At 43.5% G+C, this 57,671-nt stretch carries 56 protein-coding genes; 25 read left to right on the forward strand and 31 right to left on the reverse strand.

The features are described from left to right. On the forward strand, positions 1 to 745 hold a 745-nt coding region (locus ACTS60_RS14305), incomplete at its 5' end, for a transketolase-like TK C-terminal-containing protein (protein ID WP_440888774.1). Positions 746 to 979: 234 nt separating this feature from the next. On the opposite strand, the gene ACTS60_RS14310 is transcribed toward ACTS60_RS14305, so the two are convergent. The 3 genes from ACTS60_RS14310 to aroG all read right to left on the reverse strand — a co-directional run bounded on the left by ACTS60_RS14310 (position 980) and on the right by aroG (position 5,157). Then, positions 980 to 2,542 carry a methyl-accepting chemotaxis protein gene (locus ACTS60_RS14310; RefSeq protein ID WP_440888775.1) on the reverse strand — a complete coding sequence of 521 codons (1,563 nt, stop codon included), beginning with the start codon at positions 2,540 to 2,542 and terminating at the stop codon, positions 980 to 982. A gap of 195 nt (positions 2,543 to 2,737) precedes the next feature. Beyond that, positions 2,738 to 3,916, reverse strand: coding sequence for an MFS transporter (locus tag ACTS60_RS14315; protein WP_440888776.1), 1,179 nt, complete (start codon positions 3,914 to 3,916; stop codon positions 2,738 to 2,740). A gap of 188 nt (positions 3,917 to 4,104) precedes the next feature. Then, positions 4,105 to 5,157: a 3-deoxy-7-phosphoheptulonate synthase AroG gene (aroG, locus tag ACTS60_RS14320; RefSeq protein ID WP_440888777.1), complete on the reverse strand. Its 1,053-nt coding sequence runs from the start codon at positions 5,155 to 5,157 to the stop codon at positions 4,105 to 4,107. Between the two features lie 459 nt (positions 5,158 to 5,616). Between aroG and ACTS60_RS14325 the strand changes: the two genes are divergently transcribed. Continuing rightward, complete coding sequence (locus ACTS60_RS14325; RefSeq protein WP_440888778.1) at positions 5,617 to 6,609, forward strand: OmpA family protein; 993 nt, start codon at positions 5,617 to 5,619, stop codon at positions 6,607 to 6,609. A 409-nt stretch (positions 6,610 to 7,018) separates the two neighbouring features. Here ACTS60_RS14325 and cyoE read toward each other — a convergent pair whose 3' ends face one another. From cyoE to ACTS60_RS14345, 4 genes are read right to left on the reverse strand one after another with little or no spacing between them, the layout of a single operon-like run. Then, a complete protein-coding gene (cyoE, locus tag ACTS60_RS14330) occupies positions 7,019 to 7,933 on the reverse strand; it encodes a heme o synthase (RefSeq protein ID WP_440888779.1) in 915 nt (304 codons plus the stop codon). Continuing rightward, the gene (locus ACTS60_RS14335) at positions 7,926 to 8,945 is read right to left on the reverse strand and encodes a COX15/CtaA family protein (RefSeq protein WP_440888780.1); all 1,020 of its coding nucleotides are present in this window, start codon (positions 8,943 to 8,945) and stop codon (positions 7,926 to 7,928) included. Before ACTS60_RS14335 ends, cyoE begins: the two co-directional genes overlap by 8 nt. A 12-nt stretch (positions 8,946 to 8,957) precedes the next feature. After that, the gene (locus tag ACTS60_RS14340) at positions 8,958 to 9,494 is read right to left on the reverse strand and encodes a hypothetical protein (RefSeq protein WP_038882933.1); all 537 of its coding nucleotides are present in this window, start codon (positions 9,492 to 9,494) and stop codon (positions 8,958 to 8,960) included. Next, complete coding sequence (locus ACTS60_RS14345; protein ID WP_440888781.1) at positions 9,491 to 10,258, reverse strand: SURF1 family protein; 768 nt, start codon at positions 10,256 to 10,258, stop codon at positions 9,491 to 9,493. The genes ACTS60_RS14340 and ACTS60_RS14345 overlap by 4 nt, the downstream gene beginning before the upstream one ends. On the opposite strand from ACTS60_RS14345, the gene ACTS60_RS14350 reads away from it, so the two are divergent. Then, on the forward strand, positions 10,257 to 10,493 hold the full coding sequence (locus ACTS60_RS14350) for a DUF2909 family protein (protein WP_005425979.1): 237 nt from the start codon (positions 10,257 to 10,259) through the stop codon (positions 10,491 to 10,493). The genes ACTS60_RS14345 and ACTS60_RS14350 overlap by 2 nt on opposite strands. 2 nt (positions 10,494 to 10,495) lie before the next feature. On the opposite strand, the gene ACTS60_RS14355 is transcribed toward ACTS60_RS14350, so the two are convergent. From ACTS60_RS14355 to coxB, 4 genes are read right to left on the reverse strand one after another with little or no spacing between them, the layout of a single operon-like run. Continuing rightward, positions 10,496 to 11,380, reverse strand: a complete 885-nt coding sequence (locus ACTS60_RS14355) for a cytochrome c oxidase subunit 3 (RefSeq protein ID WP_010452572.1) — start codon at positions 11,378 to 11,380, stop codon at positions 10,496 to 10,498. Between the two features lie 11 nt (positions 11,381 to 11,391). Next, positions 11,392 to 11,982 carry a cytochrome c oxidase assembly protein gene (locus ACTS60_RS14360; RefSeq protein WP_088879987.1) on the reverse strand — a complete coding sequence of 197 codons (591 nt, stop codon included), beginning with the start codon at positions 11,980 to 11,982 and terminating at the stop codon, positions 11,392 to 11,394. Between the two features lie 20 nt (positions 11,983 to 12,002). Beyond that, positions 12,003 to 13,643 (reverse strand): cytochrome c oxidase subunit I, encoded by a 1,641-nt coding sequence (gene ctaD, locus ACTS60_RS14365; protein WP_182026782.1) that lies wholly within the window; start codon positions 13,641 to 13,643, stop codon positions 12,003 to 12,005. Then, entirely contained in the window at positions 13,640 to 14,803 is a 1,164-nt protein-coding gene (gene coxB, locus ACTS60_RS14370) for a cytochrome c oxidase subunit II (protein ID WP_440888782.1), read from the reverse strand. Before coxB ends, ctaD begins: the two co-directional genes overlap by 4 nt. 329 nt (positions 14,804 to 15,132) lie before the next feature. Here coxB and ACTS60_RS14375 point away from each other — a divergent pair, with 329 nt between their 5' ends. Further along, entirely contained in the window at positions 15,133 to 16,827 is a 1,695-nt protein-coding gene (locus ACTS60_RS14375; protein ID WP_440888783.1) for a phospho-sugar mutase, read from the forward strand. Positions 16,828 to 16,914: 87 nt separating this feature from the next. On the opposite strand, the gene ACTS60_RS14380 is transcribed toward ACTS60_RS14375, so the two are convergent. Together ACTS60_RS14380 and ACTS60_RS14385 are read right to left on the reverse strand one after the other, a co-directional pair. Further along, a complete protein-coding gene (locus ACTS60_RS14380; RefSeq protein WP_005426015.1) occupies positions 16,915 to 17,334 on the reverse strand; it encodes a GNAT family N-acetyltransferase in 420 nt (139 codons plus the stop codon). A gap of 88 nt (positions 17,335 to 17,422) precedes the next feature. After that, entirely contained in the window at positions 17,423 to 18,055 is a 633-nt protein-coding gene (locus tag ACTS60_RS14385; protein WP_010452582.1) for a LysE family translocator, read from the reverse strand. A 244-nt stretch (positions 18,056 to 18,299) separates the two neighbouring features. Here ACTS60_RS14385 and ACTS60_RS14390 point away from each other — a divergent pair, with 244 nt between their 5' ends. The 3 genes from ACTS60_RS14390 (at position 18,300) to ACTS60_RS14400 (ending at position 20,250) form a co-directional block, all read left to right on the forward strand. Further along, positions 18,300 to 19,127 (forward strand): AraC family transcriptional regulator, encoded by an 828-nt coding sequence (locus ACTS60_RS14390; RefSeq protein WP_440888784.1) that lies wholly within the window; start codon positions 18,300 to 18,302, stop codon positions 19,125 to 19,127. A 71-nt stretch (positions 19,128 to 19,198) separates the two neighbouring features. Next, positions 19,199 to 19,942 (forward strand): AzlC family ABC transporter permease, encoded by a 744-nt coding sequence (locus ACTS60_RS14395; protein ID WP_440888785.1) that lies wholly within the window; start codon positions 19,199 to 19,201, stop codon positions 19,940 to 19,942. Then, positions 19,939 to 20,250: an AzlD domain-containing protein gene (locus ACTS60_RS14400; RefSeq protein WP_440888786.1), complete on the forward strand. Its 312-nt coding sequence runs from the start codon at positions 19,939 to 19,941 to the stop codon at positions 20,248 to 20,250. The genes ACTS60_RS14395 and ACTS60_RS14400 overlap by 4 nt, the downstream gene beginning before the upstream one ends. Positions 20,251 to 20,259: 9 nt before the next feature. Here the strand turns inward: ACTS60_RS14400 and ACTS60_RS14405 are convergent, their stop codons facing one another. Then, a complete protein-coding gene (locus ACTS60_RS14405; RefSeq protein ID WP_440888787.1) occupies positions 20,260 to 20,874 on the reverse strand; it encodes a fumarylacetoacetate hydrolase family protein in 615 nt (204 codons plus the stop codon). 206 nt (positions 20,875 to 21,080) lie between these two features. Further along, positions 21,081 to 22,118 carry a porin gene (locus ACTS60_RS14410; RefSeq protein ID WP_440888788.1) on the reverse strand — a complete coding sequence of 346 codons (1,038 nt, stop codon included), beginning with the start codon at positions 22,116 to 22,118 and terminating at the stop codon, positions 21,081 to 21,083. Positions 22,119 to 22,681: 563 nt separating this feature from the next. Between ACTS60_RS14410 and ACTS60_RS14415 the strand changes: the two genes are divergently transcribed. The 3 genes from ACTS60_RS14415 to ACTS60_RS14425 all read left to right on the forward strand — a co-directional run bounded on the left by ACTS60_RS14415 (position 22,682) and on the right by ACTS60_RS14425 (position 25,535). Further along, on the forward strand, positions 22,682 to 23,614 hold the full coding sequence (locus tag ACTS60_RS14415; protein WP_440888789.1) for a porin: 933 nt from the start codon (positions 22,682 to 22,684) through the stop codon (positions 23,612 to 23,614). 405 nt (positions 23,615 to 24,019) lie between these two features. Then, positions 24,020 to 24,859: a DMT family transporter gene (locus ACTS60_RS14420; protein WP_440888855.1), complete on the forward strand. Its 840-nt coding sequence runs from the start codon at positions 24,020 to 24,022 to the stop codon at positions 24,857 to 24,859. 61 nt (positions 24,860 to 24,920) lie between these two features. Next, positions 24,921 to 25,535, forward strand: a complete 615-nt coding sequence (locus ACTS60_RS14425) for a glutaredoxin domain-containing protein (RefSeq protein WP_440888790.1) — start codon at positions 24,921 to 24,923, stop codon at positions 25,533 to 25,535. Between the two features lie 71 nt (positions 25,536 to 25,606). On the opposite strand, the gene ACTS60_RS14430 is transcribed toward ACTS60_RS14425, so the two are convergent. The 3 genes from ACTS60_RS14430 to ACTS60_RS14440 all read right to left on the reverse strand — a co-directional run bounded on the left by ACTS60_RS14430 (position 25,607) and on the right by ACTS60_RS14440 (position 27,534). Continuing rightward, positions 25,607 to 25,741, reverse strand: coding sequence for a hypothetical protein (locus ACTS60_RS14430; RefSeq protein ID WP_010452602.1), 135 nt, complete (start codon positions 25,739 to 25,741; stop codon positions 25,607 to 25,609). Between the two features lie 131 nt (positions 25,742 to 25,872). Then, complete coding sequence (locus ACTS60_RS14435) at positions 25,873 to 26,223, reverse strand: hypothetical protein (RefSeq protein ID WP_440888791.1); 351 nt, start codon at positions 26,221 to 26,223, stop codon at positions 25,873 to 25,875. A 117-nt stretch (positions 26,224 to 26,340) separates the two neighbouring features. Then, complete coding sequence (locus ACTS60_RS14440) at positions 26,341 to 27,534, reverse strand: multidrug effflux MFS transporter (RefSeq protein ID WP_440888792.1); 1,194 nt, start codon at positions 27,532 to 27,534, stop codon at positions 26,341 to 26,343. Positions 27,535 to 27,645: 111 nt separating this feature from the next. On the opposite strand from ACTS60_RS14440, the gene ACTS60_RS14445 reads away from it, so the two are divergent. Continuing rightward, positions 27,646 to 28,545, forward strand: coding sequence for a LysR family transcriptional regulator (locus ACTS60_RS14445; protein ID WP_440888793.1), 900 nt, complete (start codon positions 27,646 to 27,648; stop codon positions 28,543 to 28,545). A gap of 198 nt (positions 28,546 to 28,743) precedes the next feature. Next, complete coding sequence (locus ACTS60_RS14450) at positions 28,744 to 30,576, forward strand: putative bifunctional diguanylate cyclase/phosphodiesterase (protein ID WP_440888794.1); 1,833 nt, start codon at positions 28,744 to 28,746, stop codon at positions 30,574 to 30,576. A 31-nt stretch (positions 30,577 to 30,607) separates the two neighbouring features. Here the strand turns inward: ACTS60_RS14450 and ACTS60_RS14455 are convergent, their stop codons facing one another. Beyond that, the gene (locus ACTS60_RS14455) at positions 30,608 to 31,897 is read right to left on the reverse strand and encodes a peptidoglycan DD-metalloendopeptidase family protein (protein WP_440888795.1); all 1,290 of its coding nucleotides are present in this window, start codon (positions 31,895 to 31,897) and stop codon (positions 30,608 to 30,610) included. Positions 31,898 to 32,020: 123 nt separating this feature from the next. Next, on the reverse strand, positions 32,021 to 32,650 hold the full coding sequence (locus ACTS60_RS14460; protein ID WP_440888796.1) for a hypothetical protein: 630 nt from the start codon (positions 32,648 to 32,650) through the stop codon (positions 32,021 to 32,023). Positions 32,651 to 32,857: 207 nt separating this feature from the next. Between ACTS60_RS14460 and ACTS60_RS14465 the strand changes: the two genes are divergently transcribed. The 4 genes from ACTS60_RS14465 to ACTS60_RS14480 all read left to right on the forward strand — a co-directional run bounded on the left by ACTS60_RS14465 (position 32,858) and on the right by ACTS60_RS14480 (position 38,264). Beyond that, complete coding sequence (locus ACTS60_RS14465; protein WP_440888797.1) at positions 32,858 to 33,259, forward strand: GFA family protein; 402 nt, start codon at positions 32,858 to 32,860, stop codon at positions 33,257 to 33,259. A 152-nt stretch (positions 33,260 to 33,411) separates the two neighbouring features. Further along, positions 33,412 to 34,083: a YoaK family protein gene (locus ACTS60_RS14470; protein WP_440888798.1), complete on the forward strand. Its 672-nt coding sequence runs from the start codon at positions 33,412 to 33,414 to the stop codon at positions 34,081 to 34,083. 490 nt (positions 34,084 to 34,573) lie between these two features. Continuing rightward, the gene (locus ACTS60_RS14475; RefSeq protein WP_440888799.1) at positions 34,574 to 35,938 is read left to right on the forward strand and encodes a YjiH family protein; all 1,365 of its coding nucleotides are present in this window, start codon (positions 34,574 to 34,576) and stop codon (positions 35,936 to 35,938) included. Positions 35,939 to 36,392: 454 nt separating this feature from the next. After that, positions 36,393 to 38,264, forward strand: a complete 1,872-nt coding sequence (locus ACTS60_RS14480; RefSeq protein WP_440888800.1) for a methyl-accepting chemotaxis protein — start codon at positions 36,393 to 36,395, stop codon at positions 38,262 to 38,264. A gap of 65 nt (positions 38,265 to 38,329) precedes the next feature. Here the strand turns inward: ACTS60_RS14480 and ACTS60_RS14485 are convergent, their stop codons facing one another. The 4 genes from ACTS60_RS14485 to ACTS60_RS14500 form a co-directional block, all read right to left on the reverse strand. Next, the gene (locus tag ACTS60_RS14485) at positions 38,330 to 38,632 is read right to left on the reverse strand and encodes a hypothetical protein (RefSeq protein WP_440888801.1); all 303 of its coding nucleotides are present in this window, start codon (positions 38,630 to 38,632) and stop codon (positions 38,330 to 38,332) included. 238 nt (positions 38,633 to 38,870) lie between these two features. After that, positions 38,871 to 40,028 (reverse strand): amino acid permease, encoded by a 1,158-nt coding sequence (locus ACTS60_RS14490; protein WP_440888802.1) that lies wholly within the window; start codon positions 40,026 to 40,028, stop codon positions 38,871 to 38,873. 990 nt (positions 40,029 to 41,018) lie between these two features. Continuing rightward, positions 41,019 to 43,115 (reverse strand): methyl-accepting chemotaxis protein, encoded by a 2,097-nt coding sequence (locus ACTS60_RS14495; protein WP_440888803.1) that lies wholly within the window; start codon positions 43,113 to 43,115, stop codon positions 41,019 to 41,021. 439 nt (positions 43,116 to 43,554) lie between these two features. Continuing rightward, complete coding sequence (locus tag ACTS60_RS14500; protein WP_440888804.1) at positions 43,555 to 44,904, reverse strand: alpha-amylase family protein; 1,350 nt, start codon at positions 44,902 to 44,904, stop codon at positions 43,555 to 43,557. A 589-nt stretch (positions 44,905 to 45,493) separates the two neighbouring features. Between ACTS60_RS14500 and ACTS60_RS14505 the strand changes: the two genes are divergently transcribed. After that, the gene (locus ACTS60_RS14505) at positions 45,494 to 46,471 is read left to right on the forward strand and encodes a hypothetical protein (protein ID WP_440888805.1); all 978 of its coding nucleotides are present in this window, start codon (positions 45,494 to 45,496) and stop codon (positions 46,469 to 46,471) included. Between the two features lie 83 nt (positions 46,472 to 46,554). Here the strand turns inward: ACTS60_RS14505 and ppiC are convergent, their stop codons facing one another. Then, positions 46,555 to 46,833, reverse strand: coding sequence for a peptidylprolyl isomerase PpiC (ppiC, locus tag ACTS60_RS14510; protein WP_005375342.1), 279 nt, complete (start codon positions 46,831 to 46,833; stop codon positions 46,555 to 46,557). A 210-nt stretch (positions 46,834 to 47,043) separates the two neighbouring features. On the opposite strand from ppiC, the gene ACTS60_RS14515 reads away from it, so the two are divergent. Beyond that, positions 47,044 to 47,958, forward strand: coding sequence for a chemotaxis protein (locus ACTS60_RS14515; RefSeq protein ID WP_440888806.1), 915 nt, complete (start codon positions 47,044 to 47,046; stop codon positions 47,956 to 47,958). Positions 47,959 to 47,976: 18 nt separating this feature from the next. Here the strand turns inward: ACTS60_RS14515 and ACTS60_RS14520 are convergent, their stop codons facing one another. The 4 genes from ACTS60_RS14520 to hutW all read right to left on the reverse strand — a co-directional run bounded on the left by ACTS60_RS14520 (position 47,977) and on the right by hutW (position 51,166). Then, entirely contained in the window at positions 47,977 to 48,513 is a 537-nt protein-coding gene (locus ACTS60_RS14520) for an ATP:cob(I)alamin adenosyltransferase (protein WP_440888807.1), read from the reverse strand. 104 nt (positions 48,514 to 48,617) lie between these two features. Next, positions 48,618 to 49,148, reverse strand: coding sequence for a heme utilization protein HutZ (gene hutZ / locus ACTS60_RS14525; RefSeq protein ID WP_005441121.1), 531 nt, complete (start codon positions 49,146 to 49,148; stop codon positions 48,618 to 48,620). 129 nt (positions 49,149 to 49,277) lie between these two features. Further along, the gene (gene hutX / locus ACTS60_RS14530) at positions 49,278 to 49,781 is read right to left on the reverse strand and encodes a heme utilization cystosolic carrier protein HutX (RefSeq protein WP_440888808.1); all 504 of its coding nucleotides are present in this window, start codon (positions 49,779 to 49,781) and stop codon (positions 49,278 to 49,280) included. Positions 49,782 to 49,798: 17 nt separating this feature from the next. After that, the gene (hutW, locus tag ACTS60_RS14535; RefSeq protein ID WP_440888809.1) at positions 49,799 to 51,166 is read right to left on the reverse strand and encodes a heme anaerobic degradation radical SAM methyltransferase ChuW/HutW; all 1,368 of its coding nucleotides are present in this window, start codon (positions 51,164 to 51,166) and stop codon (positions 49,799 to 49,801) included. A gap of 166 nt (positions 51,167 to 51,332) precedes the next feature. Between hutW and ACTS60_RS14540 the strand changes: the two genes are divergently transcribed. The 6 genes from ACTS60_RS14540 to ACTS60_RS14565 are packed head-to-tail and all read left to right on the forward strand — an operon-like array spanning position 51,333 to position 55,906. Further along, positions 51,333 to 52,073, forward strand: coding sequence for a TonB family protein (locus ACTS60_RS14540; protein WP_440888810.1), 741 nt, complete (start codon positions 51,333 to 51,335; stop codon positions 52,071 to 52,073). Beyond that, positions 52,073 to 52,771 carry a MotA/TolQ/ExbB proton channel family protein gene (locus ACTS60_RS14545; RefSeq protein WP_440888811.1) on the forward strand — a complete coding sequence of 233 codons (699 nt, stop codon included), beginning with the start codon at positions 52,073 to 52,075 and terminating at the stop codon, positions 52,769 to 52,771. Before ACTS60_RS14540 ends, ACTS60_RS14545 begins: the two co-directional genes overlap by 1 nt. Next, complete coding sequence (locus ACTS60_RS14550) at positions 52,768 to 53,181, forward strand: ExbD/TolR family protein (RefSeq protein ID WP_005452533.1); 414 nt, start codon at positions 52,768 to 52,770, stop codon at positions 53,179 to 53,181. Before ACTS60_RS14545 ends, ACTS60_RS14550 begins: the two co-directional genes overlap by 4 nt. A gap of 26 nt (positions 53,182 to 53,207) precedes the next feature. Continuing rightward, a complete protein-coding gene (locus ACTS60_RS14555; protein WP_440888812.1) occupies positions 53,208 to 54,077 on the forward strand; it encodes a heme/hemin ABC transporter substrate-binding protein in 870 nt (289 codons plus the stop codon). A gap of 9 nt (positions 54,078 to 54,086) precedes the next feature. After that, positions 54,087 to 55,124, forward strand: coding sequence for a FecCD family ABC transporter permease (locus ACTS60_RS14560; protein ID WP_440888813.1), 1,038 nt, complete (start codon positions 54,087 to 54,089; stop codon positions 55,122 to 55,124). Further along, positions 55,124 to 55,906, forward strand: a complete 783-nt coding sequence (locus ACTS60_RS14565) for a heme ABC transporter ATP-binding protein (protein WP_440888814.1) — start codon at positions 55,124 to 55,126, stop codon at positions 55,904 to 55,906. The genes ACTS60_RS14560 and ACTS60_RS14565 overlap by 1 nt, the downstream gene beginning before the upstream one ends. A gap of 98 nt (positions 55,907 to 56,004) precedes the next feature. Here ACTS60_RS14565 and ACTS60_RS14570 read toward each other — a convergent pair whose 3' ends face one another. After that, complete coding sequence (locus tag ACTS60_RS14570) at positions 56,005 to 56,466, reverse strand: TetR/AcrR family transcriptional regulator (RefSeq protein ID WP_440888815.1); 462 nt, start codon at positions 56,464 to 56,466, stop codon at positions 56,005 to 56,007. A 523-nt stretch (positions 56,467 to 56,989) separates the two neighbouring features. Between ACTS60_RS14570 and ACTS60_RS14575 the strand changes: the two genes are divergently transcribed. After that, the gene (locus ACTS60_RS14575) at positions 56,990 to 57,289 is read left to right on the forward strand and encodes a YfcZ/YiiS family protein (protein ID WP_440888816.1); all 300 of its coding nucleotides are present in this window, start codon (positions 56,990 to 56,992) and stop codon (positions 57,287 to 57,289) included. Positions 57,290 to 57,337: 48 nt separating this feature from the next. Here the strand turns inward: ACTS60_RS14575 and ACTS60_RS14580 are convergent, their stop codons facing one another. Next, positions 57,338 to 57,610, reverse strand: coding sequence for a YnjH family protein (locus ACTS60_RS14580; RefSeq protein WP_440888817.1), 273 nt, complete (start codon positions 57,608 to 57,610; stop codon positions 57,338 to 57,340). Between the last annotated feature and the right edge of the window lie 61 nt (positions 57,611 to 57,671).

Below are 57,671 nucleotides of genomic sequence, written 5' to 3' on the forward strand. Positions count from 1 at the left end.
CATGAACGGTATCGCACTACACGGTGGTTTCGTTCCTTACGGCGCGACGTTCCTAATGTTCATGGAATACGCACGTAACGCAATGCGTATGGCTGCTCTGATGAAAGTTCAGAACATCCAAGTTTACACGCACGACTCTATCGGTCTTGGCGAAGATGGTCCAACTCACCAACCAGTTGAGCAAATCGCGTCTCTACGTCTGACTCCAAACATGAGCACATGGCGTCCATGTGACCAAGTTGAGTCTGCGGTAGCTTGGAAACTAGCAATTGAACGTAAAGATGGTCCATCAGCACTTATCTTCTCTCGTCAAAACCTAGCACAACAAGAGCGTACTGCTGAGCAAGTTGCAGACATCGCAAAAGGTGGTTACATCCTAAAAGACAGCGATGGTAAGCCTGAGCTAATCCTAATCGCGACTGGTTCAGAAGTTGAGCTAGCAGTGAAAGCAGCAGAACAACTAACTGCAGAAGGTAAGAAAGTACGCGTGGTTTCAATGCCTGCTACTGATACTTTCGACAAGCAAGATGCGGCTTACCGTGAATCTGTACTGCCTTCAGACGTGACTGCACGTGTTGCAATCGAAGCTGGTATTGCTGATTTCTGGTACAAGTATGTTGGCTTCGATGGTCGCATCGTCGGTATGACAACATTCGGTGAATCGGCACCAGCTGACCAACTGTTCGAAATGTTTGGTTTCACTGTAGAAAACGTAGTGAACACAGCAAAAGAAGTACTAGCTTAATCGCTTAGTATTTTCAGTTTTCTCTATTGCGAAATTGAAAACTGACAAGCCCCACATCTTTGATGTGGGGCTTTCTTTTTATTGGAATAAACTAGGTATCAACAAGCTTTTCATTAATACCAGTACCGTAAGTAAGTGATCAAAGTTAGTGCAAGAGAAACGCTTGAGAACAAGACTATAATTTTCAAAAAGTCGTTATTCTACAATTGGTACAAATAAGCGCTGTATCTAGAGCTATTTCTCTTCAAATTGTTGTGCCAAACGATAGAAATCTTGAACGCGCTCTTTTAACTTTTGACTGTTCTGATCAACAGTATGTGTTGCAGCAAGATTCTGCTCAGCAGTTGAAGCAATAGAGTGGATATGCTGGTTGACATCACTCGACAATTCCAATTGCTTGTTTGCAGACTCAGCGACGTTAACCATTAAACCACTCATGGTTTGCATCATTTGTTCAACTTCAGACAACCTCAGTGCACTCTGCTCTGCAACTTGAGAGCATGTATCCGTTTGTTCTTTGTTCGCAATGATATCTTGTTGCCAATTCTGAATTGTCGAAAGCATAGTATCAATTGACGCTTGAATCTGATCTGTTGCATTGGATGTTCTGCCAGAAAGAGCGCGAACTTCATCAGCGACAACAGCAAAACCACGTCCCTGCTCACCAGCTCGAGCGGCTTCGATTGCAGCGTTCAATGCTAATAAATTAGTTTGATCAGCGATACCACCAATTTCTTCCATTAAATGGCTGACTTTCTGCGCCTGATCGCTTAGTTGATAAGTTGTTTCCGTTGCTTTCTCTGCTTGTTGGCTTAATTGAGCAAGATTGCTATGAGTTTGATCGATAGTATCTTTGGCCATCATGCATGATTTGAGAGTGTCATCGATAAGAAGATGTGCATCGTTGGTACTCGAAGAAACCGAGTTGGCTGATGATTGCATCTCCTCCGCTGCATCTCTTACCTGACGAATGTCGACAGTCTGTTGACCCAAAGCAGATGAAACTTCTGAGGTCGTCTTACTTAGATCCTGTGCGAAATGTTGTAGAGGCGCTGCTGAATCTGTCATGCGTCCTAAAACAGTACGAATGCGCGCAGAAGCCATTTTGAGCTGGTAGTCTGCTATCGAAAACGGCTTGTTTCCTGAATACACCAAGCGGCTAATACTGTCATACTGCGACTGAAGTTTTTTCAGTTCAGCTGGCGTATTGATAAGTTCTTGTCTAAACAACAGTGCGAGAACCCCGGCAGGCAATATGCTTGCAAGCCAGCCAAATAAACCATCAACTGACATAGAATACGAAATTGCCGGAGCAACCAACGACCCCAGTAGGATTGCGTAACGAACGCTATCACTTATTGATAAAGACCATGCTCGCCCTGACTTCTCTGCGCCACGTAACCCTTGGTAAGCTCTAGCTGCGATATTTACCCATTCTCGCTTTGGTTTCACACGTACAGATTGATAACCCGTAACTTTTCCATTGTCATAAATTGGCGTGACATAAGCATCGACCCAGTAATAACCACCAGTTTTGGTCTTGTTTTTTACAATACCCCTCCATGCTTTGCCTTGCTTCAGCCTTTCCCACAGGTCACCAAATGCCGCTTTAGGCATATCCGAATGGCGCACTATATTGTGATTTTGGCCTAGAAGTTCATGTTGTTCAAACCCAGCAATTTGGCAAAATGCCTCATTACAATAGGTGATAACACCCTTAAGATCGGTTGTTGAAACAAGTTCGACTCCATCACCGACTAGAGACTCTTGAGCTTTATTGGAAAGATTGGCTGACATATATAATTTTCTTTGAAATTTCTATTTTTGTGGCGAGATATATACACAAATATCTAACCTATTACAAAATGTTAGAGAAAAAGTCTTAACCAAACGACAATTTTTGCTTCTTGTTAATGAATTTCTTTACAATTTATTACCAATACCAAATCAATGAGCCAATATCACAAGAGTTGATGTACTCAATCAGTGACGCTATTCCTTAATTGTTTCTTGGTGGGCCGCTTTTCTTTCTTTCGCTAAGAATATAGCCATAACCAATAAGACAAACGGCAATACATACAAGTTTAATTTCTGCCATCCCACAGTGGATTCTAACCAACCAGATAACAGAGCAGTAATCGTTACGCAGCTAAACACGAAAAACTCATTAAACGCTTGCGCTTTACTCTTATTTTTCATTTCATAACTCTGACTAAACAAGCTGGTTGCAGCAATGAACATGAAGTTCCAACCGACACCTAGTAAGATCAACCCAAAGCTAAAGTGCCATATAGACACGCCGTGAATGTTGATCGCAATGCACGCAATAAATAACATACCACCAACTAGTATCATTTTTTTAGCCCCGAATAACTCGATTAGCCTCCCGGTAAAAAAAGCTGGCAAAAACATACCTAGCACATGCCATTCAATAACACCCGCAGCTCTAGTGAAGTCAAACCCACAGCCAATCATCGCAAGTGGTGTTGCTGTCATAAGGATATTCATGACAGCATAAGCGACCATCGCTGCGAACACTGCAATCATAAAATTTGGGCGTCTGATGATATCTTTCAACGCATCGGAACTAACTGAGGCATTTGAAATATGTGCAGCTGGAAATCGGATCGTTTGCAATAAAACTAATGCAGTAACATAGAGAACAACCAATACCGCAAAAGCGCTAGTGTATAGCCCATCGGTTGACCACTTCTGTGAATAGATGGCGAGATTGGGTCCCAATACTGCCGCTAGTACTCCCCCTACCATTGATATTGAAATTGCGCGGTGCCTCGCAGATTCATCACAAACTTCAATAGCCGCAAAGCGATAGAGAGTACCGAAACCAATTCCTACCCCTAATAAAAAGGTTGAGGCGCAGAACAAAGTAAAGTTTTGCAATGATAACGCATAGGTCGCCAACAAAGCCCCGGATATACCGATGACGTTACCCAAGCTAAAACCTAAGCGTCGTCCTAATTTACCCATAATTAAAGACGCGGGGATAGTTGCAAACATTAGCCCAAGAAATTGTAACGCCACAGGTAAAGTAACCATGCTTGAAGAGGGCGCAATTTGTTTACCTATAAGGGCAATGACGGAGATCAGAAGGATATTCCCTGTCATTAATAAAGCTTGGCAAAGCGAGAGTAGCCAGACGTTTCTATTCATCTCATTCCTTGAGTGTTTTTTAATCTATTCAGATACCATAACGGATTTGATGCTAAAACACATGGGATATGTGCAACAGCGTCGTTTTCGTTGCCGTGTCTGTTTGTCACAGCAGCATCGAAAAGTGATTTTCAAGCACTAAAAAGCCAGCAATTTGCTGGCTTCTATTAATATTGAGTATTAGATGCTTATTTAGCGCGACGAGCTTTGATTGAATCAGATAATTGACGTAGAACTGTTTCAGTATCTTCCCACCCAATACAAGCGTCGGTAATGGATTGTCCATAGTTGGCTACTTTACCATCCACTAAATCCTGACGACCCTCGACAAGGTGCGATTCGATCATAACACCAAAGATTGCATCTTCACCGCCTGAGATCTGCTCAGACACATCATCAGATACAAGCATTTGACGTTTGAACTGCTTAGAACTGTTGGCATGACTAAAATCAATCATCACTTTCTTAGGCAGTTTAGCAACATCCAACTCATCTTTTATCTGAGCAACGTGCGCTGCACTGTAGTTTGGCTCTTTACCACCACGCAGGATGATATGGCAATCTGGGTTACCCGCTGTTTCGACAATAGCAGAGTGGCCGTACTTGGTTACAGATAAGAAGTGGTGAGATGCACTGGCCGAACGAATTGCATCACTCGCAATTTTAATATTGCCGTCTGTACCGTTTTTAAAACCAACAGGGCAAGAAAGGCCAGAAGCAAGCTCACGGTGAACTTGTGATTCTGTCGTACGTGCGCCAATTGCACCCCAGCTAATCAAGTCAGCAACATATTGCGGCGTAATCATATCTAGGAATTCGCTTGCTGTTGGTAGCCCCATATCTGTCAGGTCAAGCAATAACTTGCGTCCAATGCGCAAACCATCATTCAGTTTAAATGTGTCATTTAGATAAGGGTCATTGATTAGACCTTTCCAGCCAACGGTCGTGCGCGGTTTTTCGAAGTACACTCGCATCACGATTTCTAGTTGGCCACTAAGCTCATCGCGTAGCACTTTCAATTTTTTGCCGTATTCTACCGCGGCTTCCGGATCATGAATTGAACATGGCCCTACAATCACAAGTAGACGATCATCTTTTCCTTCAAGAATATTGTGGATCGCATTGCGGCATTCAAAAGTTGTTGTGGAAGCTGTTTCAGTTGCCGGAAATTTCTCTAGTACTGCTACAGGTGGCAATAACTCTTTTACTCTATTAATTCTTACATCATCAGTTTGAAACATTACTTCTACTTCCTAGTTACTATCCCTGCCCACTCATTTGTTTAAACTTTGCTCACTGCAACATTGTTCACAAAGCAAGTAAAAATAAGGTCTGTGGGCTAATTTATTCGTGTCTGTAGAAATAACTTATCGGCTTAGAGAAAGAGTTTCAATCACTTTTTTTGAAAAAATGCAAATCAACAACCAACGTTCAACTCAAAGCACGGCGTAAAAATATATGTACACGAAAATTCAAAATAATCGTATATTTTCCAATAACTTTGAAAAATTTGTCTACAATGTAAGAAATTTCAGAAGTTTGTGAGGAAGTTCGCGACGAAAATTGTAGCAAGTTCTAAGATAATGTTGCTTGATGTTAAATTAAATGACTATTAAACTAAGTTCTTATAACTCCCTAGTTTAACTAAAATTTGTTAAAACAAAGTAGAAATTAATATGCAATCAATACAAGGAAACACTATGAAAAAAGTAGCAATTGCAGTAGCAGCAGTGGTAGCTGGTGGTTTAATTAACTCTGCTCAAGCTGAAATGTATATCGGGGGCAAAGTAGGCATGACTACACTAGATGATGCTTGCTATCTGAACAGCCCTTGTGATGATGACGCTTTCGGCGCTGGCATGCACATTGGTTACGACTTTACCGATTTCATTGCTCTTGAGTATGGCGTTGATTACTTAGGTGACTACAAGGCTAATTTCAAGTCAGGGGCTAATACAGCTAATACAATTGATGGCGACCTTATGGCCCTAACGCTCGCTCCTAAATTCAACTGGCACCTAAACGATACATGGAATCTGTTCGCGAAAATCGGTGGTGCTTACATGATTTCTGGTGATGAGAAAGACTTTGTTCCAACAGGTTCATTAGGCGCAGAGTACGCTATCGATAACAATTGGAGTGTTCGTGCTGAGTATCAACGCTACCAGGACATCTCTGACAACATACTGAAAGACATGGATGCAAACTTCTTTGGTATTGGTTTTAACTACAAATTTGCGGCAGCACCTGTTGTAGCAGCAGTAGTGACCGAAGAAGTTGTTGAGGAGGTTGTAGAGCCAGAAGCAGTGATGATGACTAAGACGCACAAAGAAGAGTACGGTACAGGTACGTTTGAATTCGACAGTGCTAAACTTACTGATTCAGTCTCTGAGCGCCTAGACAACTTTGTTAACTTCCTGAACGAGTACCCACAAGCTCAAGTTGAAGTTACAGGCTACACAGACAGCTCAGGTCCAGCAGCATACAACCAAAAACTGTCTGAGCGCCGTGCTCAATCAGTGGCTGATTACCTAATTTCAGCAGGTATTGATGCAGACCGCTTCACAGTTAAAGGGATGGGTGAAGAAAACCCTGTAGCTGACAACAGCACGCATGAAGGTCGTGAGAAAAACCGTCGTGTTGAAGTACTCGTTCCTGAGTTCCAATACGAAGAACTTGTACAACCAGAATAAGAGTCCCTACTCTTTTCTCTAGTCTAAGGGATGCTTCGGCATCCCTTTTTGTTTGCCCCCTATTTGTATTTACCACTCTAACTTCCCGAACTAGCACACGGCTTAACACAAAATAGTCGTTCGCTCTCACACTTCTTGCTTCAAACTCTTCTGCGAAAGGCGACTGAACTCTCTTGTGAGTTAAGACGATGCACACTGCAATACTGAAGCATCTTAAATTGTTGGCTGTTTTGGCTCCTCTTCGTAAACAGCAATGCATAGTCTGATACTCCCATAGCCAATGAGAGAACACTTCAAAGGTTACCAATAGCTAGCGAATAAGCTTAGATAAGCAGTTTCAAAACGGTGTGATTATACAAATAAAAACCGCGCCTATTCCGCGCGTTTTAATGGCGTTGGTAAAACGCTTTTATAGTGTAAAGAGCAAACTAATGTAGTGATCAGCCAACAAGGCTACAAACAGAGCGAGTAAGTGATAAATGGAGAACTTAAAGGTTTCCATAGCGCTGTTTGGTTCAGGAGAAAACTTCAACTTCCACGCGTGATACATAAAGCCAGCATTGAGAAGTAGAGAAGAGAACAGATAAACCGAGCCAACCATTCCCACCAGCACAGGAAGAATACAAACAAGCGTGAGTAGAATCGTGTACAAAAGAATCGATGTCTTAGTGTACTCAATGCCATGAGTCACCGGGAGCATTGGAATGTCCACTTTTCGATAATCGTCAACACGATGAATGGCCAATGCCCAGAAATGGGGCGGCGTCCAAATGAAAATAATCATCACCAGCAGCCAAGCGTGAGCGTGTAATTCTCCAGTTATCGCAGTCCAACCGAGTAGTGGTGGCATTGCCCCTGCAATCCCGGCAATCACAATATTTTGTGGCGTCGCTCGTTTAAGGTACATGGTATAAACCACCGCATAGCCGAGCAAACTCAAAAACGTCATCCACGCTGTCAGTGGATTCACCAAGGCATAAAGCAACACAAAACCAATCACGCCCAAGGCAGTAGCAAAGAGCGCAACAGATGAAGGGTTGGTATCGCCCGAGGGTAATGGTCGTTTGTGCGTTCGAGCCATGCGCGCATCAATACGACGATCGATAAGGTGATTAAACGCTGCCGCCGAGCCTGCCATCAAGCCAATGCCAATGAGACCAATCGCAGCTTGTAGCCATGGGAAGTCAACGACCGGAGCTAAGCTCATGCCAACAATAGCCGTGATCAGCATAAGGGCGACCACTTTAGGCTTTGTCAGCTTTAGATAGGTTGAACCAATCTTTTTCTTACCACTTTCTAGAGGTAACGCGCTTTCTTTACTCATAGCGAACTCCTTTCGCTTTATGACTCCAACGAGCTTTACCCTGCCATAGGTAGAACTGACTAACGCAAATAAGTGTAAGCATGATAGCCGCGCCGAGATTGTGCGCCACCGCTACATAGATAGGGAGTTGAAATACAACATTGCTAACACCCAGTAAGATCTGGCAAGTCAAGGCAAACCCAATCCATATACCCAAACGTTGAGAATGATGTGAATCTTGTTTTAGAAGTAGAATGCAATATGCCAATACAACACACGCAGTAACAATCGCACCAATACGGTGACTGATATGGATCGTCATTCGAGCTGGATAATCTAATACACCAAATTCATAGTTATCAAAGCCTGTCTGCCAAAACGAAAATGCCTCTTTCCATGATAAATAACTTGTCCAGTTCCCTTCACAAATCGGCAAAGCGCTACACATCAATGCTGCGTAGTTGGAAGATGTCCAGCCTCCGAGTAAAACTTGTGCCAGCACAACTGAGAAAACAATGAATGAGAAAGTCCGAACCATTCTGGAGGAAGGTGAAAAATAAATACTATTGCGAGACTGCAGTTGACAGTAAAACAGGGCTTGTAAAACCAGTAATGTAAAGCCACCAACCAAATGCAGCATAACGATCACTGGCATCAGTTTTAGTGTCACTGTCCACATTCCGAGCGCCGCCTGTCCTAGCACTAATAAACACAGCAATACCGGAATTGTCGCATTTACGCGCTCTGCTCTCACCGCCATAACTGTCATCATCAGAATGACCAAGCCTAAAGTTCCAGCGAAGTAACGATGAATCATCTCCAACCACGCTTTCCCTTGCTCCACTGCGCGCTCGGGAAACAACGCATTTGCCTTCGTGACTTCGGCTTCGGTTTGAGGAACGAATAACTGGCCGTAGCAACCTGGCCAATCTGGGCACCCCAAACCTGCATCAGCCAGTCGCGTATACGCGCCTAACATGATGACCACAAGGGTAAGACACAGGCTGAACCTAACCAAACGACTTAACGTCATATTGCACTCTCCCTAGCCTACGCGTGACAACTTCAATAACTTTCGTAAGTCCGCCAATACGTCCTTACTTAACCGTACCAAATCCTCATTGGCTTCAGGCGTATAGGACATCACAAGCTGCCCGAGCGGATCGACGATCAACATCTGACCTGCTTTCACTCTCGATGAAAGCGCGTCATTCATTTGCATCACCACAATGCTCTGGTCAACGTCATTTGCCTCTTCCGAGGTCCATATAACAGGCACAACACGCTCCTGATATTTACCTAATGCAATATGGCTTTGCTGCATCAAGTGTATTTGTTGCTGACATTTTTTTTGGCAATCTGGGGGCAATACATACGCTAATTGCCAACCTTTTTCGTCTAACGGCGATGGCTGACCTAATTGTTCGAGCGTGATATATGGCTCAACCAATTCACCTCGATTGGTTACTCCCGTTTCGTACCAACCTTGACTCAATACAACCTTGGCAATAATCGCGGGGAGGGCAAATAGACAAATCAGAGACACCAATACAATTCGTCCTTTCGTGACTGCATTTGTCATTTCTCACCTCCTTGTGAGCGTGGTTGTCGAATCCAACGAATAAAAATCAGGATTGTGATAAGCAAAAATACGCCAGCCATAGCGAACCATTGAAAAGCATAACCAAAGTGCTTTGCACTGGTTAAAGGTAAAGGGTTCCAAGGAAATGAATACGGCCATCGCGTTAGATTGTCGGGTTGGAGGACCGTTGGCATTAACTCAACGTTAAGTAGTTGGCTAAGTTGATTGATGTTGAGGTTTTGCACTCTGATCGTATCGTCCATTTCAGCCATTAGGTCTGAACTTAGCGGATTAGTTGATTTACGATACAAACGCCCGGTGATGCCATATGGCGCTGTCAGATGTTCAACCTTAGGTAACACGGCTCTGGAGCGTTCTCCCTTCACAAACCCAAGTTCAAGCAACGCCAGAGTCGCAGGATCATGAGACATCGACACGATTTGAAACGCAAGGTAACCCACTTCGCTCTGATATGTCTGGTTATCTAATAAAATGATTGGGAGTGGTTCAGGTGTCACATTCGCTTTTACTTTAACCCCTATAACACTCTCTTCTCGCCAATCGTTCATTTCCAATACTTCAGATATGTCCTGATAAGAGGTATTTGCCCTTGCTAAAATCGCTTGCTCCAAAAACTGCTTTTCATTGCCACGTTCCAATTGCCAATAGCCCAGTTTGACCAATAGAGAAAACACAGCCACAGTTAAAAAGACAGCAACCCAAACCCATTTCGATAATATCGACGACGAAACCGGAGGTGCCATGTCAACCGTATTTCTGTTCAAATTAACGCTTGTCCTTTTGCTGCTTTTCATCATCTTTAACCTCGCAAAAGCGCTTATCGAAATGGTTCGCGAAGACCCTGAAGATTCATCGAAAAAAGGTAAACCAATGAGCCATTACCTCGGTCGTCGTGTCATGTTTTCTGCGTTAGTCGTGATACTCCTTCTGATTGCTCTAGGGGCTGGATGGATAGCCCCTAACCCTCGCCCTTACTAGCTTTACAGCACATAAACGAAAACAAACAAGCATAGCCAAACCACATCAACGAAGTGCCAATACCAACTGCCCGCCTGAAATGCAAAATGGTCTTTCGGCGAGAAATGGTCTTTGGCGATGCGGAACAGCAACACAATGAGAAAAATGGTGCCGAGACAAACGTGCAATCCATGAAAGCCCGTTAGCATAAAGAAGGTGTTTCCGTAAATACCGGATTGCAGCGTTAGTCCAATGTCTTGATAAGCGTGCGCATACTCAACGGCTTGGTAATAGAGGAAGAAGCCCGCTAAGACGATGGTGATTTCCAACCAAACAATCAATGCGGTTCGTTTGTCTTGTTCTAAGCTGATGTGTGCCATATGTAAGGTAATCGAAGACAATAACAGCAAGATAGTGTTGGTTAATGGAATCCCTTGCCATGGCATAGCTTGCGTTGTTTCCCCACCTGGCGTCGTGGTGAGCGGCCATATCGCCTCAAAACTTGGCCACAACACTTCATGGGTCATGAAGTTGTTGTCGGCACCGCCTAACCAAGGTACCGAAATCATTCTTGCGTAAAACAGAGCACCAAAGAACGCGCCAAAGAACATCACTTCTGAAAAGATGAACCAACTCATTCCTTGTCTAAATGAACGCGTGATTTGCGCACTGTATTTTCCGGTAAGGGACTCCGTGATAACGTTACTGAACCACCCTGCTAGCATGTAAAGCAGAAACAGCATACCAACCGCGAGAATAATGCCGCCAAGTGTGCCAACCGCTCCATCACTTTGGGTACCTTGAACCGTCATCCCAGCACCGACCGCAACAAGGAATAACGCAAATGCCCCAACAATAGGCCAACTGCTCTGTGCAGGAACATAATAGGTCTCAGGCTTGTTACTCATAAGTTCTCTCCTTACAGACGCTCACCCGCCTGTTGCTCACTCCTTGAGAGGCTAACTACCGACGACTCGCCCGATTGAGGAGGAAATTTGTAGAGTGTGTAAGACAAGGTCAATGTATGAATTGAATCCGGCACATCCGGTTCAATGTAGAAAATCAAAGGCATACTCGCTTGTTGCTTACCTTCCAATGGTTGTTGATTGAAGCAAAAACACTCGATTTTATTGAAGTAAGCCGCACCAGTACCCGGCGATACGGATGGTACAGCTTGCCCTACCAAGTCTTCACCACTTTGATTAAATGCAAGATATTCAGTTTGAATCACTTCGCCCGGATGAACATCCATGGATACAACCTTTGGTTTGAATTCCCAAGGCATATCTGGGCTTACGTGTGCCATAAATTCCACGCGAATGGTTCTGGTGATATCTGCTTGCATACCCGTTGGTTGAATCGCTGCCACATCACTGGTTTTGCCGTTAATGCCAAGCGCATCGCACATGATGTCGTAGAGTGGCACAAGAGCAAAACCGAAGCCGAACATCAGCGCAGTCGCTAATAGCAACTTGATAGTGAGTTTCTTATTGGATGAAGTACTTTGCATCTCACTCACCTCACGCTTTCTTAATCAACTTTTGGCGGTGTTGTGAACGTATGATGAGGAGCAGGACTTGGCACCGTCCATTCTAAACCTTCTGCACGTTCCCACGGTTTGGCTGTTGCTTTTTCACCACCACGAATACATTTGATCACCAACCACAGGAAGATAAGTTGAGACAAGCCAAAGGCAAACCCGCCTATCGATACAATTTGGTTAATGTCGGCAAACTGGATGGCGTAATCAGGAATACGTCTTGGCATCCCCGCTAAACCCAAGAAGTGCATTGGGAAGAACAATACGTTGACCGAGATGATGGAACACCAGAAATGCCACAGACTGAGCTTGTGGTCGTACATATTGCCCGTCCACTTCGGTAGCCAGTAATACGCCGCCGCCATAATTGAGAACACCGCTCCGGATACCAAAACATAATGAAAGTGCGCGACGACAAAGTACGTATCGTGGTATTGGAAGTCTGCTGGCACAATGGCCAACATCAAGCCGGAGAAACCACCTATCGTGAATAGGACAATAAAGGCAATGGCAAACAACATCGGCGTCTCAAAGGTCATGGCTCCCCGCCACATAGTCGCTACCCAGTTAAACACTTTCACCCCAGTTGGCACCGCAATCAACATGGTGCAATACATAAAGAAGAGTTCGGCGAATACTGGCATCCCCGTGGTAAACATATGGTGTGCCCAGACTAGGAATGAAAGCAACGCAATACTACAAGTCGCGTAAACCATCGAATGGTAACCAAACAGTTTTTTACCACTGAAAGCCGGAATGATTGCCGAGATAATCCCAAACGACGGCAAGATCATGATGTATACCTCTGGGTGACCGAAGAACCAGAAGATGTGTTGGAACATCACTGGGTCACCGCCACCAGCAGCATCAAAGAAGCTAGTGCCAAAGTACTTGTCGGTTAAAACCATGGTCACCGCACCCGCTAATACCGGCATCACCGCAATCAGTAAGAACGCAGTAATCAGCCAAGTCCAGACAAACATAGGCAGCTTGAACCAAGTCATGCCCGGTGCGCGCATATTTACAATCGTCACGATGACGTTGATGGCCCCCATGATGGAACTGATACCCATGATGTGTACTGAGAATACAAACAATGCCGTGCTGTCAGGGCCATAAGTTGTAGAGAGTGGCGCGTAGAAGGTCCAGCCGAAATCAGGACCACCACCTGGTAAGAACAAAGAGCCGATCAAAATGAGAAACGCAAAAGGTAAGATCCAAAAACTCAAGTTGTTCATTCGTGGTAACGCCATATCCGGCGCGCCAATCATCATTGGAATCATCCAGTTGGCTAAGCCAGTAAACGCAGGCATGACGGCACCAAATACCATTACAAGCCCATGCACGGTTGTCATCTGGTTAAAGAACTGAGGATCAACCAATTGCAAACCCGGTTGGAATAGCTCAGCGCGAATGATCATCGCCATTGCTCCGCCAGTAAGGAACATGGCAAAGCTAAACCACAAGTAAAGCGTACCGATATCTTTATGGCTGGTGGAGTAGAGCCAACGCGTTAGTCCTTTCGGCGCGTGATGATGGTCGTGATCGTCTTCAATCGCAATGGTGGTATTTGCGGTCGTTTGCGCTTCTGCTGGAGCAGACTTCACCGCTTTTTCAATTGGCTTACTCATATTTCCTCCTTGGCACTGTCTTGTGCCTTAAAGGCGTTAACATCGGATGCTTGAACGGTATCGCCAGTGTCATTTCCCCAAGCATTTCGTTGATAAGTAATAACAGCAGCAATTTCCTGGTCGCTAAGTTGGTTAGCAAAAGCTTGCATGGCGGTACCAGCTCGACCGTTCACCAATACGTCGATGTGAGCAACGACTGGTCCTTTGGCTATTTCGCTACCTTTGATAGCAGGGAATGCGCCTGGAATACCTTCACCATTTGCTTGATGGCACACGGCACAACGCGCGGTGTAAATGGACTCGCCTTGTCCCATCAAGTCTTCCATTGAAAGGTCTTGTGTTAATGCTTCTTGTGCAGCCGCTTTTTGTAATGCAATTTCTTGTTTCTTGTCTGCCATCCATTGTTCAAAATCGTCTTCCGCCATCGCATGAACGACAACCGGCATGAAACCATGTGCTCGACCACAAAGCTCGGCACACTGACCGCGATACACACCCGGTTCGTCAATCTTGGTCCAAGCTTCATTGATAAAGCCCGGAATCGTGTCTTTCTTAACTGCGAAATCAGGTACCCACCAAGAGTGGATTACGTCATCAGACGTCATTAAGAAACGAACTTTACGGTTGATTGGTAAAACGAGCGGGTTGTCCACTTCGAGTAAGTAGTGCGCCCCTTTCGCTTCGATGCCATCAATTTCTTTCTGGCTGGTAGCAAGTAGGCTGAAGAATTCGACGTCCTCACCGAAGTAACTGTAGTGCCACTTCCATTGAGAGCCTGTGATCTTCACAGTGAGGTCAGATTGACTGGTATCTTCCATCGCTACCAGTGTTTTAGTCGCTGGAATCGCCATCGCTATAAGAATAATGACGGGGATTACGGTCCAGATGATCTCCACTTTGGTGCTTTCGTGGAAATTAGCCGCAACTGCCCCTTTTGACTTGCGGTGTTTGAAGATGGCATAGAACATCACACCGAATACAACGAAGGCGATGGCGCAACAAATATAGAAGATCAGCATATGTAATTCATACACTTGCTCACTGATCCCCGTGACACCTCGTGTCATGTTGTAATCGTTCTGCTCTGACCAACTGGACGAAGAAAATGTGATAAAAATCACATTCATTAATAAGGCTAGAGTAGTTGCTAATCTTTTCAAAAGATCTCTCCTCTGCTCAGCCGCTGCGCTTGCGCGAGCTTCCTTGCTTCCCGATGCAAATATCGAACAAATTTACGAAAAATCACAAAAACTACGATTTCAGCACACTTTGTTATATTTATGTTAAAAGGCTAGTTATAGTTCAATAGTTCTTCAAGAAATTAACTGTGAATAAATTTTGTACAGACTGAAAAATAAATTCGGTTTATCGATTGCCCTCTTTGAAATCTAATTGAGAACCATTTACATTGATAGGTAAGAAACATTGGGACACTTTACAAATATTAGTGTCCAAACAAGTAGGCTCCCCCTGCTAAGGAAAGACGAATATGACAGCACAAATTACCCAATGGCTAGCACGAGACCCTGACCCTAAAACTCGCGAAGAGCTTCAGCAGCTCGTCGATGCTAACAACGAACTAGAACTGACAGATCGATTCGGATCACGCCTAGCTTTTGGTACTGCAGGCCTACGTGGCAAAGTGGGCGCGGGCCCAAATCGCATGAACCGCTTAGTGATTCAAGAAACCGCGACAGGTCTCGGCCACTACCTGATTGAACAAGTGAAAGATGCATCGTCTCGCGGTGTTGTTATCGGCTATGATGGGCGTCCGGATTCTAAACAGTTCGCACACGATACAGCTTCCGTACTGACAGCTTTGGGCATCAAGGTCTACCTGACCTATAAAGTAGCGGCGACGCCGATTGTTGCTTTTGGTGTCCGTGAACTGAATGCAGCAGCTGCTGTCGTCGTTACCGCAAGCCATAACCCGCCTGAGTACAATGGCTTTAAAGTCTACTGGGAAAATGGCGCACAGATTATTCCACCGCACGATTCTGGTATTGCTGCAAAAATTGATGATGCAACAACTAAACCGCTTCCTCTGATGTCTCTAGATGATGCAAAGCAAAAAGGATTGTTGGTTTGGCTTGAAGACAAGTACTACCAAACGTACCGCAAAGCAATGAATGACAATGCACTGCTTACGCCAGATAACAACACAGATATCTCGATCGTTTACACGGCAATGCACGGTGTCGGAGCGGAAATGGCAGAAACGTTACTTGCAGATGCTGGCTTTAAGAAAGTGGCAAGTGTTTCGGAACAGCGTGAACCAGACGGCACATTCCCTACCGTAAACTTCCCGAACCCGGAAGAAGCAGGCGCGATGGACATGGTGATGGCGCTAGGTAAATCTGTCGATGCCGATATTGCCTGTGCAAACGACCCTGACGCAGACCGCTTTGCGGTGGCAGTAAAACGCCCAGATGGCGAATACCAAATGCTGACGGGTGACCAAGTGGGTTCATTGTTTGGTGATTACTTACTGCAAGGTCAACCAAACGCGCTCGTTGGTAATACGATTGTGTCTTCTCGCCTATTAAGCAGCATTGCCAAAGCACACGGTGCAGAATACTACCAAACGCTAACGGGCTTTAAATGGCTAACCAACGTAGCAATGACGCAAGAGACAGAGGCTAATCCATTCCTATTCGCTTACGAAGAAGCGCTTGGCTACACCGTAGGGAACAAAGTATGGGATAAAGATGGCTTGTCAGCACTGGTCGCTTTCTCTCAATTGACAGGTAAGCTAAAAGCACAAGGCAAAACGCTTTGGGATAAGTTAGAAGAGTTATACCGCCAACACGGTTTCTACTTTAACGCACAGCGCAGCATTGCTCTTGATCCTAAATCACCACCAATCGGTGACAAGCTTCGCGCAAATCCACCGAAAGAGATCGCCGGTAAGCGTATTGAAGTCATTGAGGATCTAAAGTCATCACTTCGCTTCGTAACCGATGGTCCAACAGAAGCCATCAACTTACCAGCGAGTGACGTACTTATTTACCACCTAGAAGATAAATCACGTGTGATTGTTCGCCCTTCAGGTACGGAGCCTAAGTTGAAGTGTTACTACGAAGTTATCAGCGACTTCCCTGCAAAAATGGATTACGCACAAGCTAACCAAGCAGCGGAAGCGAAGATGAATGCCCTGATCGAAGCACATCAACAAAGTTTGTAATCCAAGCTTGAAGCATCGACTCTGTGACAATAGTAAATAGCAAAAGAGGCGCATCGAGCGCCTCTTTTTTGTTCTATTCAAAACGAATCAAACAATCTGCTTTTGCAAGAAGTGTTTATCGATACCCGCGGCAGGGTAACCCGAATACTGACCGACTTTTTCAAAGCCCAGTTTCAAGTAAAAGTCGAGCGCTTGGAAGCTATAAGTATCGAGATACAAATGCGTCACCCCGTGTGGCTTCACTTGCTCTTCTAGTAAAGCAATCAGCTTGCTTCCTACCCCCGACGTGCGCGCATCTGCATCAACCCAAAGGTATTCAACGAACACAGTGTTATTGAACATTTCACCCGTGAGCCCGCCAACAATCTTGCCCTCGTCATTACGAGCAAAACAACCAACAGCGTCTACATCCCCATCCGGAAGGTGCATGTTGTTATAAGCACGGATGCCATCACGGATAAAGTCGAGATCGTTTTGTTCTGGATTGAGTTTAAATTCAAGTTTCATACAGCCACTCCTTGGAAATCAGTGTGATACTAAAACAAAAAGCCAGCGAGTGCTGGCTTTTGTTTAAAAATCTGATTGTTCCTACACATTACATCGCGAAGCTACTGAGCATCCATACCGCAAGGATAACGAAAACCAAGCCCATTAACTTGCCTTGGTACATGCGGAATTTTTCATTTTCCAGTAACCCTTTGCCTAATGTACCCGCCAGCGCAACCAACAAGATGTTGAATAGCAATCCCAATACGTTTAAAAGCAAACCAAGCGCAAGCATCTGCTCACCCGAGGATGCGGTAATGTTGCTAGATACAAACTGTGGCAAAAACATCACGAAGAACACTAAGGCTTTAGGGTTCAGCAGGTTACTCATCAATGCACGCTGATAGTAAGTCGACGCCATTTTGTTCTTCTGATCTAGCTCTGGTGCAGCTGAAGCGTCCGCTCGTAAGCAGTCCCATCCCATTTTTAGTAAGTACGCGCCACCAAGTAGATGAAGCACTTTTAACGCGATTGGACTCATCGCAATTAAGGTCGATACGCCCATTGCTGCCAGTAAGGTTAAGATTACGCCTGATGTTGCATTGCCTAAACTTGCGAACAAACCGACTTTCTTACCATAACTCATGCTAGAGCTGGCTATTAGCAGCATGTCTGGCCCAGGCAATAGAAGAAGCGCAATAACAGCGGTGAGATAAACAGGAAGTACAGATAAATCGATCATGGTGGAACTAGCTATTCAAAAACAGGCGGCGGATCTTATACCAATGAATAGATAACAACCAGACCAAATACCTTTACCGCAAGATAAAATCAGAAAATACAAAAGGTTTTATGCTCAATTTAAAAACAATTAACCTTTTTGATGTTTATTTTTAATACCGATAGCAATTTTGTACAAAAATAAGCAGGATGTATCCGGTAGACTTCAAAGCAACAAGCCTGACACTTGAGCAAAACAAAAAGAGATGAAAGAAAAGAATAAGGAAATCGCGACTTTTAAAATTGCTCAAGAGCTGGGTGGCTTGGAGCTGCTCGATGCAAAATACGAAAAGCAAAACTTCTCTCGCCATAGTCATGAAGGCTACACCATTGGCGTAATCGAAAAAGGCGCACAACAGTTCTTTCGCACTGGCGGCAACCATATTGCGCCGCAAGACAGCATCATTCTGGTGAATGCAGATGAAGTACATAACGGTCACTCAGCATCAGAAGGCGGTTGGGAATACAAAGCCATGTACCCTGTACCTGAGCAGTTTCAAACGCTCGGCGAAGAACTCGGCGCACCCAATGTAGCTTTACCCTACTTTCCGCAGCCTGTCGTTTACGATCCAGAACTCGCGAATCAATTGCGGTTGGTATTTGATACGCTAGGAAAATCCGATAACCGCTTACTAAGAGAGACGCTTGTCTACGGCACACTGATCAAACTTGCCAGTAAGCACAGTACGCATAGAACTCCTCTTCAAGATACGACGAAAGCGCAAAGGCAAGTACATCTAGTCAAAGAGTTTCTTGAAGACTTTCCTCAAACCGATGTCTCTTTAGAAGAACTTGCGAAATTGGCGGGATTAAGCCCTTTTCACCTATTGCGAGAGTTTCAAAAACAATTCGGCTTTCCGCCGCACGCGTTTCAGATTCAACAAAGGCTGAGAATGGCGAAAAAACTACTCAAACTGGGACAAAAGATTTCTGATGTTGCACAGGAATGCGGCTTTCATGACCAAAGCCATATGCATCGCCACTTTAAAAAAGCCATGGGCGTAACGCCCGGGCAGTACATCAAGCACTGTTAGCAATTTTGTACAAGGCAGCGTGCTGAGGTCAGCCTACCTTAACAGCATGTTTTTCTATTCAAGTTGACGTTATGGACACGACTTTGCCAACTCATCAAAACACAAAATCCTCGCTCTTTTTACAGGGTACCATCGCAATGATGCCATTGAGCATTGCTGTATTACCTTGGGGGTTACTCGCAGGCTCGTTTGCTATCGACACGGGGTTAAACCCTCTAGAAGGCCAGGCGCTTTCAGCCATTCTGTTTGCAGGCTCCGCACAGCTTGTGGCTATGGGGATGATCAAAGCAGGCGCAGGCTTAACCACCATGTTGTTGACCACCTTTTTCATCACATCTCGACATTTTCTTTATAGCATTTCGATGCGCAGTAAGATTTCACCTTTGCCTTTAAAATGGCGCCTTTCATTAGGTTTCTTACTCACCGACGAACTGTTTGCCATCGTCGGGCACCAATCCGATAAAAAATTCGATCGATGGTACGCCCTTGGTGCTGGGTTAAGCTTCTATCTGTTTTGGAACTTCGCGACGCTTGCAGGCATCGTCGCTGGTAGTTTAATACCTGAACTGAGTGAGCTCGGGCTGGAGTTTGCCGTTGCAGCTACCTTTATCGCAATTGTGGTGCCAACGATTAAAAGTATGCCCGTGCTATCCAGTGTGTTAGTGGCATTAACTAGCTCTGTAGCGCTGAGCTATTACCAAGTGGAAGGAAGCTTGATGTACGCGAGTATTCTCGCCATGTTGACAGGTTATTTTGTTGAACAACTTTCGGCTAAAACACCAAACCTTGAGGATAACTCGGAGGAACGCCAATGATCTTTTTATCTATCTTGGCCATGACAGCGTTGGTATTCACTAGCCGTTATCTGTTTCTAGAACCGAAATTGCCGCTTAAATTAGGGGTAAGAACTCAGAAAGTCTTGAGCTACGCAAGCCCCGCCGTACTGACCGCAATCTGGGCTCCAATTGTATTTATCCCAGAAGGGGAACTTAGCGTAACTTGGCAAAACCCATTTCTGCTGGCAGCCCTATTAGCCGCTGGGATTGCTTACCTCACCAAGAACGTATTGCTCACCACCATCATAAGTATGGTCGCGTTTTTACTGCTTCGAATTTGGTTGTAAAGCCCGCAATTAAGCAGCTAACCACTCAATTTCTAATAAGGTGATGTCTCCACATTTCAAACGACCAAGGAAGACATCGCCTTGATGCACTTCGCCTACACCTTTAGGTGTCCCAGTCATCACGACATCGCCATCTTCTAGCGTCGTATAGCTCTTTAGCTCATCTAGAATATTCACTGGTGGGTAAAGCATCTGTTTAACGTGCCCTTTTTGAACATGAACACAGTTAATCAGAAGCTCTAAGTTAAGGTCATCTATATTGACACCTTGGAGAGAACGGAAACGGCTGAACACTGCAGAACCATCAAACGCTTTGGCGCGCTCCCAAGGTAATCCTTGCTCTTTGAGGGTAGATTGTAAGCCACGTTTGGTCAGATCCAGGCCGAGTCCAACCGCGCTGTATTGACCATTTTTGATCAGAAAGCAGATTTCTGCTTCGTAATGCAAAGGCTCTTGATGGAATGAGGTGAGTTTGGTTGAAACAGAAGTCGCAGGTTTATTGAATACCACCATTTGCTCTGGCATGGCATTATCCAGCTCTTTTATATGCTCAACGTAATTACGCCCGACACAAAGAACTTTGCCGACTTTGACTTTCTTCTCTTCAACCTGAATGACGCTCATTGCTCTTCCCTGCAAAACAAAAAACGCATAATAATCCAACACATTACACTGTTGACACTAGTTCTCTTTTCGAGATATTAAAAACAAGACATTCAGCCCGTTTTGAATGAGTATAAATTAAATCTGGCTACCACAATTCTTAGATCGGCAAGTATGAAAAAAGCCAGCACGAGGCTGGCTTTTCGAGTAATTAGGACAGGTTACTATTATAGGTAGTAACGAGCACCAATAGCCCACTTGTCATCTGTTTTGCGGTTATTTTCGTTGTTTAGATCGAATTGGTAACCAGCAAATCCTACAAATTTAGAAGTGAAGTTGTACTCAGCTTGTACAGCCATCTCTTCGCGAGTTGTTTCTGTCTTAGCACCTTTCGTCGCTTCACCTTCAACCATCTCGTAGTTCAAGCTTAGGTTTAGGCTACTTGGCAATGCGTAAGCAATTAGAGCTTCGTACGCTTTGCTCTCTTCAAGACCTGAGTTCATGTTTTCGTTAGAAGCGTAAACACCAGCTACATATAAGCCTTGACCGTAAGAACCGTAAGCTGCAGAGATCAGGTGAGACTCAGCAGTATCTTTTTTGCTAGATCCAGCAGATGAGAAATCACCTGTGTTGTACGTGTAACCAAGTTTAGCACCCAGTACAGTGTATGAAAGTGCTAGCTGGTAACGATCATCATACTTCTCACCTACAAGAGCACCGTTTTCTTTTGATGTGTTATCATTGGTGCCTTGCCAACCTAGACCAAAGTTAATTGCACCAGCTTCACCCAGCTCAATAGCATTACGGTAAGAAAGCATTTTTTCTGCACGGCCAGTACCTAGATTACCGTGATTGTCATAGATGAAGTCGTTCGCAAACGCGATTGGCATATCAGCAACACCTGCAACATCGTAATAAGGTGCCCATTGTGTACCAGCAACCGCACGACCGTATGCGTCATGAGTAAGACCTAGGTAGCCAAGACGAGTAGTAAAAGAATTTTCGCCACCTTCTAGGTAGTTTAATGCCCATTCACCGCGAGCATCAGCCGTAAAGCCGTTACCAATGTCATGAGTCGCGTTAAAGTTAATACGAGGTGAGTTTTGGCCTACATCAGTATCACCTTGCTCAGAACCATTCACATTGACAGAAACGTGACCACCGATAGAAAAAGTTGTGCCATCGTTATTGTAAAGTTCCACTGCTACAGCTTGAGTACCAAATGTTGCTGCTGCGATCGCTGCTGCTAATAATTTCTTGTTCATTATAAAATCCATGTATTTATGTATTAGTTTATAAGTCATTTTTATACAAAAGCGGGCTGGCACATCTATTCCACCAATGTTGCGTCACTTTTGCTTAACAACTGCCAATCAATGTATTTCAGAAGTTCCCAAGAGCAGAGTGAAAAGATGTAAGAAAAAAGAAAATGGGCAAACGTTTACCTGTTTTTCATATGTAGACTTGGTGCGAGCATTAAACTTAAGAAACACTTTGTTACATTTAATGAGCAATAAATAGATAAGTGATTATTTATTGGTAAAACAATGAACAGAACTTGAAATTTAATGTTACATTTTGAGGTGAGAAATATGATTAGGAACTTTTTTAAAAATACCCTGTCAATTAGAAAGAACAGAAACATCAAAAAAGCTAAAACCCCTTATCCCTTTACCTTCATGAATAGAATGTGGTTCATGTATTTGAAATAAAAATGCAACCAAATCATAACCTAATGGAAATTTATCCTTAATTTTCACGGTTTACCTTAGCGTCATCAACACATCGAGCAAGTAAGCTCATTGATAACAACTAGGGTAATAAGAAAATGAAAAAGGCAGCACTAACTACTGCAGTTTTAACAGCATTGGTATCAGTACCATCATTCGCAGCAACAGTTTATGACAATGATGGCACATCGTTGAAAGTTGGCGGCCGCGCAGAAGCACGCTTCAATCTGTCAGATAAACACGAAAAAGATGGAAACAGTTCATTCAAAGACAAGTCTCGTGCTCGTGTTAACTTGAAAGGAAAGTCTCAAATCTCTGACGACTTATATGGCTTTGGTAAATATGAAGCAGAGTTTAATGATAGTTCGGATATCACAAACCGTTACTTCTTTGCTGGTCTTGGCACCTCTATCGGCGAATTTTCTTATGGCAAGCAAGACTCTGCTCAAGTGATGCTTACAGACATTACGGATACGATGGCGACATTCGGGGCAGAAGCTGCAGACATTGTTGCGGGTAACAAAGACAAACGAGATAACAACTTCCTTTACGCAGGGGAGTTTGACGCGCTAACGATTAAAGCGAACTTCATTGCTTCTGATGCAAAAGACAAAGATAGCTTTGGTCTTGCTGGCCTTTACAACTTTGGCGCGTTTGATATCGGTGCTGGTTACGTATCTCAAAGTAACGGAGACAATGACGACGATCAGTTTAACCTAGTCGGCCAATACTCAATAGATGCGTTCACTCTAGGTGCTCTATTTACTATGGGTACAATTGCGGACGATGACTACACAGGCTATGAGCTTTCGGCAATATACAAACCGATGAAAAATCTATCACTCGTCGGTGTTTATAACTTCCAAGAAGTTGATCCAAAAGTAGGCTCTAAAGAAGATACAGTGGATGAGTTTGCTATCGAAGCGGTCTACAAATTCAATGGTCATCTACGTACATATGCTGGCTATAAGTTCCAGCAAATCGATGGTGGCGATGACGAATTGCAAGCTGGTATTCGCTACGATTTCTAAACGAGTTAGTCATTCCAATAACAATCAGATGGCTAGCATTTCGTGCTAGCCTCTTTCAATTTTGCTGGCGCTTTAACACTGCTCCATTTTAATGCACCGAATCCCGAAGTTAGTGCATTTCCTCTAGTTCCTCCAGAGCGATACCGTTCTAGCCCTTTAAAATCAATAAATTAAAAGTTGGCATGCTAGCTGCAGTGGTTAGATCGAGCAAATGCATGGCAGCGTTTGTGCTTCTCGTTCTTTGTACCTACTTAGGTAGGCACGTCCTTTTGAATTGATAATGTCGCCTCCTTCCGGGAGGCATTTTTTTATTGGCTACCCTATAAATAGGACGTATGATCCTGAGTATTCTCTATAACAGGAAATATCCAATTGAATCATCATCCTGTACAAGGTGCATCTTGGATGCTTACCGCTGGTTTGGCGTTCGCCATCGTCAATAGTTTTGCTCAGATTGCAAGTATTCACTTTGGTGTATCATCCACAACATTTGCGCTCTTTCAATACGCTATCGCTTTCTTTGCTATTTTGCCTTACCTACGCACGTTGGGGATTCGCCAATCTCTGCGCACCAACCATTTTGGTTGGCATGCATTGCGTATATTCCTTGCTGTTATTGGGATACAACTGTGGTTATGGGCACTCGCTTATCCAGTGCCAATCTGGCAAGGCATTGCACTTCTGATGACCTCCCCACTCTTTGCCACTATTGGTTCAGGTCTTATTCTGAAAGAAAAAGTCGGTGTCGCTCGTTGGATTGCGACACTCACAGGTTTTATCGGCGCCATGATCATTCTCGAACCATGGTCAGACTCTTTTACATGGGCAACATTACTGCCTGTGGGTGCCGCTTTTTTCTGGGCATCCTATTCATTGATGGTGAAGAAGCTCTCCGTCAACGACCCGCCGTCTACGATGGTGGTTTATCTGCTTCTACTGATTACACCATTTAATATCCTATTAGCGGTGCCTACTTTTGCGATGCCAGAAGGTTGGAATATCTGGGGTATTTTAGTTGCAGCAGGCGTGCTTACTGCTTTAGCGCAATGGGCCGTAGTCAAAGCTTACGCGGTCGCTGATGCATCATTTGTACAGCCATTTGACCATGCAAAACTGCCACTAAATGTCTTCGCAGGTTGGCTCGTGTTTAACTGGGTACCACCTGGTAGATTATGGCTTGGAGCAGCCATCATTGTCGGCTCAATTGCTTTTATTACCCATTGGGAAGCGAAAAAAAGAAAGTAAGTTGAAAGAAATATTTAAGTTTTAGGTTCTATATTTTCAGGAAAGAAATGAGGAGCATCTTATGGCACAGCCAATCAAAATTACATTATATCGATGGGCAGGAAGCTGGGGACCATTTAAAGTAAACATCCCATGCGGCGAATGTACATTAACTAAAGATATTCTTGCGGATACGTTTGAAAATGAACTATCGGACGTAGCAGTTGAGCTAGAAGTAAAAGATTGGCTATCCAACTGGTGGGAACCATTAAAACTTGGTGCATGGCACGCCCCTATCCTAATTGTTGAAGGTAAAGTAGTCAGCCAAGGGGAAGCGCTAAATAGAGGCGTGCTTGTCCAATCTGTTATTGCCGAATGGACTAAGCGAGATCAACTGAAAGGTAATATCGTTTATGGAAAAGCAACTTGTCCGTACTGCGTCAAAGCGAAGAAGTTACTAGATGAAGCAGGAATTACATACGAGTACCACGATGTAGTCAAAGACAGTGCAGCCCTATATCGCATGATTCCAGAAGTGAAAGCCATCATCGGAGAAAAGACTCCAGTCACTGTCCCGCAAATTTGGCTTGACGATAAATATGTCGGTGGAGCCGACAACTTGGAAAAGTGGTTGGCAGAAAAGGGGTTAGATAAAGTGCCCGACAACGTGGTTGAGATCCCTAGTCAAAGCGCATAAATACCACTCATCGAAAAAATAATACATACATAAAAGCAAAAAGCCCTGACATCACATCAGGGCTTTTCTTATTAATTCGCTAGCTTTTTCATTAGGCGAGTAAACATCGAAGGTTTTTTCTTCTTTGCTTTACCGTAAAGCGCTTTATGCATTGCGTCTTTAGCTATCATCTGGCCAATGTAAGCGCCACCTAGTTCGTTACCCATGACCTTCTCCTAAGATATAATTGGCTGGTTTATGTTGTAATTTTACACCAACAACCCACAATTACAAGATGCAGATCACATTTTTCTGTAATTAAATTACAATAACTTCTAACCTTAGCGACAAATTTCTCTTATGAGCGCTTAGGCTGCTGGTAAGTTTTACCTGCGGCTTTATATGTGTCTTTCGGCTTGATCTCAAAGAAGGTTTCAAAAAACCAAGCTGCAAATTTGATCAAGTGATCGCCTTCGTTCATTACATGCTCGACAAACTCTTTTTCTTCACCAGATTCATCAGCTTGGAACGTGATGTGATAAATACGTTTTTCACCATCAACTTCTGCAAGACCAAATTGACCTGTGAGAGATTCCGCTGCTTGTGCGACCTCTTCTTCTTCAGATGCTTTTAGTAGCTCAAGAGCTTGAGGTAAATTCTCTTTCTCACCGATTTCTTTTAGTAGTGCTTCAAATTCGTTCTGTTGCATGGTTTCACCTAACGATTAACGGGTATCTTGCTCATACTGCTTCTTTTAGAGCCAATATCAAGCGAGCATAATGTATGGGCGCATTTTAGAAAGGAGCTTGTAAGCTTGCAAGCAGATTCAACGAGAGCGCTCTGGTTGAATCAAGCTATTGGAAGGCTTACTAATCTGGCTCAAAGCTAAGACGGCACAGCATAGTAGACCAATCAATACATAAAAGATCCCTAATTGCTGTTGGCTTGTTACCCAATGCTCAACCAAATAGCCTCCAAATAAGCCAGCAAGACACATTTGTATGGATCCTGAAAGTGCAGAAACCGCCCCTGCTTGTTTCTTGTGCGGCGACAACAATAAACTGATCGAGACTGGGAATGACATCCCTTGTGCAAAACTCAAACAAGTAAACGCCAACAAGAGTGACATTACTGAAAATGGTAAGAATAACAACGCGCCGCCTGATGCAACTACAACAGTAAAGCTCATCAATAGAATCTGTTGCTCTTTGTAGCGTGAATTGATGAAATTAAGTATCAAACTTCCCATCAACAACCCTGCGGAAGGCACAATCATTAACGTTCCGTAATCCGCTGCGGTTAATCCAAGTTCTTGTTGCATCAAAAACGGATATAAAGACAAAGTCACCAAAGCTGATAAATAACTTAGCCAGTTATAACTTGCACTACCAATTAGTTGTTTATTCGTCAGTAGGGTTAGGTAATTTGTCATCACGCGCTTTGGTTCGAAGCGTCGCTTGGGATAAGGTAAGGTTTCTGGCAACACCATAAAACCCAAAGTAAATATTGCGATAAGATAAAACAGCACAAACACAAAAACAGCATGCCAACTTAAGTGGTAGGCAATCCAACCACCGAAGAGTGGCGCAACAATCGGCATCACTGACGCAGTGACTGAAATATAAGAGAGCGCTTTAGTTAGTTGTGCTCCATCATAGCTATCACGTAATACAGAACGACCAAGTACAGAGGCACTGCCCGCTCCTAAGCCTTGCAAAAGTCGTCCTGCTTCCAGCGCTGCAATATGGTCAGCAAATACAACACAGATTATCGTCCCGACCAAATAGACACTTTGGCCGATGATGAACACTGGTCTACGCCCTATTGAGTCCGACAATGGGCCATAAAATAGTTGAGATACGCCAAAACCAACGAGGAAAAGAGTGACGAGGTTTTGAATCGCATGCTGAGCAAGATTAAGGTCATGGCCAATCAGTGGTAAAGAGGGAAGGTAAATACTCACACCTACTTGGCCAGTCGCGATGATCATCATCGCCAGTAATAATGGTGTTTTACGCAATATACTCTCCTTACATCATGACAGATTCACGATTGACAGTGTATATTTGTTACTTAAAGATGATAATAAACCAAAATGGAAACGAATTATTTCCCATCAGGATAGAATAATATGGATTGGATTCAGAGCGTACAAAGCTACATTCGAGTGGTCGAGGAAGGAAGTTTCAATGGAGCGGCAAGAAAACTCAACACTACCAGTTCAGCAGTTAGCAAACGTATCCAATGGCTAGAAGACAAGATTGGTGTGCAGTTATTAAAAAGAACTACACGCTCGATCAGCCAAACTGAGGCTGGTGCGCTGTTTTATGAACGCGCTAAAGTACAACTCGATTCTTGGCAATCGGTCTTAGATGAAACCCGCTCAGTAAATCAATCTCCTGCAGGGCTACTTAAAATCGGGGCGACTCTTGCTGTTGGTTCAAAGTTTCTAGTCCATTATCTAGATGACTTTCTGGAACAATACCCAGATATCAAACTGCAGCTGTTTACAACCTTACCAGGACAACTCCCTGAGCTCAGCTTAGATTTGTTTATCAGTCGAGAGTTGGAACAACTCAATTCACTTAGCTTCAAAGCAACACCTCTTTTCGAGCATAAAGCCCAGTTTTTTGCTGCACCAAAGTACTTAGAGAAATACGGAACCCCAAGCTCGATTGACGAACTTAAAGATCACAACGTGCTTATTTGGGGCGAAAAACCATCGAGAGACGTAAAGACCATACTTGGTCAACGTTTTACAATATCCGGAAACTTCTCTACGACTAATCCCGAAGCCTTATTTCATGGTGCGAAGAGAGGAATGGGGATTATACTGACTAATAACGTCATGATCAGAGATGAGCTAAAGCAAGGAAATCTTGTTCCTGTGTTACCCGACATAACGGCAGATGAAGCTACCGTCTACGCATATTACCCAAAGCTGGACTATCAGCATACGCGTACCAAGCTATTTCTGGACTACCTTAGAAGACGTTTGGAAGATGAAAAGTATGAACTGCAAGCCCTGTAATGCTTTAAGCTGCTATGACCAACAGTGATTGATACACAATAAGCACGATATTGATTTAAGAATTTTCTCAGGATTGAGATAAGTAAAGTTTGAAAAATAGTAAGTTTGCACCGATATTTAACGTGATGCATATCGAAATGATTTGAGATTTAGCGTGTAACAAAAATATCAAAAACACGAACTAAGAGATAACGTCAGATGAAGTATTCACTAGATGAGTCACACATCAGCGTCTCGGATTTAGAAGAAACGTTAAGCCTTGATGGACTCGAGTTACTAAATAAAACGACATTAGACCTACACCAGAGGTTTGATAGTTATTGTACATGTGTGGTAGAGGTAGCGCATTTATATCATCACGCAGTCACTCTATCTTTCGCTGCAAATAATCAAATTATTGACAACAGCACTTATGGACTTGAGAAAACTCCGTGTGAACAGGTATGTTCCGATATTGGCAAGCAAGTCTTCTATCAAGATGAAGTCTATAAACTCTTTCCAGAAGATGTTCTTTTGCAAGATGCTGGAATACAGGCTTACATTGGGCTGCCGCTTAAGAATCACAACGGTGATGTTCTGGGTATTATTCATTCAACATACCAGCGACCAATACTTGATGATGAAGTTAAAGAAATCGTTCAGTATCATCGATTCTACGCGAGCTTAATCATCCATAGCCTGAGAGAGAAGTGGATCAGTGAGCGATCAGATAAGTTACTCAATCAACTTAGTTACGAAGTTTCCCATGATAATCTAACGGGCCTTCTTAATCGTAGCTGTTTGGCTGACTCACTAGAAATGCTAACGCAGCAATCTAGTAAGCCTTTTCATCTCGCCTATCTTGATATCGATAATTTTAAATCCATAAACGATATCAACGGCAACTATATTGGCGACCAAATAATCAAGTTTACCGCTAATGTCATTCAGCAAACGTTAGGCCCACAAAATAGTGCGTTCAGAGTCGCTGGGGATGAGTTTGCCTTTATCACTTTTGATAAAGACCCTGTGACTATCTGCCAAGAAATACTTGATAAAATAGATTCCGGTTACCGAGACAACTCCAATCGAATCAATTTTGCCGTCAGTATTGGCTTAGCAAAAGCGAGTACAAGTCTAACCAATAGTGATGAGTTAATCTTGAATGCCAGCCTTGCCTTAAAAGACTGCAAAAAGCATAGAGATATCTCCATTCAGCATTATGATACTCATTTAAGTGCTATTTATCATAAGCAGACACAGCTTATTGAAGCCCTTCGAGAAGTTCTACGCCACCCGATTTCAGAAAGTGATGAACTCTATGTTGTCGTACAGCCTATTGTCGATATTACACAAAACCGGTGGGATTATTTCGAAGTGTTGGCCCGTTGGAACAGCAGCACTTTTGGTCCCGTATCTCCGATGGAGTTCATTGGGGCAGCAGAGCAATCAGGTCTGATAGTAGAGCTCGGAGAGAGAATCATCGAGCTTGCTTGTCAAGCGAAGCAACAATTGGAATCTCAACTCGGTTATCCTATCAAGCTAAGCATAAACTGTTCTGCATACGAACTACTCAACTCTAAGCGCTATATTAATCATCTCACTGATACGTTAGGAAAATACGCGCATCAACCTAACGATTTCGTTATCGAGTTAACAGAGACTGTGTTACTTGCTCAATCTGGACAAGAAAGGCTTGTACTTGACTCACTTCGCTATCTCGGATTCAAAGTGGCTTTAGACGATTTTGGTACTGGTTACTCAAGCTTAAACTATATTCATAGCTACCCAATTGATAGCATCAAGATAGACGCAACATTTATTCGAAATATGCTCACGAATAAAACATCAGAACAAGTAGTTAAACTGATTACTCAACTCGCACACTTACTCGGAGTTGATTTGGTCGCAGAAGGAGTAGAAGACGATGTCGCTCTCAATAGACTGGTCGACATTGGATGTCATCAGATTCAAGGTTACCACTTTTCAAAACCGATGAAGGTGCCAGAAATGATTAACCTTCTTAAGGAAAGGGATATTAAAAGCGCATAAAAAAGGCCAAACACAGTTTGGCCTTTTTAGATTAAAGAGACGCTAATTCTTGTTTATGCAGCAAACGATCCATTTCATCTCGTTTTGCAATAAACGCAGCCATGTCTTTCTTAGGTACCGAGCTTGCCATGGGTATATTCGCGCGCATTGCATTCACTGGTCGACCGTATTCAATTAACTCGTAATGAAGGTGTGGCCCTGTTACACGACCAGTTTTACCCGACAAACCAATACGTTGACCGCGAGATACTTTCTGTCCTTTCTTCACTAGGATTTTGCTCAAGTGTAGGTAGCGCGTCTTGTATTTACTGCCATGTTCAATCACAACATAGTTACCAGCATAAGGGTGTTTACGGGTCATAATTACTGTGCCATCACCCGTAGCTTCCACTGGAGTACCAATAGGCACGGCCCAGTCTGTGCCATTATGCGGCGCAACGCGCCCAGTTACAGGGTGAAGACGTGTCGGGTTAAAGTTTGAGCTGATACGCCAACTGCGGCTTACCGGATAACGTTGGAATGCCCGTTGAAGGCTCTCGCCTTTCGCATTGTAGAACTGGCCATCGGTGTGAAGGTATGCAGAAATCTCACGGCCACGATTGTAAATCTTGATCGCTTCAATTTCATTCTTTCCTGTTGCAACACCATCAATCGTTTGAGTACGGCGAACCACTTCAAAACGATCACCTGCACGCAGATCCTTTCCAAAATTGACTTGCTCTTTAAGCAAATTGACGACTTGACCTATTTCTGCTGTCGTCAAACCTAGCTGGTTGGCAGAAGATGAAAAACTACCATTTATAACACCAACCAAAGGTTGTTGATGCCACACACCAGGAATAGAAACGTCTTTGAAGTCATAGCTACCATCATTGTTTCTTTGATACACCGCTTTATCAGCTATGGAGAACTGAAGCTCCATTTTTTCTAGTTCACCCGTTTCTTCATTTCGCCAAAAGCGAAGTGTATTACCTGGTTTCAGTGTATCTAGTGCTAAGAAGTTTAGGTCTGTTTCCATGACCTTCATTAAGGAGCTATAACCAAAACCAAGCTGGCTAAAAATTGAACTTAGATTATCACCAGCTTGAATTTGATACTCAAAACTTGGAGGCGTGGTCACAGCCACAGATGCCGTTTTAGCATCTAGAATTCTTTCTACAACCTGTGATTCAGGTAAATTGAGAGCGATGGTTTTGGTAAGAGAAGACTCGTTGATCGAGTGAGAAACACCAATCGCAACAAACACAGGTAAGGAGTACAGCAGTAACGCTTTACGGCTTGTGAAGCTAGGAAACCGCTTTGTTGACACATTTTCAGACACGGGAATTACTATCTCCTTATTAATAAGGCTCATAGCTTATGCATTCCCGATTCAGAAATCACTAGTAAATTACGAGATCTAGCGCAGAAAATACTTATTTTTTACAGAAGTAAAAAATAATCATCACTGTTGCATACTCAAGTCATTACCTACACGCAAAATTGTCGCCGAAATCAATTGATCTGGTTGTTCTGACATCGCTTGATTTTTGCCATGTTCAAGATAAGAAAGCGAAATTTTCGTATCACTAACCCACTCCAGTGATGACATTTTGATACGATCTCCAAGAAAAACACTATTGAGCAACACTACTCGGCTGGGTACGGCATCAAACTTGAACAATCCGAGATAATAAAATGCCCCTGAACCCTGTGTAGTTACAACCACTGGTGCAATAACCCAAGGTGTACCATTGATGTCACGTTGGGCAATAAACTCGGTAGGAACCAGCACGTCACCTTTGGTAGCGCCCGCATCGTATTGACCTTTTAACAAGCCATGCTCTTTGTCCCATTCATCTAAAAACGTTACCGCACCTTGTTCAGGAACTTGAACGGTCCACGGATTTCGAGACTGAATCCCAAGTACTTCCGCTACGATTGAATTAGATTGAGACTGAGTTTGAGGAAACTTTTCCATGATGTCTTCATCAGAAAGGCTAAATCGGTAAATACCAGCAATAACCACAATAGCTAATAACAGCACAGGGATCAGAAGAATAAGTGGAATAGGTAGGATTCTCTTACGAGTCATGCAGGCTTCCTTGTTTTTGTTCTCATAATTCTGCGCTGAGTATATACCAATTTAAGCGTGAAGGTCGCAGAACAAACTCCTCCATTTTGACTCAAGTGTTTCAAAATTAAACTAAACTATACTCAAGTGATTCGCTAGAATTCTAGTTGACACTAGAACTAGGGCATCATTTCAATCCAAATAACGAACATCCAATAGGTAATAACGATGACAACAATCACCCACACATGCGAGTGTGCCTGTGGTTTAGTTCAACTGCGTTGCATGGCGGAACCCATCAAAACTTCTATTTACCACTGCTTTGAATGTCAGAAGCGCACCGGAAGCGTATTCGGAGTGCAAGCTAGGTTTAATAAAGGGCACGTGATCTTAGATGGTGAAGTAACGAGTTATACGCGATTATATGATTCAGGCAACCAAGTTCACTATGAGTTTTGCCCCGCTTGTGGCACTACTATGCGCTTGCTTCTCTCTGATGCACCTGACTATGTAGTGATCCCTATGGGATTATTTAATGGCAAAGAATTCCCTGAACCAACAGTCTCGATTTATGAGCAAAGAAAACACGGCTGGGTGAGCTTTGAATGTACCATGGAACACATCAGTTAAGCCGTTATTCTCAATTCACCCTTTATTTATTTGAATCGACTCAATAAAAGTTGAGGCTTTATTGAGAATGATCAACCAAGTCATAACGGAAATGCTTCCGTTCCACGTTACGAGCGCTATAATCTGCTCCTAACATTTGGTGGGGTTTTATTGTGATTTCCAGACTTCCTCGTTGGGTGGAATATGGCGCATTTTTACTTGCTCTTTTAGCTGGTTGCGTCAATGCCGTGGGTCTCCTTGGCTTTCAACATCAAGCGATAACGCATCTTTCAGGAACCGTAACTCAGCTAGGGAATAGCCTACTAGTCAATGCGGACAGTACTATTCACCTACTGCTCATTGTATTCAGCTTTCTGATTGGTTCTGCATTTAGTGGCTTCTTTATAGAAAGTAGTGCACTGAAACTTGGTCGCCGCTACGGTGTAGCGCTCTGCATAGAAGGCTGCTTGCTACTCTTGAGTTTGGGCTTTTTGGTACAAGGCGATCTCTATGGTCAGTATCTCGCTTCAGCGGCTTGTGGCTTGCAAAACGCGATGATTACAACGTTTAGTGGTGCTGTTGTGCGGACAACACATATGACGGGAATTATCACTGACCTCGGGATTATGATTGGTGAGAGCTTACGCGGACGCCAATTCGACAAAAGAAAAGCAAAGTTATTTATCTTTATCTTCCTAGGCTTCTTATTTGGTGGTACTGCCGGAGCCGCTCTTTTTAGCGCCTATGAACTATACGCTTTAGTGTTCCCTGCATTATTGGCATTTGTTATTGCTATTGCTTACTGGGGCTACCTTTACTTACTTAGCCGAAAGCAAACTGTATAACATTTACATACAAATCACCTTCTGAGGCCCCGAACTAATATCAAAGACGGCTTAAGCCATACGCTGAAGCCGCCCTTCCCTAATCCTTGTGTTAGTTTCTTGCTACCAAACCTATATTTCCCAGTTTCAGCTCTTATTCCCCCATAAATAGTGGCAATACTACGAGAAGTGCCGGGGGCCTCCCTTGAGATCTAGATCACATTTACTATGCTTTTTATTGTGCTAGTCACATTGTTGTTTCTAACCAAGTTATCGGGCCTGGTTGCGTGCTACAATTTTTCAACACGAGCAACAAATTCACATACAAGATTCTAGTAAAACGAAGTTTGACCATAAAAACAGCTGAATAACTAGATGTATTTAATGAATAGTATTGCAATGGATGCAGTTTACGGGTAATCTCCGCACACTGTGATTAAATACGGATGTTTAGTGAATATTTATGCCATGGAATGTGGCAAGCATTGACTAGTAGTAACACGAGACAAATATGCATAACAACACAAATGCTACTGAGGCTCCGAAGGGCAATTTTTGGATGTTTTTCATTCCATCACTGATCGGCCTCCTACTTTTTATGGCGCCTATCTCATATGATGACGGTCTAACCATTCCTGTTGCTGTAATGGCAAAAGTCATTCCTGCAGTTCTGGGCGATACATTGATTGCAATCATAACTGGTATTATTGCGTTTATGGCTGTCGCTTCTGTTCTTTGTAAAATTTTCAAGCCAGCAGCAATCCTACGTAACAGTTTCTTAAATGGTTTGTTTAACCCATCGCCTCTTTGGTTATTCGTGCGTTTAATTGGTGCTGCAGCAGTATTGATGACGTTTTTCCAATTCGGACCTAAAGCAATCTGGGAAGAAAACACCGGTGGACTTGTTCTTACTGGCCTGTTACCAACGCTATTTGCCGTATTCATTTTTGCGGGTCTACTACTGCCACTGCTATTGAACTTTGGTCTTCTTGAACTTTTCGGTGCATTGTTAAGTAAAGTTATGCGTCCAGTGTTCAACCTGCCAGGTCGCAGCGCAATCGACTGTATGGCTTCTTGGTTAGGTGACGGCAGCGTTGGTATCCTGCTGACTAGCAAACAATACGAGAACAATTTCTACACTCAACGTGAAGCTGCGGTCGTTGGTACTACCTTCTCGGCAGTATCCATCACTTTCAGTTTGGTTGTACTTGCTCAGGTTCAGCTAGAACATCTATTCCTTCCTTTCTATGGCGCAATCTGTTTAGCGGGTGTCGTCGCAGCGATCATTATTCCTCGCTTACCACCATTAAGCCTAAAGAAAGATCGTTACATGGACGGAAGTGAGCCAAAAAAAGATGCCGATGCTGTTCCTGCAGGACACACCACATTCTCATGGGGTATGGACTTAGCACTAAAACGTGCAGGACAAGTAACATCAGTCCAATCTGTCTTTAAAGAAGGCGTACACAACGCTATCGATATGGTATTCGGAGTACTACCTGTTGTAATGGGACTTGGTACTGTTGCCTTGGTGATTGCAGAATACACATCAGTATTCGAAATTCTAGGTCAACCATTTATCCCATACCTAGAGCTTCTACAAATTCCTGAAGCAGCAGCCGCATCTCAAACTATTGTTGTTGGTTTTGCAGACATGTTTATCCCAGCAATTCTAGCCGCTTCAATTGACAATGAGATGACGCGTTTTGTCGTTGCTGCAATGTCAGTAACCCAGCTGATCTACATGTCTGAAGTAGGTGCTCTACTACTAGGTAGCAAAATTCCGGTCAATATTGTTGAGCTGTTTGTTATCTTCATCCTGCGTACACTAATTACACTTCCTGTAATTGCAGGTATAGCGCATTTGATTTTCTAAGACGAAAATTTTTAAAGCCCTGTGTTTACAGGGCTTTTTTTGTATTTGCCGTTCCGAAACATAACCAAATGCAAACATATAGAAATAGCCCCTTCGTTTATCTCCCTTCATTTACGTCTCATAATTGATACAGACAAGTCAGGTTTTATAACTTTCTTTCCCGATAGAATTGTTCCAATCATCCATATCCATTCCCCGGAGTGCTAGCGTACTGCTGGCGTCGCTTACCTTTTTGACACTTTTGTTGCCAAACTCTTTCAAGATGACCAATCTCACACATTTAACGCAACGTTAGCGCAAAAGTTAAAAAACATGAAAAATACATTCAGGAATCTGATAAAACTGTCGATAACAAAATAACAACAACACATTTTTTGCTATCTGTTGTCGTAAATCATCCCCCTATAAGAGATGAATCAGAGGTAGTGTAAACAGGGACACTTGAGGAAAATCTATGAAATTCAGTCATAAAGTAGTAACCGCGTCCTCGATTTTATTGTTAGTGACAGTTTCGCTTCTGTCTATTCAACAGGTAATGACGGTACGTTCAGAAATCGAAGATCATATCAATGAATCACTAGGGGAGATTTTAACGAGTGTGGGAAACACTGTTGAGTCTCAAATGGACGCAAAAAAAGCATTAGCGCAATCTCTAACAGAGGTGATTGAGCTTGCTCCTAAGGATCGACAATACGTAAAAGACATTCTCGAACAGCCAAAACCAAAGTCGAGCTTTCTCGCGATAGGCTTCGGTTATCAAGCTGATGGTTCAGTTATTGAAAATGATGACAACTGGGAAGCAGGTTCTGATTATGACCCTCGCCAGCGTCCTTGGTTCCAAGCAGCAAAGAATCAAGGCAGCCTTATCGTTACTGACCCTTATGTCGATGCATCCTCTAAAAATGTCATTATCTCTATCGGCACGCCAGTAAAAGAAAATGGTCGATTCATCGCAGGTATGTTCTATGACTTAGAACTTACGAAGTTGGCGGAGTTGGTAAACCAAGTAGATGTATTTGATGCCGGATACTTATTCCTTGTAACCAATGACGGGACAACCATTGCGCACCCTGAAGCGACGAACAATGGCAAAAAACTTTCGAGCTATCTACCGCAGGTTGACTTAGGCAAACGTGAGCAACACATCGAAGTCAACGGTCAACGTTATATGGTGAGCCTATCTCACATCAAGAGTGAAAATTGGTATGTCGGTGCAATTGTTGACGAGAGTATCGCTTATGCCGCAGTAGATAAATTACGTAATAGCGCAATCATTTATTCGCTCATCGCAGTGGTGTTTTCTATTGCTGCACTTACCATTTTGATTCGATTCTTGATGCGACCATTAGATGAGCTGAATTCCGCTATTCAAGGTGTTGCTTCCGGTAAAGGTGATCTAACTCAACGCTTGTCTACAGAGACAGATAAAGAGTTTTCCGAGTTAGCACATGGCTTCAATACCTTTATGGAGAACCTTCAGCATCAAATCATCGAGTCCAAGCAAATCTCAGATGAGATCTTAACAGGAACTCAGCTGACGGCAGAAGGAGCGAAAGGATCAGCTTCCGCTATGCAAACTCAGCTGCAAGAACTTGAGCAGTTGGCAACCGCCATGCACGAGATGTCCGTGACGGCGACAGAAGTAGCAAACAACGCACAAGGTGCAGCAAGCGCAGCAAAAGAAGCAGATGAGGCAACGATACAAGGTTCAAATGTTGTAAATGAGTCTACAGCGACTATTAATTTGCTATCTGACAACATTGACCAAGCAGTTGAGGAAGTACAAGGCCTAGAATCTGCGACAGCGAATATCGAAACAATCTTAAAAGTGATTAACGATATTGCCGACCAAACTAACTTACTTGCACTGAACGCTGCTATTGAAGCAGCTCGAGCTGGCGAATCTGGACGAGGGTTTGCAGTTGTTGCTGATGAAGTTCGTACTCTGGCACAGCGTACACAAGAATCAACAACTGAGATCCGTAGCATGATTGAACAACTTCAATCCGGAGCCTCTTCCGTAGCGAGTGCTATGCACCAAAGTAAGAATAGTGCTGTCGAAGCGGTAGATAAAGCAGGACAAGCAAATGGTGCTCTACAGCGAATCCGTGATTCTATTCAACAGATTTCCGACATGAACTTGCAAATTGCCTCAGCAGCAGAAGAGCAAAGCTTAGTAGCAGAAGAGATCAACAATAACACGGTTAATATTAAAGATTTGTCTACACAGGTATCGCACTCTGCGGACCTTGCCGATGAAGCGATGCAAAAACAAAATGAGAATGTTCGTAAGCAGGATGAAATCCTAAACCGCTTTACGGTTTAACCACTTCTCTTTTCTAACCGATAAATAAACAAACAGCGAGCCCAATGCTCGCTGTTTTTATTTGCTTATAAAACAACATGAACGTAGCGATCTCTGGAACGCTTGTAATAATGATCGTCTACCTTCAGGTAAGTGAAGTTTCCAATCTGGATATAGGTACTGCGTGGTGGGATGCGCTTGTAGTGATAGTAATAATGCTTTGGACGCTTATGTTTTACCACTACTACCTTTTTGTGCTTATGCTTATATTTATGTTTGTGATGGTGCTTATGGTGATGTTTGTATTCCGGATGGGCATTGGCAGTGGTACTAAACAATCCTAAAGAAAACATCATTCCAATAACTGCGAAAGAAAGTCGCTTCGACATTCGGTTCCCCTTCTCTTCATAACTTAGCCGCCATGATATGAATAAGGACAACGTTGCGTGTCAATGCTCAGCGAGACAGTTTCACACTAACGTCAAATATCATCGCGATTTATCAGGCATTGGTCAGGCCATACACACAGCTAATGCTGCACTAACAACTTCGCACAAAAAAGCCGCTTGCCCAATTGTGGACAAGCGGCTTTCTAAAGTTCAATTACTGTGTGTTCGTCGAGTCGATTTATACCGCTTGAGCGAACAGTAAGAAACAGCCGAATAGGAAGATCATGCTTATCCCCATCGCACCACCACCCGCTTCGTACACGCTGCTGTCTTCTACAGGTACACGACGCACTTTCATGGTCATCGATAGTGGAACAAACACCGCTAGGAATACAAGGATGATGCCTGCGTAGCTAAGGATCGCTAAGAAGTGCTCTGGAGCGAATACCGCACCAAGTAAGGGCAGAATAAACGTAGTTACGAATACCACTGGCTTACTTGCTTTTAGAAGATCTGCATTTTGGTCGTAAAGCGCCATTGCCACACCTAAGAAAGACGTCAATAGTGCCAAGCCAGTAAACATAGACAGGATGAACTCAAGACCTGTGTACTGCTGACCAAGAACAGAGATCAACTCAGACACGTTTGAGAATTGAACAAGTTCATGTGGTGGCAAGTTACCCACTACCGCGAACAACCACAGTAGGTAACACACAAGAGGAATTGTAGAGCCAACAATGATCATGTTGCGTAGTTGGTTTTTGCTCGCTTCTTTGTTGTAAGTGACCAAAGAAGGAATCACCACCATGAAACCAAAGCTTGTGAACAGAACTGAGCTTTGTTTGATCAGTGCCATTTTGTCTGCGTTCACTACTTCACTTAGGCCTTCAAACGATACATTTGGCGCAAGAGAGAGCAGCGTTAGAACAAGCGCGACAATCATACCGACGAACAAGCCACGGTTTAGCTTATCAACAACGCCTGTACCAGCCGATACGATAAGACCAACCAAAACGGTAAAGCCAACTTGGCTAGAAATAGTAGAAAGTGGTAGGCCCAATGACGTGATCACTTTTTGTACCAAGTCACCAGCACCGATGATGTAGGCCATCAATAAGCACACAAGCAATGCGTACAAAAGACCGTTAGTAACAAGCTGACCGCCTTTACCAAGGGTTTCACGAGCAATGGCGTTCATACTCACGCCACCACCTACTTTACAGCTTGCTTCCAACAGAAGAAGTGCCGCATAAGTCGTACCTGCCCAGATGAACAGCATGAGAAGAGTGCCCCATAGGAGGCCAAATTGAGCTAGCACCATTGGTATAGCGAGCATACCAGCGCCAAGAGCAGTACCTGCAACGATCAGGGAGCTGCCGACAAGTTTTGAGTTCACGGTTAATACCTCTAAATTTAATCCGTTTTGTTGTGACTTATCGTGCTTTTGGTTCGAAGCACGATCTACGGAGACCCCCTACCCTGCAGCCAATAAATTCACTATGAAACAGAAACTCAAGGTGCAAAAAGCCTAAACTCAAGATGGATCTATCCTGTCTGAGTACATTAGGGATGTAGGGAATCATTTCCGGGCAGAGTTCAATTAACGGAATGTCTCACTTTGGGTTCGAAGCAAAATCAGCGCATCCTTTTTCGTCAATCCCATTCTCTGCTGAATGGATTTGGTTCAAAAGGATTGTAAGGCATAAATAGGACGATTGAAAAGCAAAAGCTCCATCTTATAGCCATATATTTTAACAACTATCAGTTGATGCAACAGATATGTTGTATAACCGCCGATTATTTAGTCTTTTGTTGCTATAGATAGTAGGAAATGAGCTGTAGCGCTCAATTTTTAAGGTGTACATGAAAATGTACACTTTGTTAGAAGGTGTTAGAAACCCGGAACATAGCCTAGATTCAGCAATATCGTTATTATTCGCACCGTACCGACACGTTTCGGTTCACATACCTCTAAACACTGATTTACGGTTCGAAAATATAGGTAAATGAGTGTTCCGAATGCTGGGTTTGGTTCCCCAGCATTTTTATTCTTCTTGCTATTCTTTCTCTGGCTAAGCCTATCCTTTCCAGCACCCTGCTACAGCTATTTACACGCGTCCTGTTCCCCTATTGAAGATATATACTCAAGTAACTTCAAGGTGCAGGGTTCAGAGCGTTGTCAATGATTCTCTGTTTACCGAAAGTAAGCAAGGAAAACAACGAAGCGGAATAGCTAGCTCTTTTCAAGTTGTTTGACGAAGCTATTTAGGTGGCAAAGAACGTGCTTCAGTGACACGCTCCCGAAGGGCGAGGTTATTTGAGTATAAAAAAGGCAAGGTGCCTAATGACAACCCTGCCCAACTTCAACAATCGTCTTATATCGCAACTAGGATAATTTGAACTTGCTTAGTTCACCATGTAACTCGGTAGCCTTTCGCGTTAGCTCATTACTGATTTCAACAGAAGATGTCATCGAGTCCATCACATCCATTGCGGTATCGTTGATAGTGACAACGTTGCGATTAATTTCTTCCGACACCGAGCTTTGCTCCTCAGCAGCCGACGCAATCTGATTGTTCATATCATTAATTACTTCGATAGCATGATTGATTTCAGAAAGCGCTTGTTGCGCAGCTTGAGTTTCATCTCGAGTATCGACAGCTTGTTGCTGACTTTGCTCCATCAAAACAACTATTGATTGAGTCTCTTGCTCTAAACGAGCCAGCATAGTGCGAATTTCTTCAGTAGAACCTTGAGTCCTTGTTGCCAAATTACGCACTTCATCTGCCACAACCGCAAAGCCTCTACCAGCCTCTCCTGCGCGAGCCGCCTCAATGGCAGCATTTAAAGCAAGTAAATTTGTTTGCTCCGCAATACCGCCGATTTCAGTCAAGATACCTTGGATGGCGGTGCTTGACGCAACAAGGTTTTCCGTTTGGCTCTGTGCATCACTCACTTGACTAGCAAGATGTGCCACCGCGTTGGCTGCGTTGTCCATTCTAGCCATGCCATTCACACTATTGCTTTGCACTTGGCTCGCTGCTGCTGCAGCTTGAACCGCAGAGTTTGCCACTTCATGAGCGGTTGCACTCATTTCATTGATGGCTGTAGCGAGGGAGTTCACCTCATTAACTTGAACGTTTAACTGCTCTTTCGAAATATCAGCACGCGTTTGGCCTTCAGTTGCGCTTTTGTCAACTTGATCAGCCGTTTCAGTGACCGTTAACAGCATTTCCTGTATGCGGGCTAGGAACGAATTGAACCAATGCGCTAATTGAGCCGTTTCATCTTTCCCTTTGACCTCAATTCGATAGGTAAGATCGCCTTCTCCTTGTGCCGCATCTTTAAAACGCTCGACTAAGTTCGTTAGTACTTTGCCTAACGAGTTAGCGATGAATGCCATTGCCAAAATACCGACAAGTGCCGCAATCCCACCAGCCCAAACACCTTTTTCTATGGCTGACTGGTTCTGCTCGTCGCTCCATTGCTCATAGTCAGCCACACTTTTTGTTAGGTGGCTACTAGGAACCGAAACAATCACGACCCATGGTGCATCACTGGTATCAATCGAAGTTATAGCGTACTCATTGCCATCAAACGAAATAATTCCGATCTCTTTTTGTGTCGCTAACGATTGGATATTTTTCCACTGTGATAGTAATTCGGAAGGTACTTTCATCCCTACAGAAGCAGAATCATCACTGTTCGCAAGAACAGCGCCCTTCCAAGAGGAAATTAGAATCTTACCTTGGCCCTCGAATAAACCGCTCGCTAGATTCTCACTTTGTCCTTGTAACTCATTTAGTGATAAATCAAAGCCGACAGAACCAATGATCTCGCCATTCATTTTGATTGGCTGGCTGATTGTAGTAATTAGCTCTTCTCGACCACGAACCGGATACATGTACGGCTCCATAACAAACGTTTTACCCGTTTCATATGGTTTCAAATGCCAATCATCTTTACGCTCACCACTACTATTGAGTTCAGTGTTGCTGAAGCTTTCCATTGCAACAACATCAAAGCTATTTTTGGAATTAGGAGAGAAGAATGGTGCCAAATAGCCTTTGGTATTGAAGCCGTCTTTTATGTCAAATGCTGTTTCACTAGGCCAAGACATGTCTTGCCACACCATATATCCAGCAAATACAGCTTTATTCTGAGCCTCCAAAGAAGCGATGAACTGTTTTACCACCGCCTGTGGTGTGGCACTAGACTCTGCACTTAATTCGAGAATTGATCGCACTTGTTTCAGGTTGGCAAGCACTGGCTCCAACTGATTTGAAATACTAAGCTCCTGCTGTAGAGCGGCATTTCTTAGATCAGAGGTGGTCGCATTTGTCAGTTGGTTTTTTACTTGTGTTGTAATCTGTTGATTTACTTCAGTGAAGGCACTGGTTGTCATCCCCATCGCAATCAATAAAGTAAAAGCCATTGCACCACCGGCGCTCACTGCAATTCTTGTTCGTATACTGTTAAACATACTTGTTTCTCCAACAGGCTAGTAGCTGGATTAATATTTAAATAAGGTAGGAAGGGAAATTGTATCTAACAGGTGTGAATGGAGAATGTCGTAATATGAATGAAATACGAACGGATTATGAAATTACATGAACAACACTATATCGTTTAAAGTGTACAAGGCGGGGAAGTAAAGATGTTTATTGAGTGTGAATCTATCTATATCTCAACTAACGCAATGATATTATAAATATTTATCAGAATTTAAAGATCGTTAACGGAGATACCGTGATCTCATGAGTGAACAACTCGCTGCGGCCTATCTAACAAATTTGGGCAACCAATAACGTGACATTGTTCACACAATATTTTTCTTAAATATCTGTAACTTAGCTGTAAATAAATCCTATTTTCATATAAATACCCTTCTCCACTTTGAGGAGAAGAGTATTTAAATCGATCTAGCAGTTTACCAGCATCATAGCGTTAAGAGCTGGTACCTTAATGGGTTGGCCAAGTTCAAACTGTTCACCTGAGAGTAGATCCGTAACTAATGCATCGCCAGGTAGCTCTAACGTCTGGGAGCGTAGAGACTTGTTAAGAACCAAAATCCCCTTATCACCTCGCTGCAGCACAAGCATATCATCATTACCTTCTACCATTCTCATCGGCTCACCATGCGTTAGGTTGTGAAATGCGATCATCTTCGCCATTCGAGGATCACGCCATGAGTTTTGCCAACGAGGATTTCCAAGACGATCTTTGATACCACTTGGGTCAAGATCGGTATATACCAAAGGGACTCCTCCGTCGCGCCCCATGATATACGCATACGCTAACCATTCTTCTTCCTCACCCATTACATGCTCTAAAAATACATCATTGTTTGGGATATCGTGAGTAATGGCGAAGGTGATAGCTCGGCCATTGGATAACGCCTGCCCAAAGCAATACGGATCGATGAGTGACTTGAAGCTACCACTTTTCTTAAGCGCTTTCGAGATTGTTGAAAACAGCGGAAAATCATACGCACCGAGTCGTGTTTCTTTCAAATAAGGTTCAAGAAACAGCTCATATTCTTCTTCAGTCGCGCCACCATCAGTAATTATTTCACCAAAAATGTGGACGTCATGCGTGATATCCTCAGTCCAAACCTGCTTCAAGTGCTCCAGCGTCATGTGCTTTGCTGCATCAATACGGAACCCCTTCACGCCAAGCTGTTTCAACGCTTGAAGATACAGTCTCTGCTGAGCGACAACATGCTCACACACTCGTAAGGTAGGTAAACCCGGATCGGTCGGCCCCCCTGTGATACGGCCATTTTGTACTTGCCACTTATCTTTCCAATCTTTGATTCCAAAAGCTTCGACAAAATCATTTTCATCAAACAGCGGCTCAGATAAGTCCCCAAATAGAACGAGGTCTTGATACTTATCTGCATTTTGCTGGTACTCGTCCATCACAGCTTGGCGCGGGTACTGCAAATCCGCGCGGAGATGGGCTTCATTAGCCATATGGTTAAATACTACGTCGGCATAAACTAATACACCTACACGGTCGAGAGCTTCAACCATGCTTTTGAAATCTGTGGTGTCTCCAAGTGCATTATCGATGACACGGTAATCTTGAGGTTGGTAACGCTGCCACCAGCGTTCGTCTTGTGCACTTTTCATTGGTGGAGAAACCAAAACCGAGCCATAACCTAGCTCGCTAATCTCCGCTGCACGTTGGCCAATATCAGCATACTTCCAATCAAAAGCATGCAAGATTACATTTGCACCCGTCGATTGTGTGTCTTGTAAGCCACTCATGTTTCTCTCCTCGTCGCGTTCGCTCACCCATTTATTGCTCGAATTCGTCGTGAGCGAATCCAATAGCTGAAATTATAAGAAGTATTGGCGCCTCTCCCTCCCCCCTAATATGTTTGTGCTAGGGGGAAAAACGAGGCGTAGCTCCACCTTGGGTACGGCTTAAAGGAGTACTTGAATACAATGTTCACTAAAAACAAACACCAGAACGACTTAGAGGAACTTATAAGTAGTTGTTTTAAAGGCATTTTTAAAATAAACATCGGAAAATAATGATATCGCTATTACGCCTTTCCTTGAGCACTTCGTCTAAGTAGAGGCACAAATTCAATATGTAACAAATATTTAAGAAGACGAAACTGTAGCTTATGTCACAGTTGGTGCGAGCTATAAAACGGCAACATTTAATGCTTGTCCGGTTTACTCCTTACTAAGGGTGATAACTGAGCTGGTTTTTGTAGCACTTAAGAATCAAACAAAAAGACAAGATGAGAAAAACTATGAAGTACGTCGTTACAAAAACCACGGACATTCACCTTTCTAAGCTTGATATGCAACAATTTTACCTTATTTTGAGTATGTGAGGATAAACATGTCTTTTTGGGGAGTGCTACTGGCAATCTTTGCCCAGTTTATTGCTTTTGGTATTTGTGGGTTATTTCTCTTAATTTGCTGTAGTTCAAATACAGAGAAAACTTATAGAACGACCGAGCGGCAACGATTGTTCTTCGAACTTAACCTGTGCGGCTTCTTCATTTCTTTCTTTGCTTCCCTTGGCCTACTCATATATGGTCTGATATTTAGCAACTCATCTCACTATTATGCTTATTTAGCGATACCCTGGCTGTTTGTTTTGACAGGCCTTTGTTACGACCGCTACTGTCAAAAAAGGTATGGCTACTTAATCAATGCTAATTTTCAAGCTTGGCAGAAATACTGGCACAAAGAGCTAGATAAGCTGGAGAATGAAGAGCTGCCAAAGTACCGATATGACGACGTTGTTGTATTTGATATTTGGCAAGCATGCCCTAATAAGCAGGCATCTTGTATTGGCGCATTACCGAAGGGACAAGAACTTTACTCGAAGATTGAAAACGCGAAAGAATTCGCAAAAAGCTCAGAGTCAGTGGATGATGAAACGGTTCTAGACAAACTAAAAGAGTTTGAAAGCGCAGTCTCAAAAGTACACCAGACCTTTCTGAACACCCCTGACTTTTTGGGTTTTAATAGCAAAGGCTCTCATGCTTTTCGACGAAAAATTTATAGAGGATATAAGGAATCGTATCCAAACCTGTATGACGAGACTCAGTTCATACTCTTCGAACTGCAACAAATTATGCGAACAACAATAATCAATAACTTCGATGTAAAAATAGAAGATGCTTACTTTTTTTTACAATATTCGTTAGATGGGCTATTTGAAGAAAAGGATATATTTACAAATTACGTACTCTGGACTTATGTTGAAGAATACTACGATGTCAACCCGTTCCAGTTAGCAATAGAACTATCGCAAATGGGCGTAAAAATACTTAAGAATACCAATGAGTACTTCGTATTTATCGAGTAGCCAGTAGATAGATCTCAAAGCACTCTATTTGCAGTAACTGCCCGTTAAACAAAAAGCCAAGTAATGCTTGGCTTTTTCTAATTCTATGTGCGGTACAACACCTTAACAACGTGCCAGCCGAATTTGGTTTTTACTAGATGTGGGGTTAAAACCTCACCTGAAAAACAAACTTTATCGAACTGCGGCACCATTTGACCACGGCGAAACTCACCCAGGTCGCCACCACGTTTACCAGATGGGCATGTCGAATATTTCTTTGCCAAAGTCTGGAATTTAGCACCTTTTTTAAGTTGCTTGATGATGTCTTCAGCTTGTTCTTTGTGCTTTACAAGAATATGTAATGCCGCTGCGGTGTTTGCCATTTGTCTGTCTCTCACTATTTGTGGGGGCGCAAGTTTAACCAATATGCCCACTAACGCTCAAGCTCTAGAACACTTTTGCATGAAAATAAAAGTCAAACTAGATTTGCGATATTTCGTTAAGAGCTCAACTTTATTAAGGCAATAGTTGAAGAGTAAGGATTATAAGATAAGATATGCTACATAAATCGGTATCATTGATAAGGTTATTTCATGGCAAAAGTCGCAAGTAAAGCGAACCAATCACAGGGTATGTTGGTGTTTAAACTCACCCTGCAACAGAACTTCGCAATTGGCACACTTAAAGTCCGTGAAATCGTTCCTTACATGCCAACAACCAAGATTCCATATTCCCATCACCATGTGATTGGAACGGTAACGATTCGTGATTTAACCGTGCCAGTCATCGATATGGCAGCAGCCATCGGATTCCGTCCAATTAGCGAAGAAGAATACAAGAACAGCTACTTAATCGTAACGGACTGCTTACGTACTGTGGTTGCCTTCATGGTACGAAGTATCGAGAAAATCATCGAATGCGACTGGAAAGCAATCGAGACGCCACCAGAAAGTGCAGGTCACAACATCTTTGTCACTGGCATTACCCGTTATGAAGAGAAAATAGTCCAAATGTTGGATGTGGAGCTTCTGCTTTCGAAGATCTACCCTCAGTATGAAAATACCAAGATTCCAATGCTGACAGACATCGAACGTGAACGCCTTAAAGCCTTGAGCATCCTTTTAGTGGATGATTCTTCTATTGCGCGCAAACAGTTAAGTGATGCATTAGACCGTATCAACATCCCTTATCAAATTTGTAAGAACGGTACTGACGCGCTCGACTTAATGAAACGAGATGCAGCAGCCAACCGCCCTATTGACCTTCTGGTGAGTGATATCGAAATGCCAGGATTGGACGGTTACGAACTTGCGTTTGAAGTTCAAAATGATTCCGCGCTGAACAACTCTTACCGTATTCTTCACACATCACTCTCTAGCGAAATTTGTGTCGACCGAGCACACCAAGTGGGCGCTCATGAAGCGTTAGAGAAGTTCAATGCTGGCGAATTGATTGAAGCAATGCTGCGTGGCGCAAAAGAGCTAGAAGCAAAAGCGATGGCATCTTAATTACTTCAATTTAAGTCGTTACTTACTTGGCATCGTGTAGCTGCGAGACACAAACTCAGTTTGTTCCACTTGATAGATGTGATTGATGTACGAAGCCAAGCTGTAAAGCACGTTAGCTAACAGGTTTGAATAGCGAAACAAAATTGGTGCGGGTTGCTTCTTACCTGAATGCTCTACGGCAACCAATGCACGAACGACCTTCTTGGCTTGGCAGCGACACAAATGCAATTGACTGGAAGTTGGGTGGCCACCGGGAAGTACAAAGCCTTTAAAGCCACCGTCAATGCGCGCTTTGATTGCGTCGTAGTCGGCTTTTAGCTCGTCAACTTCCGCTTCTGTGATCGCTAGCTTGCCACGGATAGAGCCATTCACATGGTACACGTTTGGCTGCATTCGAGTCAGGATATCACGGCTAAAATCATCCAACTCCATCGATAGCACAAGCCCAATTCGACTGCACAACTCGTCTGCCGTAATTTCAAAATCGCAGACCGGGCTATCTTCATAAATGAATGGGTAACAAATCTCGCCAAGTTCCTTACTTACTGGTCTCATGCTCTTTCTCTGTGCTTTGGTTCTAATAAAAAAGGGAGTTAGTATAACCTAACTCCCTTTGGGCATTCACATCCGTTTAGACGATAATAAGTTAGAAAATCGGCTTATGCGTTTTCGATTTTCTTGTGACCTTCTTGAAGGTGAACGAAATCAACCAGATCATCGCCTGATACTTGGTAAGCTTGACCAAAACCTTTCACGAACAGACCTTGTTCTGCTTTTAGGTTAAACAGAACGAAGTCTTCTAGTTGGCTCAGACCATCAATGATCTCACCGAAACGATCTTTCATTTGACCAACAACTTGTTGCCACATTTCAGTATCACGCTCAACAACGGTTGCAACCGCATCAAACGTTAAACGCTTACGAGCAAACAACTGCTTCGACGAATCTTCATCTTCAATCATCATCAAAGATACATTTGGATTCTCAAGCAGATTGCGCGCGTGACGAGCAATCTGAGAAATAAGAACGAAGTAACCTTCCTGGTTTTGTACGTATGGGGCGTAACTTACGTTTGGACGACCTTCCGCATCAACTGTTGCTAGTTGAATCGTACGGCGCTCCTGACGAAATTCCTTAATTTCTGGTCCTAGACGACCTTGTAAACGCTCTTGTTTAACTTGCTGATCCATTTTGATACCTAACTTTACTTATTTTGGGTTTCTGAGTTTGAACTCGGTTATTGTTTGATAAACCGACGCCACCCCCACTGTTGGCGGACGGAGCTAGCGTCGTATGTATTTTATTAGTTCTATTTGGAACTACTGGTTGAACTCAGCTTGCATCGCACGAAATGCCGTTACTTGCTCTTCAATGAGTTCACGCTTTTCGTTACGACCTAGGTAAATCTTGAAAATGTTGCTGCCGCACTCAGAGAAGAAACCAAAGTAGTGGCTTTCGCGTCCCATAAACGGCTTGCTTACTAGTGCAATTTTTTTCACGTTATCCAGTTTAAGGTGACCGTGAAGCTCCCCTTCTTTACCCATTAGGTTGTAGTAACCACGTGCCACTTTGCCTTTCGGGAACGGTGCTTTCACTTCAAAGATTGAGCCGAAAGAATGGACAATCGTCGTTACAGGACCAAAGCCTACAAGGCCTTCTAAAATGCTTTGAGCTTGCTCACCCGGAGCTACCGCTACCATTTCTTGAGGTAGTGCTGCAACCACGTCAAATTCCGATACACCAAGGCGCTCTGCCATCGCCGCAGGCAGCAGTTGTGGTTCTTGTTCTAGTAGGCTTTCAACCTGTTGCTTAATTGATTCCATTGGTTTTTCCATTTCTTTTAGATGTTAGATACTTTTGGTACGTTTTCGTTCATTTCCGACGTTAATACCTGAATACATGCCTGTGCGAGAGAAACAGCCCAGAAGCTCCCTGCAAGGGTTAACACTAAGCTACGCTCTTGAAGTTCGACCAAGCCCTTGTCATGCCAAACTTTGAACAGTGGCATTAGGAAGTTAAAGGTGTCTTCTCTCATGAAGTTTGGCAGTTTGTTCCCTTGAATAATCCCACGATCGAAACCTGACTTTAGCGCAGCAAAGAGTGGCTCTAGCGGGCTTTGCTTCATCATCATCGCGATGGTGCTTTGCCCTTCATTCACGGCTTTCACGTAAGTGTCTAGCGTGCGATGTTGCATCATGCCGTAACCACCGATATTACCGCCAGCACCACAGCCAACCGGAAGCACTTCTGCATACGTCTTCGCTAAGCTGTTGTACAAGCTACGTTCACGGTTATCGATCGCCCAGTGGTTTACGCTGAGTTGCTTCATATGGTGCTTCGACATGAATTTCACACCAAGCTCGTACATACCAGCTTTTTCTGGCGTGGTTGCTGGTGGTGGTATCTTGCCCTTCTCGACTAAATTCAGCATTGGCGCACTGCCACCCACAACAAGCTGGTATAAATCCAAGCCATGTGCCCCAGTAGACATGAAATCATTCAAGTCTTGTTCAAGCACTTCTCTGGTTTGGTAAGGTAAGCCGTAAAGTAGGTCAATGATGACGGGAATTTTGTCTTCTTTCGCTAGCTCAGCAACACGATTCAATACATCTTCACGGTCGTCTAGACGCTTAGCACTACGACGCACTTGGGTATTAAAACTTTGCACGCCAAATGAAAAACGGTTGAAACCACCATCTAGCGCTCCCTGATACAACTCGTCCGAGAATCGGTTAATACGCCCTTCAAGGGTAATTTCGCAATCGGCGGCTAAAGGGAAGTAGTCATGAATGGCTTGACCAAGAATGCGTACTTGATCCGCAGATAAGTCTGTAGGCGTGCCGCCGCCGATATAAACCGCATGGAAGATGCCACTCTGTGTCCAAGGCAATGCAGCCTTCTCTCTCAACTCTTTCATCAGAGCATCAAAGTACTCATCGACGAGTTTTCGGCTTGCAGCATTTTGGAAGAAGTTACAGAAAGTACAACGTACACGGCAGAACGGCACATGAATATACAGACAGCGCTTGTTGTTCTTTGCTGCTTCTGAAGTGATCCGTGACAGGATTTCACCTTGTTGTGGCGGTGGAACAGGCATGCTGCTACCACCCGCGTGTGCGGAGTGTTTTTTCACAAAAGCAAAGCGCAGCGGGTCGGGGCTATCACTCCCGAGAATCGATTCGTCAAATTTATAAATATCGACGCTCATATTTACTCACTTAAAGCCCACCAAACAAAGGATTAGGGCTCATTTCAAAAAAACTGTAAAGATCATAATTTGCACGTAATGATAATGCAATTGATAATTGATCTTATTTGTTTTTCGAGCAATAATCTTCCCACTTGATAACTATTCCTACTACCGAGATTTATCCGTGAACGTTAAAAGATATGCCATTGCCGGAGGCGCCTCTTTAGTGGTGCACGCAGCGTTTCTTTTTGTCTCTCAAGAGACGAAAGTGTTTGCAATGCCAGCAGGCAATCCCACCAGCTCGGTAAGCTTGAATTTAGTCTCAGCGCCAAAACCGGTACAAGCGGCTCCTACGCCACAAGAAGTGGTGGAAGAGAAGCACCCGGAGCCAAAACCTCAGAAGCCGACACCAAAGGCTGAGCCGATTAAAAAGACGGTGGAAAAGCCGATCGTAAAAAAAGAAGCGGTGAAGAAAAAACCAGTCCAAAAGAAACCTGAACCGGTTAAAAAACCTCAACCATCAAAACCCGTTGCAAAGAAAGATCCGCAACCAAAAGAAAAAGTGGAAGAGAAAGTCGCAAAAGAACCTCAACCACAACAAGCGGCTCCTACTGACCAATCTAAAGGGGCGACATCACAGCCTGTGATGATTGACCAACCGACGTTTGTTTCTCAACCAGTACAACCTCGTTACCCACGTTCAGCGCAAAAGCGTGGTATTGAAGGGGTTGCGCTGTATGAAATTTGGCTCGACGAAAACGGCAACCAAATTAAACAAGTGCTTATCGAATCATCTGGTGCAGAAATGCTCGATCTTTCTGCCCTACGAGCCATAAAACAATGGCAGTTTTCACCTCATATTTCTGGCGGGCACAAAATCGCTCACCGAGTTCAAATCCCAGTTCGTTTTAAGTTGGATGGATAATGGAACAGCTACAACATTTACAAACCCAATTTGGTCTTATGACTTGGCCTCTAGTTATTTGCTCTGCACTTACGGTCATGATCATTGCGGAAAGACTCTTTCAAATATTCATTAGCCTAGGAGTCGGTAAACGCGCGATTCGCCAAAAGCTGACCAAGCTTGATCCAACCAACAACAAAGACATCGAAGCCCTAGCGGATGAATTTTCGGGTAAACGACCTCTTTTGTATCGTGGTGTTGCGATGCTGCTTGCTCATCACTCTTTTTCTAAATCACTGCGTGAAGATGCAGCCGGTATTTGGCTTCAAGAAAAACGTCATCAGTTGCACTCAGGTCTTCGTCTGTTGACCTTGATTGGCGTGATCAGCCCTCTGATTGGTCTATTAGGTACAGTTCTTGGTCTTATTGACATGTTTAAAGGTATTGCTTCTTCTACCGGGAACATTACGCCAAACGACTTGGCAGATGGTTTAGGCCTTGCGATGCGTACTACTGCTGCTGGCTTGATCATCGCATTACCTGCTATTTCCGGTGCGCAGCTGATTGGTCTTTGGGCAGATCGTGTGATTGCTAAGCTTGAACACACTCTGAACTATGTAAACCTGTGGCTCGAAGGCATTTCTCTACAACACGTATCTCCAGAAAACAGTAAAGAAGTCGCGACTGTTGCAAATCATGTTGAAGCGAGAAGTTCATGATTAAGGCACCACAAGACAACAACAGTCATGGCTTAACACCAGACTTAACACCACTGCTCGACATCATTTTTATCGTAATGGTGTTTTTGATGCTCACTGCAGCAGTGAAGTTAGACTCCCTAGATGTGAACCTACCAAGCACCGATTCTCAAGCCGTGGCTGAGGTGGACAAACAATCGATCACGGTGAACATCCTTAAAGAAGAGCCGCACTGGGCAATCAACGGTAAGGCGTACATCGATTGGGAAAACTTTACGATGGCTCTGTTAGAAGAGAGCAAATCAACCGACAAACCTATTGTGATTGGTGCGGAAAAAACCGCAGATATTCAGTCACTGGTTAAGCTTCTTGGCTTTTTACAAGAAAACGGAATTCAAGCGACTCAACTGCTCACTGAAGAGTCGCAATAGAAGAATACAAGATTGAGAACACACTAATGAATAAAACACTTTCGCCAGTTCGTACCGCATTGATTGCCGCCATTACTATGCTTGCTAGTGCGAGCCTGTTTGCCAACGAAGCTCCATCAAATGAACGCGTGGTCAGTGCCGGCAGCGCTGTCACTGAACTGCTGCTTGCTCTAGATGCAAAAGATAGCCTTGTTGCTGTCGACGTAACAAGCCAACTTCCGGAAGGTATGGAGTTGCCAAAAGTTGGTTACCACCGTCGTCTTTCTGCTGAAGGTCTACTGGGATTAAGCCCAACTAAATTGATTGGTTCAGATGAAATGGGACCAAACACCACACTAGACCAATTGAAATCAGCGGGTGTCGATGTCGAAGTCGTCAACACAGAAGCAAACGTGGAAGGTTTGGTTGATCGTATCGACCAAATTGCGACCATCATGCATCGTGAAGCTCAAGCGGCGGCACTAAAAACGGAAGTTGAAGCACAAGTGAAAGCACTGGAAGACAACCAACCAGCAAAAGCTGACAAGAAGAAAGTACTTTTCCTACTGATTCACGAAGGTCGCCCAGCAAACGTAGCGGGGTCAGAAACAACACCAGATGCAATCATTCAACTTGCAGGTGGAGAAAACCCAGCAGCAAGCAAACTCTCTTCATACAAACCACTATCAACAGAAGCTATGGTCGAGATGCAACCAGACGTGATTCTTGTGAGTGGTCGTAGCTATCAAACAATGGGCGGTGCTGATGCCATTCTGAAAGCAATGCCTCTGCTTGCCGCTACCCCAGCGGGTATGAATAGAAACATCGTAACTATTGATGGTCATGCGCTTGTTGGTGGTTTAGGGCTTAAGAGCCTTTCAGAGGCGAAGCGCCTAAACGAGCTGCTTTACCCGTAGAGAGATGCAATGCTTCTAAGACGAATTCCTTTATCTACTACCCTACTCGCGTTATCTGGCGTTTTAGCTTTTATCGCAGTAGCTTCTATTACAGTAGGTCCAATGAATATTAGCTTCTCAGACAGTCTGAGAAGCTTAACGGGATCAGGTTCAGACCTTGCTCCTCATATTCAGTTAGTCATCAACGAAATCCGCCTCCCACGCACCATTCTTTGTATGTTTATTGGTGCAATTCTCGCTATCTGTGGCGTTGTGATGCAGGGGTTATTCCGTAACCCTCTTGCCGAGCCTGGCATCATCGGCGTTTCCGCTGGTGCAGCGCTTGGTGGCGCATTTGCAATCGTCGTATTTGCCGACTTCAGCCAAAACTACCCAACACTAATGAACTTAGCTGCCTTGCCATTTTTCGCCTTCCTCGGCGGCGCGATTACCACGGTATTAGTTTACTGGTTAGGTACGAACAAGTTTGGTACCTCCGTCACCATCATGTTGCTTGCGGGGGTCGCAATCAGCGCACTTTCGGGGGCTGCAATTGGTTTTATGAACTTCACCGCCGATGATCAAATGCTGCGAGACTTGACGCTTTGGTCGATGGGTTCACTAGCAGGGGCAAACTGGTCAGGGATTGGTTTGGCCGCAGTGACTCTCGTCATCTTGATGTTCTGGTTCCAGAAAAAAGCCATGTCATTAAATGCGTTGCTTTTGGGCGAGTCAGAAGCCAAACACCTAGGTGTGCCAGTACAAAAGTTAAAGCGTCAACTTATCCTGCTATCTGCAGTTGGGGTGGGAATTACAGTGAGTATCTGTGGTGCAATTGGTTTTATCGGTCTGGTAATTCCTCACTTAGGTCGTATGCTTGCCGGTCCAGACCATCGTACGCTGCTGCCTATTTCAGCACTGATGGGTGCACTACTTCTTACCGCTGCTGATATGTTTGCACGAGTCGTTGTTGCACCCGCAGAGTTGCCTGTGGGCATTGTAACCGCATTGATTGGTGCGCCATTCTTTATCTACTTACTGTTCCAACAAAAAGGGAAGATTCTGTAATGAATGACATCGTTTTGTCTGGCAGAAATATCTCAATGAGATACGGAAGCCGAGTGGTACTAGACAACATCAGTATAGATATTCGTGCAGGCGAGGTCACCGCATTATTAGGTCCTAATGGCGCGGGCAAGAGTACGCTGCTCAAGCTATTGTGTGGTGAGATTCCCTCTCAGAATGATATCCAGTTCTTTGGCAAACAAAAAAACGACTGGGAGCCTTCTGAGAGTGCCAAACACGTGGCTATGTTGCCGCAGCACAGCACACTGACCTTCCCGTTCTTAGCGAGAGAAGTGGTCGAGCTAGGTGCGATTCCTTTGTCAATATCCAATAAAGAGACCACGGAGCTTGCTCTGCAATACATGAAGCAAACCGATGTTTTGCATTTGGCTGATAACCTCTACCCTGCTCTCTCTGGTGGTGAGAAACAACGTCTGCATTTGGCTCGCGTGTTAACACAGCTTCATCTATCCGGTGATAAGAAGATTTTAATGTTGGATGAACCAACTTCGGCCCTCGACCTTGCCCACCAGCACAATACACTCAAAATCGCTCGCGAGGCTGCCAAAGCAAATAATGCCGCCGTTGTTATCGTACTGCACGATCTAAACTTAGCTTCCCAATACGCAGATAGATTGGTTCTATTGCACGATGGAAACCTGGTTTGTGATGACACACCTTGGAACGCCCTGACACCAGAACGCATTGAACGTGTCTATGGCTATCGCTCTATCATAACCAAGCACCCTACGCTTGATTTTCCTCAAGTTCATGCTGCGGCTTAAATAAAGGACATAAGCACACGACGCATAGCTTGTACTTCCTGCTTATCGATACAAATAAAAAACCCCGCAATGTTGCGGGGTTTCTTCTTGTTCTAGTTCTATTTGCTCATTTGAATAAGAGACTTACCAATTAACCACTCTAACTCTTTATCACTACCAGCCCCAAATTGGCTCTCTGCCATTTTGTATAGGCGGTCAATACCATTAGCTGCAAACTCATGAGCGCTTTCTGATGTGACAATGTGGTGGAATAGTAGGCGCAGAATCGCTAAGAATTCTTGGTCCTCTAACGCCTTAACCCAACTTTGTGAGAACGCATCGACCCCTTTGTCAAATTCAAGATGCTCAACAAACATCTTAAAGATTCGACCATCTAATGCTGCGGTAAAATCCGTTTTCTTTGGGAAATGGTGGCTAATACCTGTACGTGATACACCTGTTTGTTGGCTCAACGTTGTATATGACATTTTGTCATAACCAAGTCTAAGCAACTGATCAACAACAGCATCCATTATTTTTTGGATAGTAATTTCGGTATCTTCTTTACTACGCTTTGGCATATTTTAAGCTCTTCTCTTTTTAAATCCATCTAACTCACCGTTAAATGAGGCCAGAATGAAAATCATCTCAGCATTATCTATTGATGAGCTTTTTCTTCAATATAAGCTCAATCAACTCAAAACCACACGGCGTAAATCGTGGTTTACATTGACCTTTTTATCAATATCTGTGATTAAAAATATGGCACTTAGTTCAATCCAATAAAAACCCATGCCAGACTATTCATCATGAATATGCTTTTGCCAAGAATGATAATTATGTAAAAATAATCAATCAGGAAATAGTCTTATAAATTAATACTTAGTTCAACTAACCTGACAAAAAACTGACCGCTCAATTCATCAATTACTCTTAAACATTGATATACATCACACTTATCAATCAAATTGTAGCATTTCATCAGCATTTACCTTCGATTAACAACATAGCATACCGAGCCTTTTTTATCCAAATTCATTCATTTTTGTAGATACAGATCAAATACCTGATAGAATACCAATAGTTTTTACAAGAGGATTCGTTATGAGTGTCGAATTAGAAGAAAACCAAGTATGTGAAGCTTGTGGCTGCGCTGGTGAAATCGGCTTTATCATCAAAGAAGGTGACGATGTAGCTGACGTAACGATTTTCGCTGAGTCTAAAGCAGAATTAGAAGCTGAGTTTGCAAAATACCTAGAGCTAGCAAAAGCAGTATGTGCGGATGTTGAATACAACGCATCAGAACTGACTGAAGAATCGAAAGAACTAAAAGCTCGCTTCAAGTTTGATGTAAGTGCTGAAAAGCTAATTTTTGAACTAAAGACTCGCTCTCTAGCTCGTTAATCAAGCCCCACTTCCTCTATTTAAAGCGAGCCTATCTGCTCGCTTTTTTTAGTGATTGCTTTCAAATACAACCCACTTCAAAGCGCCATTGAGCTCAAAATCTTTCTCAGGGGCACATTGGATTATGACACTATCAATCTTAAGTACTGCGCCAATACTGTATGCCTTGTCTTCATAATAGCAGACACGCTTACCGATGCTTCCCTCTGTAACAATCACAGGTTTTACGTCAGAAGTTGTATATGTTTTCGCTTGCACAGCATTAGTGACGAATAATATACCCAAAATCGTAGAAGCGAATAATGGTGATAGGTAATTCATATTGTTACCGCCTGGTAGAAGATGATTAGAAGTAGTGTTCTATTTATTAACTTTATCATTA

The organism is Vibrio sp. WZ-1, assembly GCF_052037695.1.
Taxonomy (GTDB): Bacteria; Pseudomonadota; Gammaproteobacteria; order Enterobacterales; family Vibrionaceae; genus Vibrio.

Coding starts and splice junctions, on each gene's coding strand:
- ACTS60_RS14310 (WP_440888775.1), bottom strand. CDS start 2,542: ATGTCAGCCAATCTTTCCAATAAAGCTCAAGAGTCTCTAGTCGGTGAT.
- ACTS60_RS14315 (WP_440888776.1), bottom strand. CDS start 3,916: ATGAATAGAAACGTCTGGCTACTCTCGCTTTGCCAAGCTTTATTAATG.
- aroG (WP_440888777.1), bottom strand. CDS start 5,157: ATGTTTCAAACTGATGATGTAAGAATTAATAGAGTAAAAGAGTTATTG.
- ACTS60_RS14325 (WP_440888778.1), top strand. CDS start 5,617: ATGAAAAAAGTAGCAATTGCAGTAGCAGCAGTGGTAGCTGGTGGTTTA.
- cyoE (WP_440888779.1), bottom strand. CDS start 7,933: ATGAGTAAAGAAAGCGCGTTACCTCTAGAAAGTGGTAAGAAAAAGATT.
- ACTS60_RS14335 (WP_440888780.1), bottom strand. CDS start 8,945: ATGACGTTAAGTCGTTTGGTTAGGTTCAGCCTGTGTCTTACCCTTGTG.
- ACTS60_RS14340 (WP_038882933.1), bottom strand. CDS start 9,494: ATGACAAATGCAGTCACGAAAGGACGAATTGTATTGGTGTCTCTGATT.
- ACTS60_RS14350 (WP_005425979.1), top strand. CDS start 10,257: ATGTCAACCGTATTTCTGTTCAAATTAACGCTTGTCCTTTTGCTGCTT.
- ACTS60_RS14345 (WP_440888781.1), bottom strand. CDS start 10,258: ATGGCACCTCCGGTTTCGTCGTCGATATTATCGAAATGGGTTTGGGTT.
- ACTS60_RS14355 (WP_010452572.1), bottom strand. CDS start 11,380: ATGAGTAACAAGCCTGAGACCTATTATGTTCCTGCACAGAGCAGTTGG.
- ACTS60_RS14360 (WP_088879987.1), bottom strand. CDS start 11,982: ATGCAAAGTACTTCATCCAATAAGAAACTCACTATCAAGTTGCTATTA.
- ctaD (WP_182026782.1), bottom strand. CDS start 13,643: ATGAGTAAGCCAATTGAAAAAGCGGTGAAGTCTGCTCCAGCAGAAGCG.
- ACTS60_RS14375 (WP_440888783.1), top strand. CDS start 15,133: ATGACAGCACAAATTACCCAATGGCTAGCACGAGACCCTGACCCTAAA.
- ACTS60_RS14380 (WP_005426015.1), bottom strand. CDS start 17,334: ATGAAACTTGAATTTAAACTCAATCCAGAACAAAACGATCTCGACTTT.
- ACTS60_RS14385 (WP_010452582.1), bottom strand. CDS start 18,055: ATGATCGATTTATCTGTACTTCCTGTTTATCTCACCGCTGTTATTGCG.
- ACTS60_RS14390 (WP_440888784.1), top strand. CDS start 18,300: ATGAAAGAAAAGAATAAGGAAATCGCGACTTTTAAAATTGCTCAAGAG.
- ACTS60_RS14395 (WP_440888785.1), top strand. CDS start 19,199: ATGGACACGACTTTGCCAACTCATCAAAACACAAAATCCTCGCTCTTT.
- ACTS60_RS14400 (WP_440888786.1), top strand. CDS start 19,939: ATGATCTTTTTATCTATCTTGGCCATGACAGCGTTGGTATTCACTAGC.
- ACTS60_RS14405 (WP_440888787.1), bottom strand. CDS start 20,874: ATGAGCGTCATTCAGGTTGAAGAGAAGAAAGTCAAAGTCGGCAAAGTT.
- ACTS60_RS14410 (WP_440888788.1), bottom strand. CDS start 22,118: ATGAACAAGAAATTATTAGCAGCAGCGATCGCAGCAGCAACATTTGGT.
- ACTS60_RS14415 (WP_440888789.1), top strand. CDS start 22,682: ATGAAAAAGGCAGCACTAACTACTGCAGTTTTAACAGCATTGGTATCA.
- ACTS60_RS14420 (WP_440888855.1), top strand. CDS start 24,020: ATGCTTACCGCTGGTTTGGCGTTCGCCATCGTCAATAGTTTTGCTCAG.
- ACTS60_RS14425 (WP_440888790.1), top strand. CDS start 24,921: ATGGCACAGCCAATCAAAATTACATTATATCGATGGGCAGGAAGCTGG.
- ACTS60_RS14430 (WP_010452602.1), bottom strand. CDS start 25,741: ATGGGTAACGAACTAGGTGGCGCTTACATTGGCCAGATGATAGCTAAA.
- ACTS60_RS14435 (WP_440888791.1), bottom strand. CDS start 26,223: ATGCAACAGAACGAATTTGAAGCACTACTAAAAGAAATCGGTGAGAAA.
- ACTS60_RS14445 (WP_440888793.1), top strand. CDS start 27,646: ATGGATTGGATTCAGAGCGTACAAAGCTACATTCGAGTGGTCGAGGAA.
- ACTS60_RS14450 (WP_440888794.1), top strand. CDS start 28,744: ATGAAGTATTCACTAGATGAGTCACACATCAGCGTCTCGGATTTAGAA.
- ACTS60_RS14460 (WP_440888796.1), bottom strand. CDS start 32,650: ATGACTCGTAAGAGAATCCTACCTATTCCACTTATTCTTCTGATCCCT.
- ACTS60_RS14465 (WP_440888797.1), top strand. CDS start 32,858: ATGACAACAATCACCCACACATGCGAGTGTGCCTGTGGTTTAGTTCAA.
- ACTS60_RS14475 (WP_440888799.1), top strand. CDS start 34,574: ATGCATAACAACACAAATGCTACTGAGGCTCCGAAGGGCAATTTTTGG.
- ACTS60_RS14480 (WP_440888800.1), top strand. CDS start 36,393: ATGAAATTCAGTCATAAAGTAGTAACCGCGTCCTCGATTTTATTGTTA.
- ACTS60_RS14485 (WP_440888801.1), bottom strand. CDS start 38,632: ATGTCGAAGCGACTTTCTTTCGCAGTTATTGGAATGATGTTTTCTTTA.
- ACTS60_RS14495 (WP_440888803.1), bottom strand. CDS start 43,115: ATGTTTAACAGTATACGAACAAGAATTGCAGTGAGCGCCGGTGGTGCA.
- ACTS60_RS14500 (WP_440888804.1), bottom strand. CDS start 44,904: ATGAGTGGCTTACAAGACACACAATCGACGGGTGCAAATGTAATCTTG.
- ACTS60_RS14505 (WP_440888805.1), top strand. CDS start 45,494: ATGTCTTTTTGGGGAGTGCTACTGGCAATCTTTGCCCAGTTTATTGCT.
- ppiC (WP_005375342.1), bottom strand. CDS start 46,833: ATGGCAAACACCGCAGCGGCATTACATATTCTTGTAAAGCACAAAGAA.
- ACTS60_RS14515 (WP_440888806.1), top strand. CDS start 47,044: ATGGCAAAAGTCGCAAGTAAAGCGAACCAATCACAGGGTATGTTGGTG.
- ACTS60_RS14520 (WP_440888807.1), bottom strand. CDS start 48,513: ATGAGACCAGTAAGTAAGGAACTTGGCGAGATTTGTTACCCATTCATT.
- hutZ (WP_005441121.1), bottom strand. CDS start 49,148: ATGGATCAGCAAGTTAAACAAGAGCGTTTACAAGGTCGTCTAGGACCA.
- hutX (WP_440888808.1), bottom strand. CDS start 49,781: ATGGAATCAATTAAGCAACAGGTTGAAAGCCTACTAGAACAAGAACCA.
- hutW (WP_440888809.1), bottom strand. CDS start 51,166: ATGAGCGTCGATATTTATAAATTTGACGAATCGATTCTCGGGAGTGAT.
- ACTS60_RS14545 (WP_440888811.1), top strand. CDS start 52,073: ATGGAACAGCTACAACATTTACAAACCCAATTTGGTCTTATGACTTGG.
- ACTS60_RS14550 (WP_005452533.1), top strand. CDS start 52,768: ATGATTAAGGCACCACAAGACAACAACAGTCATGGCTTAACACCAGAC.
- ACTS60_RS14555 (WP_440888812.1), top strand. CDS start 53,208: ATGAATAAAACACTTTCGCCAGTTCGTACCGCATTGATTGCCGCCATT.
- ACTS60_RS14560 (WP_440888813.1), top strand. CDS start 54,087: ATGCTTCTAAGACGAATTCCTTTATCTACTACCCTACTCGCGTTATCT.
- ACTS60_RS14565 (WP_440888814.1), top strand. CDS start 55,124: ATGAATGACATCGTTTTGTCTGGCAGAAATATCTCAATGAGATACGGA.
- ACTS60_RS14570 (WP_440888815.1), bottom strand. CDS start 56,466: ATGCCAAAGCGTAGTAAAGAAGATACCGAAATTACTATCCAAAAAATA.
- ACTS60_RS14575 (WP_440888816.1), top strand. CDS start 56,990: ATGAGTGTCGAATTAGAAGAAAACCAAGTATGTGAAGCTTGTGGCTGC.
- ACTS60_RS14580 (WP_440888817.1), bottom strand. CDS start 57,610: ATGAATTACCTATCACCATTATTCGCTTCTACGATTTTGGGTATATTA.